Genomic DNA, 51,107 nt, shown 5'->3' with positions numbered 1-51,107 from the left:
TGACGACCCAGGCGGGGCGGGGTTCCGGCCCCCGCTCGGTGGGGGTGGACGAGGGCCAGGTCGTCCAGCGCTGGTTCGGGCCGGGCTCGACCTCGGCGAAGGAGAGGGCGGTCTCGAGGGCGTCGAAGGAGGTGGCGTCGAAGGACGCGGCTTCCGAGGAAGCGGGGGATTCGGTCACGGTGTGGCTCCGGGAAGGGAGGCCACGCGGCGATCAGGAGCGGGTGGCCTCGAAGGGAAGGTGGTCGGCGATAGGCGCGACGACGACAGCGTTCATCTCATCGCCTCCTTCGCTCGGGCTTCCCGGGCGGATCCCGGTGCGTCGTCGAGCCTAGGGTGTCCCTCGGGGGTTGTCCAGGGTCGGACGATCGGTCGGATGCGGCGGACGACCGGTCGGGCGCAGGCCGGTCCCCGTTGCGAGTCTGGAAGCATGACCACGACCGCCCCCGTCCCGACCCTGCCGACCAGCCGCGGCGACCGCATCCGCTACGGCGGACTCATCGCCCTCATGGTGATGGGCTTCCTGCTGGTGACCGCCGAGTTCCTCCCCAACGGAGTGCTCACCGAGATGGCGGACGGCCTCGGAGTGACCCCCGGCCAGGCCGGGCAGACCGTCACCGTCACCGCGCTCGTCGGGCTCTTCGTGGCCCCGACCGTGGGGCTCGTGTTCCCCCGTCTGGACCGCCGGTCGCTGCTGGTGTGGATGGCGCTCGCCGCCGCCGTGTCGAACCTCGTGGTCGCCATCGCGCCGAACCTCGTCGTCGTGCTGCTGGCGCGGTTCCTGCTGGGAGCGGCGATCAGCGCCTACTGGACGATGTCGATCACGGTCGCCGCGCGGCTCGCGGGGCCGGAGCACCTCGGTCGCGGGGTGATGTTCACCTCCGCGGGCGTCTCGCTCGCCACGGTCGCCGGCGTCCCGCTCGGGGTCATGCTGAGCGAGGTCGTCGACTGGCGCGCCGTGTTCGCGATCGCGGGAGTGCTCATGGTGGTGCTGGCCGTGGCCCTGCGGTGGGCGTTGCCGACCGTCCCGGCAGAGCGCGCGTCGAGCCTGCGTCTGCTCGTCGACACGGTGCGGCGTCCGGGCATCGGCCTCGGGATGGTCGGACATGTGCTGGTCGTGCTCGGCCACTTCCTCGCCTACACCTACGTCCGCCTCGCGCTGGAGCGCATCCCGGACGTAGACGCCTCGACGATCGTCGTGCTGCTGGCGCTGTTCGGTGTCGGGGGCCTCCTGGGCAACCTCTCCATCGGCCTCGTGATCGACCGCTCCTTCGCCTTCTTCGCGGTATTCGCGCCGCTCGTCATCTCCGCCGCGGTGCTCTCGATGGTGCTCTTCTCCGGATCCATCATCGGCATCGGTGCGGTCGTGCTCCTCTGGGGCTTCTTCTTCTCGTCGTGGCTGATCGTCGTGAACACCTGGGTGGGCCACCGCATGCCGGACCGCCTGGAGGCCGGGGGGAGCCTCGTGGTCGTCGGGTTCCAGGGGGCGATCACGCTCGCGGCGGGCGTGGGCGGACTCCTCGTCGACACCCTGAGCATCGAACTCGTCTACACGATCGGTGCGGTCTCGCTCCTCGCCGGTGCCGTCCTCTTCGGACTCTCGAACCGCCGCAGCGCCCGCTCCTGACCTCCGGGCACAACTTCGGAGCTGGCCGACGACACGCCGTCCCCTCGGGCCCGGGGTCGGCATGTCGTCGCCGGTCTCCGAAGCCGTGCCCGCCCCGGGAGGGGGGAGATCGCGGGGTCAGGCCGGAACGAGGGAGTGCGAGGCGCGCCAGGAGGACGGGGTCATGCCCGTCCGGCGGCGGAAGGCGCGGCTGAAGCCCTCGTCCGAGGCGTAGCCGAGCTCGCGCGAGACGCTCGACACCGACTGCCCGGCCTGGAGCATCCGCTTCGCGGCATCGATCCGCACCTCCGTGACGTAGTCGGCGGGGGAGCGGCCCACGGTGAGACGGAACCGCTCCGCGAAGGCCGAGCGCGACATGGCCCCGACGGCGGCCAGGCGCTCGACCGTCCAGTCCCGTCCCGGCTGCTCGTGGATGGCGTCCACCACCCGGTCGAGGAAGGGATCCTTCGACAACGAGGGCCACCCCGCGGGCGCACATCCGTTGGCCGCCCAGGCCCGGATGACCGAGAGCAGCACGGTGGTCGCCATCATCCGGCAGATCAGCGGGTCTCCCTGGCGCACCGGGCACGCGGGCGCATCGACCACGCCCATGTTCTCGGCGAGGGCGGCGGCAGCCGGCTCCAGCGCGTCGAATCCGGTCACCGCGAGGAAGGGCGGCAGGAGCGCGGGCAGGGGAGAGGCGGTGTCCGCGAGCTCGATGTCGACGAGGAGGAGCGCGGTTTCGGCGTCGGCCTCCAGCGCGAAGGCGTCGCCGCGGAGCAGCAGGAAGGCGTCGCCGGACACGAGTCGGTCGCGGTGTCCTGGCTCCTCGACCGTGAGCTGCTGCGAGGAACGGTCCACGTCGAGGCGGCAGCCCGTGCCCAGAGGCGGATGCCCGTGCACGGCGCCGTCGGCGACGTAGACGAGGGTGATCCGGCCGGACGGCAGCGGGAGGAGTCCTCCGGGGGTCAGCCGCACGCGGCGGGCGATCCCCACGCGCAGGTCCACCGTGCCGAGCACCGAGGACAGCGCGTCCGCATCCACCGTCACCATGCCTTCGGCAACGTCGGCCGCCGTCCCCCTATTCCCCTTCGAATCGCTCACCTTGCTCCATTTCGGCGGCGGATGGGGCCAAGTGGGCGATTCGAAGCGGGATACGCTGGAGGGGTACCCCACCCGAGGAGTCCCGTGTTCCGCACCCCTGGCCGCCTGTACCGAGTCCTCGCGATCGCGGAGGCGATCACCTGGACCATCCTCATCGCCGCGATCATCGCACGCGCCGTCGGAGCCCCCGGCGTCGTGGTGACGGTCGGCGGCGGAATCCACGGGTTCGTGTTCCTCGCCTATGCCGCGACCGCCGTCCTCGTCGCGCTCAACCAGCGGTGGCACCCGGGCGTCGGCGTGCTCGCCGTCCTCAGCGCCGTCGTGCCGTACGCGACCATCCCGATGGAGATCTGGCTGCACCGCACCGGTCGGCTCCGGGGCGACTGGCGGCTCGACGCCACCGACGACCCGCGCGACGGTCGCTGGTACGACCGCCTGATGCGCTGGTTCCTCCGTCGCCCCTGGGTGCTCGCGGTGCTGCTTGTCGTGGGCATCGTCGCGCTGTATGTGATCCTGCTGCTGGTCGGCCCGCCCGGGGGCAAGTGACCCGACCCCGAAGGGCGTGATGCCCTAAGGGATCGGCGTCGGTGCCGTCGCGCCGGGAACGCCGGCGACGTGGAGGGCCGTCCGCAGCGCGGCGACTCCCGTGAAGTGGTGCGTGGTCATGCCCAGCGCTCGTGCGCCGCTGAGCTTCCCCGGCGAATCGTCGAGGAAAAAGACCTCCTCCGGAGGGAGGTCGAGGGCTGCGACCACGTGGCGGAAAGCCCGGACGTCCGGCTTGGCGTGTCCGATGTCGGCGGAGTTGAACACGCGATCGAAGTGCGCGTCGATGCCGCTGTCGCGAAGCTCCTCGTCGATGGTGTCGGTGCCGTTCGTGAGGATGGCGCAGGTGGTCCCGTGAGACCGCACCGCGTCGACGAGCGCCAGCACGTCCCGGTCGGCGGCGAACGGCGTGCGTCCCCATTCCTGCGCCGCGGCGGCCGACCCTGCGGCCTCTCCGACGCGGATGATCCATTCCTCGCGGGTGAGGAGTCCCGTGGTCACCTCGTCGATCAGCGGGGAGGAGAAGGCGGTACGGGCGATCGCGCCGTCCGCGAGCCCGTGCCGTGCCTCCAGGGTGGTGTCGTGGTCGAAATGACGGATGACCCCGTCGAGGTCGAAGAGCACGGCGCGGATCATCCCCCCATCCTGCCTCCCGGCCACCACCTCCGTGTGGATGGCGTGCCAGCTCTCCGCGATCCGCTCCATCGAGCCCAGGTGCACCCCGCAGACGGCGTCCTCCTCGGCAGCGAGCTCGATGATCTCGATGCCGTCGGCGGCGGGGCCGGAGTAGGAGTATCCGGCGACGACCTCCATCCCGTCCGGCAGCGTCCGGTACTGGGCGATCGGGGTGGTGAGGGCGCGGGGAGGGGCTTCTGGACGATCTCGATCTGCGACGTGTGCTTCTCCTTCTCGATGAGGTGGAGGCGCCGCTCCACATCGACGAGTCGCGCGGCGGCGAGCCGGTGCTCCCGCTCCACCTCGGCGCGCCGGATGCGCAGCAGTGCGGCGATCCGGTCGGCGCAGACGCCCTCCGCGAGGATCGACGAGATAGCGCCGAGGCCGAAGCCGAGCGATATCGCCGTGGCGCACAGTGCATCCCAGTATATCGTTTACCGCGTCTGAACTGGGCTTTCAATGTCGGTGGCCCCTGCTTCACTCGGGGTATGACAGGACTGGCGGACGCGACGATCGAGCAGGTGGAGGCGCTCCGAGCGCTCACGGAGATGCTCGTCGGTGTCGAGCGGACGATCAGTGGTCTGCAGGCTGCGCGGGATGGGATCCTGGCTCTGGGATCGCGCCTCGCCGTGGAGGTCGCGGCACAGGCCGACCATCCGGACGGCGCGGATCTGAGCGTGCGCACGGTCGCGGCGGAGTTCGGTGCCGCGCTGAGGGCGAGCGACAGGACGATGCAGCGGCGGATGGCGGATGCGGTCTGGATCGTCGAACGCTTTCCCCGGCTGTGGGGTGCATGGGGCGCGGGGCAGGTCACCGCCCGGCATGCCCGCGTCATCGCGGAGGCGGGGGAGCACCTCGAGGACGGGGCGGACCGCGACGCGTTCTCCGCGCGAATGATCGCCTTCGCCGAGGACGAGGCGCCGAATCGTGTTGCGCGAATGGCGCGCCGGGTCGCGGAGGAGTTTCAGCCACGTCCCCTCGCGGACCGTCACGAGGTCGCCCGTGAGCGGCGGCGCGTGTGGGTGCGGGACGCCCCTGACGGGATGGCTGAGCTCGGACTCCTGGGGCCGGCGGAACTGGTGCACGGCGTGTTCGATCGGCTGACCAGCATGGCCAAGACTGCACAGGCCGGCGATGACCCGACGGACCTCCGAACTGTCGCGCAGTCCAGGGCTGACCTCGCGCTCGACCTCCTCCTGACCGGCGCTCCGGCAGGCCATGACGACCGCGGCGGTGCCCTGGCCGCCATCGTGCCCACAGTCGCGGTCACGGTGCCCGTCATGACCCTCCTCGGTCGGGGAACGGCGCAGGCGGAGCTCGACGGCCGCACCCCTGTCGACCCCGCCACGGCGCGGAAGTTGGCGGGAGCTGCTTCCGGATGGGATCGCATCCTCACCCACCCCGTGTCGGGCGCGGTCCTCGCGGTCGACCGGTATCGCCCGAACGCCGAACTACGACGACATCTGCGGGCCAGAGATCAGCGATGCCGCTTCCCCGGATGCGGGTACCCGCCCGCCAAATGCGACATCGACCACCACCGGGACGCCGCGCTCGGCGGGGAGACAACTGCCTCGAATCTCGGTCACCTGTGCCGTCGCCATCACGTCTTGAAACATCAGTCCGCCTGGCATGTCGAGGCGCGTGGCGACGGCCTCTATGCCTGGACGAGTCCGACGGGGAGGGTCTACATCGACCGCCCGCCACCGTCGAACACCGTCACCTTCACCGAAGAATCGACGGACGCGCCGTTCTGACCGCCGGGCGGGAAAACTTGAGCCTGTTCATATCAAGTTCATTTGACAGCCTTCGGGCCTCGGCGTACACTTGAGCCATCGCGACTCAGGTTTCCCTGATCGCCGCAGGTTTCCAGACCACTACAGACTTCCCAACAAAGGAGAGAACACATGGCACGTGCTGTCGGTATCGACCTCGGAACCACCAACTCCGTCGTCAGCGTCCTCGAGGGTGGCGAGCCCAAGGTCATCGCCAACGCCGAGGGCTTCCGCACGACCCCTTCGGTCGTCGCCTTCACCAAGGACGGGGAGGTGCTCGTCGGCGAGACCGCGAAGCGCCAGGCCGTCACCAACGTCGACCGGACGATCGCTTCCGTCAAGCGCCACATGGGCACCGACTGGACCTTCGACGTCGACGGCAAGAAGTGGACGCCGCAGGAGATCTCCGCGCGCATCCTCCAGAAGCTCAAGCGCGACGCCGAGTCCTACCTCGGAGACACCGTGACCGACGCCGTCATCACGGTTCCGGCGTACTTCAACGACGCCGAGCGTCAGGCCACCAAGGAGGCCGGTGAGATCGCGGGCCTCAACGTGCTCCGCATCATCAACGAGCCGACCGCCGCTGCCCTGGCCTACGGCCTCGACAAGGGCAAGGAGGACGAGCTCATCCTCGTCTTCGACCTCGGTGGCGGAACGTTCGACGTCTCCCTCCTCGAGGTGGGCAAGGACGACGACTTCTCCACGATCCAGGTGCGCGCTACCGCCGGTGACAACCGTCTCGGTGGAGACGACTGGGACCAGCGTCTCGTCGACTACCTGATCAAGCAGTTCAAGGAGACCACGGGCGTCGACGTCTCGGGTGACAAGATCGCCCTGCAGCGCCTCAAGGAGGCCGCGGAGCAGGCGAAGAAGGAGCTCTCCAGCTCCACGTCCACGAGCATCAACCTCCCGTACCTGTCGCTGACCGACTCGGGCCCCGTCTCGCTCTCCGAGACCGTGACCCGCGCCAAGTTCGAGGACCTCACGAAGGACCTGCTCGACCGCACCAAGAAGCCCTTCGAGGACGTCATCCGCGAGGCCGGCATCAAGGTGTCCGACATCGACCACATCGTCCTCGTGGGTGGTTCGACCCGTATGCCCGCCGTCGCCGAGCTCGTCAAGCGCGAGACCGGCAAGGAGGCCAACAAGGGTGTGAACCCGGATGAGGTCGTCGCCGTCGGCGCCGCGCTGCAGGCCGGTGTCCTCAAGGGCGAGCGCAAGGACGTCCTGCTCATCGACGTCACCCCGCTCTCCCTCGGCATCGAGACCAAGGGCGGCATGATGACCAAGCTCATCGAGCGCAACACGGCCATCCCGACCAAGCGGAGCGAGACCTTCACCACGGCCGACGACAACCAGCCGTCCGTCGCGATCCAGGTCTTCCAGGGCGAGCGTGACTTCACGCGCGACAACAAGCCGCTCGGCACCTTCGAGCTGACCGGCATCGCGCCGGCTCCCCGTGGCATCCCGCAGATCGAGGTCACCTTCGACATCGACGCCAACGGCATCGTCCACGTGTCCGCGAAGGACAAGGGCACCGGCACCGAGAAGTCGATCGTCATCTCCGGCGGCTCGTCGCTGTCGAAGGAGGACATCGAGCGCATGGTGCGCGAGGCTGAGGAGCACGCCGCCGAGGACAAGGCGCGTCGCGAGGCTGCGGAGACCCGCAACCAGGCCGAGACCCTCGCCTACTCCATCGAGAAGCTCATCTCGGAGAACGAGGACAAGCTCCCCGAGGACGTGAAGACCGAGGTCAAGGCCGACGTCGATGCGCTCAAGACGGCACTGGCCGGCGACGACGACGAGGCCGTGAAGACCGCGTTCGAGAAGCTCAACCAGTCCCAGTCGAAGCTCGGCGAGGCGATCTACGCCTCCTCGCAGGCGGACGCCGGCGCTTCGGCCGAGGGCGAGGCCCCGACCGGTGACGCCCCCTCCTCCGAGGAGGACGTCATCGACGCCGAGGTCGTCGACGACGAGGACGAGAAGAAGTAATCATGACGGACAAGAACTTCGACGAGAACGAGGTTCCGGAGGGGTCGGATGCTCAGGCATCCGGCCCCGTGCCGCAGAACCAGGACTCCCGCGAGGCGAAGGCCGCCGAGGGCTCGGATGAGACCCCGGTCGACGCCGCTGCCGAGACGGAGGAAGGGCTGACGGTCGAGGACATCCTCGGCGCCGCGCAGACGGCGGACGCCGCCGCCGGCGACGCCGCGATCGCCGACGCCGAGAACGCCCTGCTGACCGACCTCAAGCGCCTGCAGGCCGAGTACGCGAACTACCGACGCCGCACCGAAGAGCAGCGCCAGATCGAGATCGAGCGCGCGAAGGGCGAGGCCGCCAAGGGCCTCATCCCTGTGCTCGACGACCTGGCCCGCGCCGAGCAGCACGGCGATCTGGTCGAGGGCAGCCCCTTCGCCGTGATCGCCGAGAAGGTGCGCGCGGTCGTGGAGCGGCTCGGCGTCGTCGCCTACGGCGAGAAGGGGGAGGAGTTCGACCCCCAGCGTCACGAGGCGATCTTCCAGCAGCCGACCCCCGGCACCTCGAAGACCACGGTGCTCGAGGTCGTCGAGGTGGGCTACCGCCTCGGCGAGGTCGAGCTGCGTCCTGCGAAGGTCGTCGTCGCCGTCCCTGCGGAGTAGGTGATCGATGGCCAGCCAGGATTGGTTCGACAAGGACTTCTACAAGACCCTCGGGGTCTCGAAGGACGTCAGCGACGCTGACCTGAAGAAGACGTACCGCAAGCTCGCGCGCAAGTATCACCCCGACTCCAATCAGGGCGATGCGAAGGCCGAGGCCAAGTTCAAGGAGATCAGCGAGGCCTACTCGGTGCTCTCCGACGCCGAGCAGCGCAAGGAGTACGACGAGATCCGCGCCATGGGCTCGGGCGCTCGCTTCACGGCGAGCGGCTCGGGCGCCGGCGGGTTCGAAGACGTCTTCAGCCGGTTCGGACAGCAGGGGCGCGGCCAGACCGCCGACTTCGAGGACATCTTCGCGATGTTCAACCAGGGCCAGGGCAGCTCGTTCGGCGGTGGCCGGTTCGGGCAGCCGAGCGGCGGCTTCCGAGGCTTCGGCGGCCCGCAGCGCGGCGCCGACGTCACGGCCCGCACCACGCTGGACTTCAGCACCGCCGTGCAGGGCGAGACCATCACCCTGCAGGGCGAGGACGGCAAGCCGTTCAAGGTGAAGATCCCCGCGGGTGTCGCCGATGGGCAGAAGATCCGGTTGCGTGGCCGTGGTCGTCCCTCGCCCGACGGTGGGGAGAACGGAGACATCGTGGTGCAGATCACGGTGCGTCCGCACCCGGTCTTCACACGGGACGGTCTCAACCTCCGCCTCGTGGTCCCGGTGACCTTCACCGAGGCGACGCTGGGCGCGACCATCGAGGTCCCGACCCTCGGTGGCGACGTGGTGAAGCTCCGCGTGGCCCCCGGGACCCCGTCCGGTCGCGTGCTCCGCGTCAAGGGTCGCGGTGTCGCGACCGCCAAGGGGACCGGCGACCTGCTCGCCGAGCTCCAGGTCGCGGTGCCGACGCACCTCGATGACGCCGCGCGCGAGGCGCTCGAGAGGTTCCAGGAGCTGGAGCCCCAGGAGAACCCGCGGGCCGAGCTCATGGCGAAGGCCCGCCGTTGACGAGCACAGGCTTTCGCGTCGGGTCAGGCGCTTCCGGAGGGGAGTTGCCTGACCCGGCGCGGCGGCCTGACGTGAAATCAGGAAGGAAGGCGTGATGGACGCGGACACTCCGGTCTTCGCGATCGCCGCAGCCGCCAAGCTCTCCGGCCTGCACCCCCAGACCCTCCGTCAGTACGACCGGATCGGCCTCGTGGTGCCGGGACGGACGCCCGGCGGCTCCCGTCGTTATTCGCACCGCAACATCGAGCAGCTGCGCGAGGTGGCCCAGCTCTCCTCTGAAGGGGTCAGTCTCCCCGCGATCGCCCGGCTCCTCGACCTGGAGGACGAGAACCGGATGCTGCGCGACCGTGTCGTCGCGCTGGAGAGCGCCCTCCGCGCCGAGCGGGAGAACCGCCCCGGCGTGCGGGTCTTCGCCGCCGGATCCGCGGGCGTCGTACCTATGCCGACCGGCCGCCGCATCCGCCGCTCGACGGAGCTCGTGCTCTGGAGTCCGCGCTCCGGAGCCTGACCGCGCACCCCGGTGTGTATCCTGTCAACTGTTAACAGGAGGTCACCATGACGCAGACCGTCACGCGCGGGGAGTCGCTCGGGGCGCAGGTCGCGCGCGTGCTGCGCCAGCGCATCGTCCGAGGGGAGCTCGCGCCGGGGGCCCGGCTCACCGAAGAGGCCCTCGCCGAGGAGTTCGCCGTCAGCCGCGGTCCCGTGCGCGACGCCCTCACCCAGCTCAGCTTCGAGAAGCTCGTCGAGGTGCAGCGCCCGCGCGGCGTCTACATCGTGGGCCTCACGAGCGACGACGTCGACCAGCTCTACAGCCTCCGAGGCGCATTGGAGCAACTCGCCCTCTCGCGGGCGATGCGGGTCGACGACGACGACCGGTGGCAGCCGATGGCCGACGCCGTCCAGCGCATGGCCGAAGCCGCGGACGCAGGTGACCATGCGGCCTTCGTCACGGCCGACCTCGACTTCCACTCGCAGATCTACGCCCTCGCCGACCACCCCCGGCTGGAGGGCGCCTGGAACCAGTACCTCCCCACGTTCACGGCCCTGCTCGAGGTCACGATCAACCACGACGAAGACCTCCACGAGTCCGCGGACGACCATGTGAAGCTGCTGGATGTCATGCGCACGGGGTCTCCCGACGCGGCCGCCGCCGTCCTCTCGGCGCACCTCGACGGTGCCCGCGAGCGGATGCTCCACGAAGTCGGCTCTCGCTGAGTCGCGGGACGCGAAGACGCGGGCACATGTTCCGTGCGCATGCGGACATGGGCCGCGCTCCCTGGCGGGGCGAGCATGGAGCACATGACGGGACAGGACAGGAAAGAGAATCCGATCGTCGTCCTCGGTGCCACCGGTACGACCGGTTCGCGCGTGGCGGCACTTCTCGAGGATGCCGGGCGAGCGGTGCGCCGGGCATCGCGCCGCTCGGAATGGCGCTTCGACTGGGGTGACCCCGCAAGCTGGGGGCCGGTCGTCTCCGGAGCGGCGGGCGTGTATGTCGTCCTGCCCGAGGAGCCGATGGACCTTCATCCGTTCATCGAGACTCTCGACCGTGCGGGTGTCCCGCAGGTCGTGGTCCTGACGGCGCGGAACCCCGAGGTGAGCGGTGACGGGATTGCCGTAGGCGCCGAACGGGTCTTCGCCGCGGCGGATGCCGCCTCCACGTTCCTCCGCCCCTCCTGGTTCTCGCAGGGGTTCATCGACGGTCTGTTCGCCGCCCAGCTCGACGCCACCGGAGAGCTGCGGCTTCCCACAGGCGACGGGGGCGAGCCGTTCATCGACGCGGCCGACATCGCCCGCGTGGCGGCGCGCCTGTTCCTCGACCGCACGGGTCCGACGCACGTCGAGCTCTCCGGCCCCGAGGTGCTCACGTTCGCGGACGCGGTCGAGATCGTCGCGCGGCGTACCAGCCGGACGCTGCGATATGTCCACGTGGAGCCGGCGGAGTGGGCGGCCTCCGTGGCGGACTACCTGCCGCCGCGAATGGTCGGGGCGCTCCGAAACCTGTTCGCGGCGATCCGCGATGGCCGCGACGCCTATCTGTCTCCCGGGGTAACGGAGGTGCTGGGGGTGCCGCCTCAGTCGCTCGGGGCGGTCGTCGACCGGTCTGCGGAGTCCCGGCGATGACTGTCGCTGAGGTCGGGGGTCCCGTGCCCCGCGGGGTCAGCCGACGGACGGTGCTCGGCGCCGCGCTCGGTGTCTCCGCTGCCGTCGCCGCTGCGAGCGTCGGACAGGTGTCCACCGCTTCGGCGGCTCGAGCCCGCACCGATCTGGTGTTCATCCACGGTGGCTCCCACGGCGGCTGGGCGTGGCGGCGTGTGGTGGAGCGTCTCGATGTCCGGCGTGGTCGCATCCTCACACCCACCCTTCCCGGGGTCGGTGATCGCGCGCATCGCCTCGCACGTGGGATCACCTTCCAGGACGGAGTCGACGACATCGTGGCGAGCATCGAGGCGGAGGAGCTCGAGAACGTCGTCCTCGTCGGCCACAGCATCGGCGGAGCGTATGCCTCGGCGGTCGCAGAGCGGATCGCCGGCGGCCTGCGCGGGGCCGTGTATCTGGATGCCGTCGTCGTCGACCCCGGGGAGCGGGTCCTCGACGTCCTCACGCCGTCGAGTCGCGCTGCGCTGCCGACCGTGGTCGCTCAGGCCGGAGAGGGCTTCTTCGTCCCCAAGCCGCGGGATCCCGAGATGTTCGGCGTCTTCCGTGAACCCGACGTCGCGTGGCTGCGGCGTCGCCTCACCGCGCACCCGTGGAGCAGTTGGGCGGACGTGGTGCCGCTTGAGGGCGCGGGGCCTTCGATCCCGCGGCTCTACGTCGATTGCACGGAGCCGTCGTTCGCCGATGTCGCGCCATCGAAGGAGCGCGTGCGCGCGCGGCCGGGAGAGTGGCAGGTGCAGCGGCTGACCGCGGGACATGACGCGCTCGTCACCGAACCGGCGGCCGTGGCCCGCCTCATCAGCGGTTTCTGCCGTGCGCTGTGATCACCCCGCCTGCGATGCGATCGACGCCGTGTCGTAGTGGCGCGGACTCACACCGAACCGCCGCTTGAACGCGGTGCTGAGGGCGAACTCGTCCGAGTAGCCGAGGCGCTCGGCGATCTCCTTGAGCGGAGTGTCGGGCGCTTCGTCGAGGATCTCCATCGCGTGCGCCATGCGCCAGCGTGCGAGGTGGGCGGAGGGAGTCGTGCCGACCACATCCCGGAAGGTCCTTGCGAAGGCGGATCGCGAGAGGTGAGCCAGGGCCGCCATCTCCGCGACGGTCCAGGACCGCGCGGGATCTCGGTGCAGGGCGGTGAGGACCGCTCCGATGCGTGGATGTGTGATCCCGCCGATCCACCCCGGCGGTGCAGGGGAGGCGGCTATCCACGCGAGGACGGCAGCGGTCGCCGCGACCTCCGTGAGTTTGGGGAAGAGCCCCGCACGGGACCCTTCACTGCCGATCTGATCCTTCAGGAGCCCGGCGACCGTGGACAACACCGGCGTCTCGTCCACGATGATCAGACGCGGCAGCTCGCGTTCGAGCAGTGCATAGACGTGGCCGCGACTTTCGAAGGAGATGATCCCCGCGGCCTCCGCGTCGAGAAACCCGATGCTCTCCTCGGCGGAGAGACAGACGACAGCGACCTGATGGGGCCTCACCGCGATCGTGCGACCGTCCCGGAGCAGGTGCAGTCCGTCGGCCCCAGCCAGGACGAGCAGCTGCCGTCCAGCGGGGCCGTGGCCGCCGTCGCCCGTCAGAGTGGCTCCGATGCCGGGGAGCGTAAGGGGCTCTGCCGACACCACCCTCATGCTGGTGAGTGCCCGGTTCACCGAATCCAGCCCCATTCCTCCATTGTTCCGCCTCGCGCGGGACGGGGATCCGCATCGCCGAGGCGTTCAGCGGACGGAAAAGAACGGTTCCTACCGTGGGGGCCAGGGCAAGAGCCCTGTTCCGCGCCCGCGCGGGTGTCCTGCCACGAAGGAAGACCCTCCTCATGACGAACACCACAGCCTCCGCCTCCTCCGCCTCGTCGCTCGGACTCCTCGTCCTGCGCATCGTCGTCGGCGCGATCTTCGCCGCCCACGGCGCTCAGAAGATCTTCGAGATCACGATCCCCGACACCATCGGCAGCTTCGCCGATGTCGGGGTTCCGCTCGCCGAGATCGCCGCGCCCGTCGTGGCCTTCCTGGAGCTCATCGGCGGGATCCTGCTGATCCTCGGACTGCTGACGCGTCCGGTCAGCGTCCTCCTCGCCGTCGACATGCTGGTCGCGCTCGTGCTCGTGCACCTGCCCGCGGGCCTGTGGGTGACGGCCGGCGGCTACGAGTTCGTCGCCGTGCTCGGTGCGGCGGCTCTTGCGCTCGCACTCACGGGGGCGGGGCGCTACTCCATCGACGCCGCCGCCCTGCGCGGGCGCGCGCCGGCCTGGCTCGTCTGATCGCCTAGTCGCCCGCCGCGCGCGCGGGGTCCACGCGCCGCACGAGGATCCAGGTGTTGCCGAGATCGGTGACCGTGTGGGTGAACTCGTCGAGCGCCGCCTGCGACAGCGCGAGTCCGCGTCCGCTCTCCGCCTCCTCGCCCGGCATCGTCACCGCGTCCCAGTCGATCGGTGCCGGCGGGGCGCTGTCGCGGACGTAGGCGCGCGCCTCCTCGGCCGTCACGCGGACGTCGATGCTCAGCACGACGTCCGCGTGCTCGTTGTGCTGCGCGACGTTGGTCGTGACCTCGCTGAGCGCGAGGGCGAACAGCACCTGGTCCTGAGCCGGAACCTCCGGAGCCTCAGACCAGAGCCGGTCGAGCTCATCGAGGGCGCGGTCGACGAGGGCGAGCCCGGCGGGCCCGTCGATGTGGAAGGACCGGGTCTCAGCGTCCATCGAACGCCGATTCCGGCGTCGGGTAGTCGCGGAGCACGCGGTCCAGGTTGGTGAGGTGGAGGACGGTGCGCACGGCCTCGGGGACGGCGGCGATGCGCAGATCGCCGCCCGCCACGCGGGCGCTCTTGAGGCCGCCGACGAGGGCCCCGAGGCCGGAGGAGTCGACGAACTCGGTGCCGCTCAGATCGATCGCGATGCGCGGCTGCCCGGCGGTGACCAGATCGCTCACCGCGTTGCGCAGCAACGGCGCCCCCGAGGCGGTCAGGCGCCCCGTGATCGTGACGACGGCGTAGCCGTCCCTGGTGTCAGTGCTGACGTTCATTCGACTCCTTCTCGAGGACCTGCGCGGCGGGACCGCGATAGCGCGCCGCCTGGATGATGACACTGAGGACGACCAGGTCGTACAGGACCCAGGCCGTGTTGACGAGGGTTCCGGTGCCGTCGCCGGTGCCGACGATGACCCGGGCGACCCCGATGACGAGGGCGATCACGAGCACGACCATGGCGGTCAGCTGCGGCCAGATCTCCCGCCACGGGACGCCGCGCGGATCCCGGCCGTCCTTCCGCGTCACGGCGAAGGACAGCGGCCGACCGAGCACGACGTTGGCGAAGGCCGTCCAGCATGCGCGGATCCACACGGGGAACAGCGCGAGCGAGTACTGCTGACCGCGCCAGGTCTTCACCCCCTTGGCGACCACGAGGAACAGCGCCTGGTTGACGAGGAAGTACGGCAGGAACCGCACGAAGAAGTCGACCGACCAGGCGGTGACGGGGAGCACCCCGAACACGAGGTAGATCACCGGGGCGGCGAGGTAGACGATCGCCGCGAAGCCGGAGAGGTAGCTCCACATCGTCGCGAAGTACATGAGGCGCTGCCCCACCGAGAGCCCGCGCTTGGCCAGGGGGTTGTCGCGCAGCATCACCTGCAGCGTCCCCTGCGCCCACCGCAGGCGCTGCGTGAGCATCGTCCGGAGGTCTTCCGGGGCGAGGCCGTGCGCCAGGATCTCGTGGTGGTAGACGCTCTTCCAGCCGAGGGCGTGCAGCTGCATCGCGGTCGCCATGTCCTCCGTCACCGAGATCGTGGCGAGGGGGAGGATCGGCTGCGCCTCATCGGCCCGGTCGAGGCGGAGCGCGTCGAGCAGTCCGCGGACGGCCTCCACGGCGGTGAGGGGGGAAAGGTCGGAGGCGGCGAGGGCTTCGAGCCCCGCTTCGTCCACGATCACCTGTCCGAGATCGGCGTCATGCTGCACCGGCAGGGATTCGATCACGGCGAGGTCGGCGCGGATGCCGTCGAGGTCGTGGGCCACGAGAATGCGGGAGGCATCGTCGACCGCGTCGCCCACCCGGGCGGCGACCTCGGCGACCGACGTCCCCGCGGCGAGCTCCTTGCGGCCGCGCGCGATCGCGATACGGAGCGCTCCGAGCTCCGTGGCGAGGGCCGGGTCCGTCGCGGTCTCGGCCTCGCGGGCGATCAGCGCCTCGGAGGTCTTCAGCGCCCGCGCGGCGGAGTCGGTCACGTTCCGCACGTAGCCGACGATGCCGAGCTGCATGAGGGCTTCGCGGCGGAGCACGGCGTTCGACCCGCAGAAGAAGGCCGCGTTCCAGCCGTCCTTCCCCTGCTGGATCGGCCCGTAGAACAGCGGCGCCTGGCTGCCGAGCGGATCGGCTTCGTCGACGTTAACGAACCACTGCGGCGTCTGCACGAGGGCGACTTCCGGGTCATCGGCGAAGTACCCGAGCGTGCGGTGCAGGGTCAGCGGATCCGGCACCTGGTCGGCGTCGAGGATGAGGAGGAACTCGCCATCGGTCTGGAAGAGCGCGCTGTTGAGATTGCCGGCCTTGGCGTGCCGGGGTTTGCCGGTCCAGTCCTCGGAACGCGTGAGGTAGCCCACGCCGGCCGCTCGGGCCTCCGCCTCGAGTTCGGGGCGGGAGCCGTCGTCGAGGATCCAGGTGGAGTGCGGATAGGCGATCCGCTTCGCCGCCTTCGCCGTCGTCATGACGAGCCCGATCGGCTCATCGTAGGTCGTGATGAACACGTCGACCGTGCCCTGCGGCGGCGACACCGGCGCGGGACGCTCCTTCGCGCGCCACATCGTCAGACAGAAGAGGAACGTGTCGATGAGGCTGTAGGTCTCGGCGATCACGAGCGGCACCGCGATCCACCAGGCAGACCAGTTCACCGACTCCAGCCACCGCCAGGCGACGTAGTTGACGCCGAGCAGGACCGACAGCAGGGCCAGGACGCGGATGGTCGCGAACCGCGCGGTCATGCGTCCCTCCGCACCACCACGACGGTGATGTCGTCGGTGGCGCGGTCGTCGTTCGCGAGTCGCAGGGCCTCGCGCACGGCACCGTCGGGTCCCATCGCGGTGAGCACGCGCTCGACGTGACCGAACGGATCGTCGGCGTCGAGCACGTCGAGGAGTCCGTCGCTGCAGCAGAGGAAGGCGTCGCCGACCTCGAGTCGCGCGGTCATCGGCACCCGGGGGTCGGCGATGCCCATCCCCATTCCCAGCGGCAGGTTCGTGGAACGCAGAGGCGTCCACGATCCGTCCGAACGGACGATGAACGCCAGGCTGTGTCCGGCGTCGATGACCTCGAGCTCTCCCGTCTCGGGTCGCAGCTCCGCGACGACCGCGGTCACGAACATCGACGTGTCGGCGAGGTCGTCCTCGAGCAGGCGGTCCACCTCGATCACGGCGTCGGCCAGCGAGCGCTCCGGTGCCGTGCGCAGCGACGCCCGCACGGTGGCCGCGACCAGGGCCGGCCCGGTGCCCTTGCCCATCGCGTCCGCGAGGGTGACGCGGATCGCGTCGCCGTGACGGGAGAAGTCGTAGTAGTCCCCCGCGAGCATCCCTCGGGGGGCGGCCCCGGCGGCGATCGTGTAGCCCTCGACCTCCGGGTGCACCCGCGGGCGCAGCGCCCGCTGCACCACGGCGGCATGGTCGATGTCCGCATCCTGGGCAAGCTCCGTCTGCACCCAGAACGCGAGGTCACGCAGGAGGTCCTGCTGGGCGTCGGTGAAGGTGTGCGGCTCCGTGTCGAGCACGCACAGCGTCCCGACCGGCTCGCCGCCCGGCGCGTGCAGCGGATGGGCCGCATAGAAGCGGAGGTGCGGATCGCCGGTCACGAACGGGTTCTCGGCGAAGAGGTCGGTCGTGCTCGCGTCCTCCACCACCACCGTCCGGTCCTGCGACACGGTGTAGTCGCAGAACGAGTCCTGTCGCGGTGCCTCGTTCCCCCCGAGGCCGATCTGCGATTTGCGCCACTGCCGGTCGCGGTCGATCAGCGAGACGCTGACCATCGGCACGCCGAACATCTCCTTCGCCAGTCGTGCCACCCGATCCACCCGCTCATCGGGTGGTGTGTCAAGGATCCCCAGTTCCTCGAGCGCTGCCTGTCGCCGTCGCTCGTCGAACATTCCCCCGGCCCTCCTCCGTGTTTATTCCCCACATCCTATTGAGGAACGTCATCCAGGGAATCAGCGCGCCGAGTGGGCATTCAGGTGAACCACAGGAAACGGTTCTGCGCAAGCCCCGAGGGGAACCGCTTCTGCGGACCTAGCATCGCGCCAGGACGGGACCGCCGTGTCTGCGCGTCCTCGGACAGGAGGCAGGTGGATGCCGATCAAGACCCGCCAGCGGGACCGGTACAACCGCCGAGAGGCCCTCGCCGGCTATCTGTTCATCTCTCCCTGGCTCCTCGGATTCCTCATCTTCACGGCCGGCGCGATGGTCTACAGCCTGTACATCTCGTTCAGCAGCTACAACCTCGCCACGAACAGCGCCCGCCCGGTCGGGATCGACAACTACGCCAACCTGTTCGAGGACCCCCGGGTGGGCGTCTCGCTCGCGAACACGCTGTTCTACGTGGTGATGGCGGTGCCGCTGGAGATCGTGTTCGCGCTCATCCTCGCTCTGCTGCTCAACCGCGTCGGGCGCGGTGCCGGAGCCTTCCGCGTGCTCTACTACCTGCCGAAGATGACGCCGGCCGTCGCGACCGCCGCCGTGTTCTTCCTGCTCCTGAACGGCAACTCCGGCGCGATCAACCAGTTCCTCCGGGTGTTCGGCATCCAGGGACCGCAGTGGCTCGTCGACCCCGCGTGGGTCAAGCCGAGCATCGTGATCATGACGCTGTGGACGGTCGCGGGAACCATGGTGATCTTCCTCGCGGCGCTGAAGAACGTGCCCGTCGAGCTGTACGAGGTGGCCTCGCTCGACGGAGCGGGGGACCGATCAGGAAGTTCTTCTCGATCACCCTCCCGATGATCTCGGGGGCGATGTTCTTCAACGTCATCGTGCTGTCGATCGCCGCGTTCCAGATCTTCGACCAGGCGTACCTGCTGTTCTGGCGGGATCAGAGCAACTCGTCGCCGGAGGCCTCCCTCTTCTACGCGATCTACCTGTTCCAGCAGGCGTTCCGGCAGTTCAACTTCGGCTTCGCGGCGGCGATGGCATGGCTGCTGTTCGTCCTCATCATGATCATCACGCTCATCCAGGTGAAGGTCGGCAACCGCTTCGTCTACTACGAGGGAGACCGCTGATGTCCCAGACCCTGCGTCAGGTCCCCGTCGAGGCGGAGTCCGAGAAGGCCCCGGGCACGTTCACGACCACCGTCGCCGCCCGTTCGCGCTGGCGACGGCGGCTGCGGCAGCCGAAGAGCCTCGTCGCCCGGATCGTCCTGAACGTCATCCTCGTGCTGTTCGCGCTGCTGTTCCTGTATCCGTTCGCATGGCTCATCGCGGCGAGCTTCAAGCCGCGGGGAGAGGTGTTCGACAACGCCCTCATCCCGAAGACCTTCGTGCCGGAGAACTACGTCGAGGTGTGGAATCAGCTCCCGTTGCTGAACTGGATGGGCAACAGCATCGCCATCGCGCTGCTCGCCGCCGGTGCCGTCGCGATCTCCAGCTCGATCGTCGCGTTCGGGTTCGCCTACTTCCGCTTCCCGGGGCGTGGGCTGCTGTTCGGCCTCGTGCTCGCGACGATGATGCTCCCCGGCGCGGTGACGATGATCCCGATCTACCTCATCTGGAAGGAGACCGGACTCCTCGGCACCTGGGTGCCGCTGTGGGGCATGAACCTCTTCGGCTCGGCCTTCTACATCTTCCTGCAGCGCCAGTTCTTCCTCGGCCTGCCGCGGGAGCTGTTCGAGGCGGCGCGGCTCGACGGGGCCAGCGCCTGGGGACTGTTCTGGCGGATCGCGATGCCGCTGTCGATCCCGTCGTTCGTCATCGTGTTCCTGTTCGAATTCCAGGCCAGCTGGAACAACCTCCAGGCCGCCCTCATCTACCTCAACGCCGGATCGGTGGACGAGTTCACCGCGCCGCTCGGCATCGCCTACGCCATGACCAAGTACAGCCCCACCGCGGGCGGTCACGGCGACTACCAGTACGTCATGGTCGCCTCCCTCCTGGTGACCCTCCCGATGCTCATCCTCTTCGCCTTCGGGCAGCGCGCCTTCATCGAGGGCGTCGCGACCCAGGGGCGCAAGGGATGACGAACCACAGATCGAAAGGAGCAGTCATGCGCACACGCATGCTGGGAATCACCGCGGTCGCCGCGGCATCCGTCCTCGTCCTCGCCGGGTGCGGCGGGGGAGGGGGAGACGACCAGGCAGCCGACGCCGACTTCGGTGCGGAGCCGAGCGGCACGCTGAAGGCGTGGGGCTTCGAGAACGCCGACAACGTCGGGACCTCGCGCATGGACTACGCCGCCGAGCAGCTGAAGGACGTCGAGGTCGATCTCGACGCGACGGCCTTCGACGCGCAGAAGTTCACCACCCGCATCGCGAGCGGTGACGTGCCCGACGTCGTGCAGATGGACCGCCGGTACGTGACCACCTATGCCGCGCAGGACCTCATCATGCCGCTCGACGAGTGCTTCGCCGCCCAGGACGTCTCGCCGCGGGACCACTGGTACCCCTTCGTCGTCGACGACGTCACCTACGACGATGCGGTGTGGGCGGTGCCGCAGTTCTACCAGCCGCCGGCGATCCTGCTGAACAAGGCCGTGCTCGACGAGGCGGGGGTGACGGCGGACGAGATCGACACCTCCAAGCCCGACGTGCTGCTCGGCGCGATCGAGAAGATGTACCAGGAGTCAGGCGGCGTGCCCACGCGGCTCGGGTTCGACCCGGTCGCGACCGGCCAGGCCGGGCTGTGGATCCTCGGCATGGGTGGCCAGCTCAACGATGAGAAGGGGGCGCCCACCCTGGACGACCCCAGCAACGTGGCCGGCATCGAGATGCTCAAGCAGATCACCGACGCGCAGGGCGGCTTCGCGGCCGAAAAAGCTTCACCGATTCGTTCGACGCCTTCGGCGACCAGAACCAGTTCGTCGCCCAGCAGGTCGGGGCGCAGGTGAATGCCCAGTGGTACCCGAACGTGCTGAGCCCCTACGCCGACCAGATCGACCTCGAGGCGGTGCCGTTCCGGAATGCCGACGGGGAGCCGTTCTCGGTCGCCTCGGGCACCGCGTTCGTGATCCCGGCCGGCGCGGAGAACCCCGCGGCGGCGTGCGCGTGGATGGTCAACCTCACCTCCGACGACGCGTGGAATGCGGCGGGCGAGGCGCGTGCCGAGACCCTGAAGACCGACGGCGGGATCAACACCGGGCTGTTCACCGGGTCGCCGTCCGCTGACCAGTCGATCCGAGAGACCTTCGTCAACGACAGCGGCAACGCCGGCTTCGACCAGGTCATCTCCACCTACTACGACGTGGTGGACTACGGGCAGTCGTTCGGCTCCTCCCTGGCGGGCCAGGAGATCCAGAACGAGCTCAACAACGCCATCACGGCGGCGCTGCTCGGGGACAAGTCGCCGGAGGACGCGTTGAAGGAAGCGCAGGAGGCCGCGATGCGTGCGTACGAGAACGCCACGGCCGGCTAGCCCGGCCAGACGCGGAGGGACGGCGCCAGGCGGGCATCCCCGCCTGGCGCCGTCCTTCGCGCAGGCGGGCGTGGATGATGGAGGCCTACCGATCGGAGGCCGACCATGGACCAGCGCGAGCTCGATGAGCGGATCCGCGACTACTACGAGGAGCAGTTCGACGAATCGGCGCGGTTGACGACCCGGTCGGCGCAGGGGCCGCTGGAGCACCAGCGCATCCAGGAGCTGATCGCGGAGCACCTCGCCGAGGGTCGCGTGATCGATGTCGGAGGCGGGGCGGGCGTCCATGCGCGCTCGCTCCTCGACCGCGGACATCGGGTCACCCTCGTCGACCCGGTGCGGGGTCATGTCCGGAGTGCGGCGGAGCGAGGTGTGGACGCCCGCGTGGGCGACGCGCGCTCGCTGCCGTTCGCCGCGGATAGCTTCGATGCCGCCCTTCTCCTCGGCCCGCTGTACCACCTGGCCGACCGTGCGGACCGTCTCCAGGCGCTCGGCGAGGCCGCACGGGTGGTGAGATCCGGCGGATGGGTGTTCGCGGCCGGCCTCTCGCGGTTCATCGGATTCGGTCAGCTCGCGCTGGGCGTCACCGACCTCCACCTCGACGACGAACACGGCGCACTGCTGGAACACGGGGCGCCCTCCTCGCGGGGTCGCTTCCCGGCGGGGCACTTCCATACGGCGGAGTCGCTCGCCGAGGAGGCTGTCGCCGCCGGACTCGACGTCCTGGAGGTGCATGGCGTCGAAGGGCCCGGCGGGCTGTTGCTGGAAGGGATGCCCGCCGAGGAGACGGCGCTCACGCAGGCGGCTCTCCTGCTGGCGCGAGCCGGGAGCACCGTCCCCGGAATCCGGGAGCTCAGCCCGCACCTCCTGGCCGTGTGTCGGGTGCGGTGACCCCGTCAGTGTTGACTGTTAACAGTCAACACTGATAACCTCGCGGTGTCGACAACACGGTCGACCCACGTAGAGGAGCAAAGATGCCCCGCATGCGCATCACTCGGGCGGCCGCTGCCTTCGCCGCCCTCGCCGCCACCGCTCTGGTGCTCTCGGCCTGCACGAAGGTCGACGAGAGCGAGGGGGCCGCCTCGACCTATCCCGAGGACGACATCCGGCTGATCATCCAGGCCAACCCCGGCGGCGGCTCCGACCTGTCGTCCCGCGCGCTCGCGACCGAGCTGGAGAAGATCCTCGGCGTCAGCGTGATCCCGGAGAACATGCCCGGCGCCGCGGGAGCCCTCGCAATGGAGTACGTCGGCTCGCAGGATCCGGACGGCTACGTCATCGGCTTCGCGCCCGTCGAGATCGCGATGCTCAACACGACCCAGAGCGCCGACGTGCTGCCCGACGACTTCGACCTGCTCGGACAGATCATGCTCGCCCCCGGCGTCATCACGGTAGGTGCCAACAGCGGCATCGAGACCCTCGACGACCTCGTGACCCAGGCGAAGTCCGGCGCGGTCACGGTCGCGAACTCCGGCGCCGGCTCGATCTGGGAGGCCGCCACCCTCGGCCTCGGCAAGGCCACGGACGCCGACTTCACCCCGGTCCCCTACGACGGTGGCGCCACGGCGGTCGCGGCGGCCGCGTCCGGCGAGACCGTCGCCGCCGTCTCCGGACTCGGCGAGGCCCTCGCGCAGGGCGAGGCCGTCCGCATCCTCGCGGTCATGAACGACGAGCGTCACCCGGACGCGGAGGACGTCGAGACGGTCGAGGAGGCCATCGGCGAAGACGTCGTCTTCGGCGGCTGGGGCGGCATATACGCCCCGGCCGGCCTGCCCGACGACGTGCACGACGCCCTCGAGGCCGCCGTCAAGGAGGCCGTGGAGTCCGAGAGCTACCAGAAGTTCCAGGCGGACGCCGGCAACCTCGTGGTCTACCGCGACTCCGCGGAGTGGACCGGGTTCGTCGACGACCAGTTCGCCCTGTTCCAGGACCTCCTGGGCTGAACACCCCCGGTGGGGTCGGCACGCGCCGACCCCACCGGACCCTCCGACGAAGGAGCACCATGACCAGCCCCGACACCGCGCCCGAGTCGGCCGCGCCGGGCGGCTACGAGGGGGCGACCGCCTCGCGACCCCTCGAGATCGCGTTCGCCGCCGTCGCCCTCGCGATCACCGCCGGCTATCTCTTCCTCGCCACGCAGATCCCGCTGCGCCGCGAGGCCGCCCCCGGACAGATCGATGCGCGCTTCTGGCCGCTCGTCATCGGCGTGACCGGCGTCGTGATCGCGATCGCCCTGCTCGCCGTGGCGATCACGCGACCGGCACCCACGCGGGAGGACCTCGAGCGCATCCAGCCGGGCGGCGTCCTCCGGGTGGTCGCGACGATCGCGATCGCCGGTGCCTTCATCGCACTCTGGTCCCTCGGCTCGGTCATCCTCTTCGGCTACCGGATCGAGGTCTTCCCGATCGCCTGCGCCCTGCTCATGGCCGCACTGATGCTCCTCTACGGCCACCGCCGCTGGCTGAGCCTCGTCATCTACTCCGCCGCCGTCACGGCGTTCGTCTACGTCGTCTTCGGCATGCTCCTGAGGATCCCCCTGTGAACGCGCTCCTGGAGGGGCTGAACTCGCTCCTCGATATCTCGATCCTGCTGTACATGGCGGTCGGCCTCGTCCTCGGCTTCATGGTCGGCGCCTTCCCGGGCATCACCGCGACCATGGCCGTCGCGCTCGCGGCCGGCTTCACCATGACCCTCGAACCCGTGCAGGGCCTCGCGGTGCTGCTGACGATCTACGTCGCGGCGAACTTCGGCGACCGGGTGCCGTCCATCCTCATCAACACCCCGGGGACTCCCGCCTCCATCGCCACCACCCTCGACGGCTATCCGATGGCGAAACAGGGCAGGGCCGGTCTCGCGCTGACGATCTCCGCGATCGTGTCGGCCGTCGGCATCCTCGCCTCGCTCGTGCTCTTCTCGGTCGCCGCCGTGCCGATCGCCAGCTTCGCCCGGGACTACTTCAAGTCGCCCGAGCTGTTCGCGCTCGTCGTCTTCGGCATCGCGATCATGATCGGCATCTCGTCGAAGTCGATGCTCAAGGGCATCCTGGCCGGTCTCTTCGGACTCATGCTCGGCAGCGTCGGCACCTATGCGGCCACCGCCGACCAGCGCTTCACGTTCGGTGTGCTGGAACTGGTCGAGGGCGTGAACTTCATCGCCGTCATCATCGGGCTCTTCGGCATCGCCGAGCTGTTCGATCAGCTCCTCACGCACCGGAAGTCGCATATCCGACCGATCTCGAGCCTCGGCCGGTGGTGGCCGAACCGCGCCGAGCTGAAGCAGAGCGGACGGGCCACCGCGGTCGGCGGGGCGGTGGGCCTCGGGGTCGGCCTCATCCCGGCGGCCGGCGGCGACATCGCCGGACTCATCGGCTGGGAGCGGGCGCGCAAGGCGTCGAAGCACCCGGAGATGTTCGGCAAGGGGTCGATCGAGGGCGTCGCCGCGTCCGATACCGCCTCCAGTGCCACGCTCGGCGGCTCGCTCACCACGACGATGGCGCTCGGCATCCCCGGGGACTCCGTGATGGCGGTCATGATCGGCTCGATGATCATCTGGGGGATCACCCCCGGGCCCACGCTGTTCACCAACCGTCCCGACCTCGTCGTCTCGATCGTCGGGATCATGCTCGTCGCGACCCTCCTGTCGCTCGCGCTGAGCCTCGTACGGATGAAGGGCATGGTCAAGCTGCTCGACGTGCCGCAGCCGTACCTGTGGAGCGGCATCCTCATCTTCTGCATCATCGGCACGTACGCCACCTCGAACAGCCTGTCGACGGTCGTCACGATGCTCGTCTTCGGTGTGATCGGCGTTCTGCTCAAGCGCATGCAGGTTCCGGCCGGACCCGTGGTGCTCGGCCTCCTGCTCGGTCCGCTCGCCGAGGAGAACCTCGCCCGCACGCTGGCGATCCTGCCGACGCGGCCGTTCTTCGAGGTCGTCAGTCCCATCGCCCTCGTGCTGCTCGCGCTGGCCGTGCTGTCGATCGTGATGCCGGCGATCCGTGCCGCCCGCACGCCCCGGGCAGAGCGGGCCTCGGTGGAGGACTCGATCCTCCACGCCGACAGCATCGTGCAGATCGAGAAGGCGCACGACGAACTCGCGGCGCAGCCCGACCTGCTCACCTCCACGGTCCGCAACGTCGACGCCGGTGCGCGCCGGGGACGCGCCGACCGCAAGAACCGCCAGAGCACGACCCCCGAGGAGACCGAGAAGTGACCCGCTACGACATCCTGACCGCCGTCCCGACCGCGTTCCACCGCGATGGTGCCCTCGACCTCGAGGGGTCGCGCGCGATCTTCCGGTTCGTGGCCGACTCGGGCAACGAGGGCGCGTTCGTCCTCGGCACCACGGGCGAGTTCCCCGCCGTGGACGCGGATGAGTTCCGGGGACTCGTGGGAGCGGCGCTGGAGGAGCTGGCCGACCGGATGCGCGTCATCGTGCACGTCGGGCAGCCGAGCACGTTCGAGGCCGTGCGCCTGGTGGGCATCGCGAAGGAGCTGGGGGCCACGGAGTTCGCTGCCCTCACCCCCTACTACCTGCGTGCCACGGACGACGCGATCCTCGACTACTATCGCGCCGTCTCGGCGGCCGTGGGGGAGGGGCGCCTCTACGTCTACATCTACCCCGCGCGCAGCGGGAACCCGGTCTCGCCGGAACTGCTCGTGCGCATCGCCGCCCTGCCGAACGTGGTCGGGGCCAAGGTGAGCGAGCTCCCCCTCGACGACATCGCGGCGTACCGCGCGGTGGTGCCGGCCGACTTCGAGCTCTACACCGGCGCCGACCGTGACCTCATCGCGGCCGTCGAAGCGGGCGCGCAGGGCGTCGTCTCGGGCGTCTCCTCCGTGACGCCAAAGCCCTTCCGTGCCCTCGCCGACGCCGGACGTTCGGGCGATGCGGACGCCATCGCCGCGGCACAGACCGCCGTGGACGATGTCGTCGCGCTCATCGGCGGCGACATGGCGCGCATGAAGGAGGCGTACCGCGTGCTCGACGTCGTGGACACGCACTGTCGTATGGCGATCGCCGAACCCTCCGCCGACGAGCGGGCGGCCGTCGCACAGGTGGTTGCCGCGCACCGCTGACGGTTCGTTGCGGAGGTCTGAGAGGGCTGAAACCGGTTACAGTGGGTGCCCATGGCCACGATCTACGACGTCGCGCGGCGGGCCGGCGTCTCCCCGGCCACCGTCTCGCGCGTCTTCAACGGCACGAGCGTGTCGGAGGAGAAGGCGGCGGCCGTGCGAGCGGCGGCCGAGGAACTGCGCTTCACCCCGAACCGGACCGCGCGCACCCTGCGGACGCAGAGCTCCGAGGTCATCGCCCTGGTCATCCCGGACATCGAGAACCCGTACTTCACCGAGATGGCGCGCGGCGTGGAGGATGCGGCGTCCGAAGCGGGGTATTCCGTCGTGCTGTGCAACTCCGACGCCCAGGTCGAGAAGGAGGCGACGTACCTCCGGATCGCGATCGCCGAGAACATGTCGGGGGTGATCATCGCGACGGCGGATGAGCACTCGGATCTCGCCCCGGTGCGGGCGACGGGGCGGCCGGTGGTCGCCGTGGACCGTCGCACGGCCACCGACATCGACGGCGTGGTGATGGCCAACCGGGAGGCGGGAGCCGCAGCGACGCAGAGCCTGATCGACGCCGGGTATCGCCGCATCGCGTACATCGGCGGCCCCGCGCACATCGACACCGCGGCCGAGCGGGCGGAAGGCTGGCGGGAGGCGCTCTCGGCGATGGATTCCGATAATGACCTCTCCTCGCTCCAGCGCTTCGCCACGTTCCGTGTCGACGGCGGGCGCGCGGCCATGGAGGAGCTCCTCGCGCTGCTGGAGCCGCCGGACGCGGTGGTCGCCGGAAACAACCTCATCGGCGTCGGGGCGATCCAGGTGCTCACGGAGCGCGGCCTCACCCCGCCGGAGCTCGGCGTCGCGGTCATCGGATCGTTGCCCTTCACGACGCTGTCCCCGTCCGCCGTCACCGTCGTGCGGCTCCCCGCGCGGCTCATGGGTGTGACGGCGGCCCGGATGCTGCTGGATCGGATCAAGGGCGACGAGCAACCGGCCCGGACGATCGTGCTCTCCGGCGAGGTGCAGCGCGCGGCCGCGCGCGCCTGAACCGGACGCTTCTACTGCGAGCGCCAGAATCGTGCCGCGAGGTTCGTCATCTCCTTGTCGAGATCGTCGACCTTCACCTCCAATCGATCGAGGCGGTGATCGAGGCCGTCGAGCCGTGCGGTCATCTCGCCACGGAGGCCGATCATCTCGCCACGGAGCCCGATCATCGCTCCGTGCAGCGCTCCGATCGCCGCGCGCAGCCCTCCGACCTCGCGCATCATCGCTGCGTGCAGCGCCGCCAATGCCCCGTGGAGTCCGCTGACCTCGTTCGTCACATCGGTGCGGAGGCCCGCGGCCTCGGTGGTCGTATCGGTGCGGAGCCCGGAGATCTCGGTGGTCATGTCGATGCGGAGCGCACCCATCTCACTGCGTAGTCGTGTGGTCTCGGTGGTCATGTCGATGCGGAGCGCACCCATCTCACTGCGTAGGCGTGTGGTCTCGGTGGTCATGTCGGTGCGGAGGGTGCCGATCTCCGTGGTCATATCGGTGCGGAGCCTGCCGATCTCGCCGGTCATCTCTCCCCGCAGTCCGCCTATCTCCGCACGGAGCACGCGACCGAACTGCGTCGTCATGAGGCTCATGCCGCCGAGCATCGTCGTGACGAAGATGCCGATCGGCGTCCATACCTGCGGGTCGTTCAAGGGCATGCCTCCAGTCTCGATCGGAGGGGTCAGGATGTCACGGTATTCCGTTGCTGAGCAGCCCTTCTTTCGCGGTGACGACGCAGATCGTGGAGTCTCACGGAGCCACGATCACTTGTGGAGGAACAGTCCGCGCCTTGCGTCTTGAAATCGATTTCGCGTAGCCTGGATCCGGGCCCGCACGGCCCGTCGGGATCGAAGGAGAGACCATGCGCTGCACCCTCGGGGTCGACATCGGCACGTCCAGCAGCAAGGGCGTCCTCGTGGACCCCGCCGGCACGATCCTCGCGACGGCGACCCGCGCGCACGACGTCTCCCGTCCGCAGTCCGGATGGGTCGAGATGGACGGCCGGATCTGGTGGGACGAGTTCGTCGAGCTGGCCACCGACCTTCTCGCCGCGGTCCCCGACGCGAAAGTCATGGGCGTCGGCGTGAGCGGCATGGGCCCGTGCGTCCTGCTCGCCGACGAGGACGACGAGCCCGTGCGCCCCGCGATCCTCTACGGTGTCGACACCCGTTCCACCGCGCAGATCGAGCGCATGACGGCGGAGCTCGGCGCCGAGGAGATCACCCGCGTGGGCGGCTCGACGCTCACCTCGCAGGCCGGTGGGCCGAAGATCGCCTGGGTCGCCGAGGAGGAGCCGGAGTGCTGGCAGCGCGCGCGGCGGCTCTACATGCCCGCCACCTGGCTGGCCCGCAAGCTCACCGGTGCCTACGTCCTCGACCACCAGTCGGCCAGCCAGGTCTCGCCGCTGTACGACATCGAGGGCGAGCGCTGGCACGACCCCTGGTGGCAGCGGTTCGCCGGGACGATCGAGCAGCCGCCGCTGCGCTGGGCGGGGGAGATCGCGGGCACCGTGACCACCGCCGCGGCCGCCTTGACCGGCCTGCCCGAGGGGACCCCGGTCATCACCGGCACGATCGACGCCTGGACCGAGGCGGTGAGCGTCGGCGCCCACGAGGTCGGCGACCTCATGCTGATGTACGGCACGACGATGTTCCTCGTCGCGACCGGGGAGCAGACCCTCCGCACGCCCTCGATGTGGACGACGGCCGGCGCCTTCGCGGGCACGCGCAACCTCGCCGGCGGGCTGTCCACATCCGGAGCGCTCACCGCGTGGCTGAAGGACCTCTCCGGTGCCGACTACCCGGCGCTGCTCGCCGAGGCGGAGGAGTCGGGGCCCGGCGCGAACGGCCTGCTGATGCTGCCGTACTTCGCCGGTGAGCGCACCCCGATCCAGGATCCCGACGCCCGCGGGGTCATCGCCGGGCTCACCCTCCGGCACACCCGAGGAGACCTCTACCGCGCTGCCCTCGAGGCCACCGCGCTGGGCGTGCGCCACAACGTCGAGACCATGCGAGCCGCCGGCGCCGACATCCGCCGCATCGTGGCGGTCGGCGGCGGCACGCAGGGACGGCTGTGGCTGCAGATCGTCTCGGACATCACCGGGCTCGTGCAGGAGGTGCCGCAGACCACGATCGGCGCGAGCTACGGCGCCGCCTTCCTCGCGGCGACGGCCACGGCCGCCGACGGTGCCGCGCCCGCGATCACCGACTGGAACCCCATCGCCGACACCGTCCGCCCGGACGAGGCTCTGCGCCCCTTCGCCGACGCCCTCTTCGACCGCTACGTGCGCCTTTACGACGGCTCGAAGAACGTCGTCCATGAACTCGCCGCCGCCCAGCGCGACGGATCCCCCACCCCCTCGACCCCGGAGAACTCATGACCGCCTACACCCTGCCCGCCCCGGCCTCCCGTCCCGCCGCTGCGCCGAAGACCGCCTACCTGATCGCCTCCGGCGACCTCCGAGAGTCGGCCAACACAGCCGGCTGGCCCACCCAGGTGGAGCTCGAGGCCGGAGTCACCGGCGTGCTGAACGACCTCGGGTGGACGGTCGTGCGCGCCAATGAGGTCGACCCGGAGACCGGTCACGGCTTCATCTCCAGCCAGCGCATGGGGCTCGAGGTCTTCAAGAACATCCCCGTCGACGCGCCGCTCATCGTCGCCGAGGCCGTGTGGCAGTACTCGCACCACGTGCTCGCGGGCCTCCGCACGCACGAGGGCCCGATCCTCACGGTGGCGAACTTCGCGGGCGACTGGCCCGGCCTCGTCGGCCTCCTCGGCCTCAACGCGGGCCTGACGAAGATGGACAAGCCGTACGCGACGATCTGGTCGGTCGACTTCACCGACGACTGGTTCCGCGACGGCATCCGAGAGTGGACGGAGACCGGCACCATCACCCACGATGCCTCCCACGTGCGTCCGCTCCCCGCACTGCCGGACAGCCCGGAGAAGCAGCTCGGCGAGGCGCTCGCCGCGGAGCTGCGCGCCGAGAAGGCCATCATCGGCGTCTTCGACGAGGGCTGCATGGGCATGTACAACGCCATCTTCGACGACGAGCTCCTCAACCAGACCGGCATCTACAAGGAGCGCCTGTCGCAGTCGGCTCTCTACGCGGAGATGCTGAACGTCACCGAGGAGGAGGCCGACGCCGCCTACGACTGGCTGATCGAGCGCGGCATGACCTTCCGCTACGGCGAGGACGCCGCGACCGAGCTCACCCGCGAGCAGGTGCAGTGGCAGCTCAAGATGTACATCGCCGCCCTCCGCATCGCCGACGACTTCGGCCTCGACGCGGTCGGCATCCAGTACCAGCAGGGCTTGAAGGATCTCGTCCCGGCGTCGGACCTGGCGGAGGGGATCCTGAACTCCACCGAGCGCCCGCCGGTGACCTCGCGCGACGGCTCCCGCGTGCTGCACGAAGGGCGCGCATTCCCGCACTTCAACGAGGCTGACGAGGGCGTCGCCGTCGATGCGCTCGTGACCGACCGTGTCTGGCGCGCGATGGGGCTCGTGCCCGACAACACCCTCCACGACGTGCGCTGGGGGGAGGACCACGACGGGCAGTTCGTCTGGGTGTACGAGATCTCCGGCTCGGTGCCGGCCTCCCACCTCGGCGGCTGGCAGAACGCGGAGGGCTGGCGCCAGGGGCACGTGTTCTTCCCTGCGGGCGGCGCCACGATCAACGGTGTCTCGAAGCCCGGCGAGGTCGTGCTCTCCCGGGTGTTCATCGCCGAGGGCGTCCTGCAGGCGGACATCTTCCGGGCGTCGGTCGTCGAGCTTCCCGCGGAGGAGACGCAGCGCCGGAAGGACGCCACGAACCCGGAGTGGCCGATCGCCCACGTGGTGCTGCACGGCATCTCGCGCGACCAGTTCATGGCGCGGCACAAGGCGAACCACGCGCAGCTCGTCTACGCCCCCGATGCCGAGACCGCGGACAAGGCGCTGATCGCCAAGGCCGCGATGTTCGACGGCATGGGCATCAAGGTCAACCTCGTCGGCGACGTGGCGATCTGAGGCTGCGTGCCGGTCACTGCGAGCGCCAGAACCGCGTCGCGAGGTTCGTGAGCTCCCTGTCGAGATCGTCGACCTTCGTCTCGATGCGTCCGAGCCGGGCGTCGAGGCCGTCGATCCGTGCGGAGAGCGTGCCGTCGATGCGGTCGATCCGTGCGGAGAGCGTGCCGTCGATGCGGTCCACCTCCGCACGGATCACGCGGCTGAGCTGCGATGTCATGAGCGTCATGCCGCCGAGCATCACGGCGGCGAAGACGCCGATCAGTGTCCATACCTGCGGGTCGTCCACGGTCATGCCTCCAGTCTGAGTCCGGGGTCTCAGGCTGTCACGGTATTCCGCAGCGACAGAGCCACGAACACGGAAACTGTGGACGGGAGCGGCGCACCGCGCGCGGTGCACGAACAGCGCTCAGGCGGAGGGGCGGAGGTCGCTCGGCGGACCGCTCAGCGCGCGCAGGGCGTAGAGGATCGTCGCGAGGTCGACGAGCTCCTGCACCAGTGCGCCGACGACCGCGGGGATGACACCGGTCATCGCCACGACCATCAGCCCCACGCTCAGACCGATGCCGATCCAGATGGCGGTGAGGGCGACACGGAGGGTGTGCCGTCCGATCGCGACGGCGTCGACGACCTTGGCGAGCGAATCCACGAGGATGACGACGTCGGCGGCGTCCCCGGCGGCCGTCGCTCCCTTCGCGCCCATCGCGATGCCGATGTCGGCCGCTGCCAGCACCGGGGCGTCGTTCACACCGTCGCCGACCATCAGCACGGGCCGTGGTTGCATCTCGGCGGCCAGACGCACCTTCTCGGGCGGCAGGAGCTCGGCGTGGATCTCGTCGATCCCGACCTGCCGTCCGATCGACGCCGCGGTGGTCTCCACATCCCCGGTCAGCATCGCGAGTCGATCGACCTCGTGCGTCCGCAGCCACGAGATCACGGCCGACGCCTCCGGGCGGGCGGCATCGGCGAGGACCAGGACCCCCGCGAACCGTCCGTCCACGGCGACATAGGCGGCGGCCTGTCCCGGCGCCAGCTCCGCCCGCACGGTGTCGGGGGCGAGAGAGGCGACGTACGCGGGCTTGCCCACCACGACCGCGCGGCCGCCGATCGTCGCGGACACCCCGTTCGTCGCGGTCTCGCTCGCCTCGGTCGCACCGTGCAGGGACAGGCCTCGGGCGGAGGCGGCGCGACGGATGCCGTCGGCGAGCACGTGCGAGGAATACTGCTCGGCCGAGGCGGCGAGTCGCAGGATCTCATCCGCATCGAAGCCTGGCGCCGGTCGCACGTCGACGAGCTCCGGCCTCCCCTGGGTGAGCGTCCCGGTCTTGTCGAACGCGGCCGAGTGCACCCGCGCGATCTGCTCGATCACCGCACCGCTCTTCATGATGACGCCCGACTTCGCGGCCCGCGAGAGCCCGCCGAGGAAGGCGACGGGTGCGGCGATCAGCAGCGGACAGGGCGTCGCCAGCACGAGCACTTCGGCGAACCGCGTGGCGTCGCCGGAGATCGCCCACGCCGTCCCCGCGAGCACGAGCGCGACGGCGGTGAACGGGATAGCGAACCGGTCGGCGAGACGCACGATGGGAGCGTGGGAGGACTCGGCCCGGGCGACCAGCGCCACGATCTGCTGGTACTGGCTGTCGGCACCCGTGCGCAGGGCGCGGAGACGGATGGCTCGGCTGCCGTTGATCGCGCCCGACAGCACCTCGTCGCCCGCGCCACGCGTCACGGGCAGGCTCTCGCCCGTGAGCGAGGATTCGTCGAACGACGCGCTGTCGGTGAGCAGTTCGCCGTCCACGGGGATGATCTCCGCCGGGCGCACGAGGAGCACGTCGCCCACGGCCACATCGTCGACGGGGACCTCCCTCGCCTCGTCCGAGTCCGCATCCTCGGGGTGGATGAGGACATGAGCGCTGCGCGGTGAGCGGTCCAGCAGTGCCGAGAGGTCGCGCTTGGCCCGGCGGCCCGCGAAGTCCTCCAGTGCCTCGCCGCCGGAGAGCATCAGGACGATGATGAGCGCCGCGATGTACTCGCCGACGGCGAGGGTCGCCACCATGGCGACGACGGCGAGGATGTCGAGCCCGACATGACCGCGGAGCACGTCGCGCACCATGCCGACGAGGGTCCACACGACCACCGCAGCCACGAAGACCGTGGCGATCCACCGGCCGATGGTCGCTTCGCCTGTGGCGTGCAGCACCCCGACCACGACGAAGACGATGACCGTGAGCGTGATGACCGGGTATCGCCAGAGGAGTCGGAGGGCGCGCATGCGTCCAGCATCGTCGGAATCCGCGTGCGCCGCCAGCATCCGCCGCCGGTCGGGGGCATTGGTACCGGTCAGTCCAGATCGAAGAGCTCGATCTGACGGAGCGTGACCTCGGCCTCCGCGCGGATGCGGACGGCCGAGGTCACGACCCGCGTCTCCAGAGCGAACGGTGTCGTGCGATCGGGCGCCAGGTCTTCGAGGTGCGTCGTGGTGAGCGGGTGCCAGCATCCATCGGCCCCCTCCACCTCCCCGCGCAGCACACCGGCCGCGACGGGCTCGCGGCTCGTGACGGTGATGTCGGTGAGGCCGCGGGGCGAGGGGAATCGCCAGCCCACCCACGAGCCCTCCGGCAGCCGGACGCCCTCGTCACCCTGCGGGTCGCCGTCGTCGAACAGGCGCCGCGCCTCGCCGACATCCGCGGAGGCGACGGCCTCTCCCTCTCCGCCCGTGAGGTCGCGGCGCCATGGCGCAGCGTCGAGCGTGTCCTCTCCGCTCTCCAGCGCGCGCGCCGGGTCCGTGCCGAACACGAGCTCGAGCACCGCATCTCCCTGGAGTGCGTCGATCGGGAAGTCGGCGGTGGACAGTCGGCGTCCGTCCAGTCGTGCGTCCTCCAGCACGTGCGCGCCGGGGGAGCTCCGTCGCGAGCGGATGCGCAGCGACGAGCCGTCTCCGCGTGCGACCCGGATGTCGTCCGAGAGCGGCGACCCGATGCGCAGAGACCCCGCCGCGAGTTCCAGGGGATACAGGCCGAGCGCGGCCCAGAGCCACCAGCCGCTCATCTCCCCGTTGTCCTCGTCGCCCGGGAAGCCCTGGCCGATGTGGGCACCGGCGAAGAGACGGCGTGCGAGGCCGTGCACGAGGCCCGCGCTGTGCCACGGCCGGTCGCTGAAGGCGTACATGAAGGGGATGTGATGGGCCGGCTGATTCGACAGGGCGCACATGCCCGACCGCTGGGCGCGGGCTTCGCGCTGCTCGTGGATGACCGTGCCGTACGCGCCGCCGAAGCGCTCGTCGGCGGTCTCCGGCTCCGCGAAGAGGGCGTCGAGGTGCCGGCCGAGTCCGGTCCGCCCGCCGTGCAGCGCCGTGAGTCCCGGCCCGTCGTGCACCGTGCCGACCGACATGCCCCAGGCGTTCGTCTCGACGTTGTCCCCGCCCCAGACCCGAGGATCGAAAATCGGAGCGAACAAGCCGTCCGCCGCGCGACCGCGGAAGAATCTACACGCCGGGTCGAAGAGCACGCGCGCCGCGCGGGAGCGATTCGCGAAGTACCGCGCGAAGGCCCGATAGCGCGCGGCCTGGTCCGCCGCCGTCGCCGATGCCGCGAGTCGGGCGGCGAACCAGCCGAGGGCGGCGTCGCTCACGGCGTTCTCGATGCTCCAACTCATCCCCTCCGGGACGTCGGACGGGATGAAGCCGAGGAAGCGCCCGCGGCCGATGCCCTTGCGACCCCGTCGCGGATCGGGTCCCGGTTCGCACGCGTGACGCCACCCGCTCTCGAACGCCGTCTCCCGGTCGAAGGGCACGTCCCACCGTGCGGCGTCGGCGAAGATCTGGTCGCTCGAGGTGCCGACCATGCTGTCGACGTACCCGGGGGCGCTCCAGCGGGCCATCCAGCCGCCGCGGCGATACTGGGTGAGCTGCCCGTCCAGCAGGCGTCCGGCCAGCGCGGGGTCGAGGAGCGCGAGCGCGGGCCACTCCGTGCGGTACGTGTCCCAGTAGCCGTTGTTGACGACGAGCTCGCCCTCCGCGACCGGCGCCCCGGTGGTGGTCTCTCCGAAGGTGGTCCGGGGCGCGAACACGTCGGCGAACCGCCATTCCGGCGCGTCCGCGGTGCCCGCATTCTCCGCCGCCGTGTTCGGATACAGGTGCATCCGGTGGAGTGCGGCGGCGATCCGGGCGCGCTGCTCCTCGTCGGCCAGGCCGCGGAACGGACGCTCGGCCTCGGGGAGCGCGGGGATCGTCACGCGCCCGAGCAGGCGGTTCCACGCGGTGGCCGCGCGGGCGCGGAGCTCGTCGAAGGGGACGGCGGGAGGTGCCTCGAGGGCGAGGCTGTGCCGAGCCTGCGCGATGGAGAGGAACGAGACACCGACCCGCACCTCGACGGCGCCCACGGCGCGGACGAAGCCCGCGACCCTGGCACGCCCGTCGTCGTCGAGGGCGCCGTGCGCGGCGTCCGAGGCGCTCTGCACCGTGCCGGCGAAGTAGCAGCGCGGCGCGTTCCCCCAGTCCTCGGGCCCCTCGGGAATCCAGCCCTCGAAGCCGGCGTCGGTGAAGGTGAGTCGGCCATCGTCCGTGAGCTGGTCGATCACGAACCCCACGGCGGCGCGCGGGTCCTCGCACCGCACGCGGAACGCGGCGGCATGCGAGGTCGCGGTCATCTCGACCTGCAGCCCGTCGCCGAGGTCCGCGGTGTACTCGTGCGGGCGGGCGCGCTCGCTCTCGGGGACGATCCAGCGGCGCCGGGCTTCCCTGTCCGACCTCGGCGTCCCCCGGAACGGCATGAGCTGGAGCACCGAGCGATCACCGATCCACGGGCTGGGCTGGTGCGAGAACTGCAGGGCTTCGAGACGCCGCCCCGGCGGATCGTCGTGCAGGAACGGGCGATAGGGCCAGCGCGGGTCCGCCGCGTCGGTCGCGGGCGTGACGAAGGTGAAGCCGTGCGGCACGGCGACCGCGGGGATCGTGTTCCCGCGGGAGAAGCGGGGGCCGGAGTGGGAGCCGCGCCGCGTGTCGACCCGCTCGACGGGCGGGAGATCGCCGGGGGCAGGGCGCTCCTCGACGCGGACCTGGACGAAGCCGCTGACCTCGGCGGGCGCCTCCGGCGTGGTCGCCAGCTCGGCCGTGCCGAAGACGAGCTCGACCGTGCCCGTGCCGGTGCCCCTCCCGACGGCGAGGGGTGCGAGGGCGACGCTGTCGGCGTTCCACTGCTCGGGCATGCTCCACCGGGCGGCGAACTGCCCCTCGGCCGTGGGCGGGAAGTCGTAGCGGTCACGGACGGCGGCGATGTCGCTCAGCCGGCTGCCGTCGGGGGTCCGCACGTCGACGGCGACGGCGAGCGCGGCCCACGGGGCGAGGGTCGCGGCGGGGCCGTCGGCGTAGAACGCCCAGTGCAGCACGGTGTCCGGGGTGAAGGCGATGCCGTCGAGGCCGGGGACATCGATCCGCTGCGCGCCGTGGGAGGGATCGAACGAGTACGCGAACACGACTCCGGGGAGCACCCCGGCGTGCGGGCGCGACGACGGAGGATCCGCGGGCCCCGAGGCCGGGCGGAGCAGCGGCGCGTTCACCCCTTCAGTGCACCCTCCTGCACGCCCTTGAAGAAGAAGCGCTGCGTGAACGAGAACATGATGACGATGGGCACGAGCGCGATCATGGTGCCGGCGGCGATGAGTCGCGGATCGACCGAGAAGCTGCTGTTGAGGTACGCCATGCCGACGGTCAGGGTGTACTTGGCCGGGTCGGAGAGCACGATGAGCGGCCAGAGGTAGTCGTCCCACGCGCCGATGAAGGCGAAGATCGCCACGACCGACACCATGCCGCGGATGTTCGGCCACACGATGTGCCGGATGCGCTGCCACGTGGTCGCGCCGTCGACGGTGGCCGCGTCGAGCACGTCCTTCGGGATCATCCGGCACGCGGTGGCGACGAGCAGCACATTCATGGCGCTGATCGCTCCGGGCAGGAAAACGCCCCACAGGGTGTCGGCGAGCCCGAGGGCGCGGATGGTGAGGAAGTTGCTCGTCACGGTGACCTCGCCGGGGAACAGCAGGGTGGACAGCAGGATGCCCATGACGATCCACTTCCCGCGGAAGCGCATGCAGCCCAGGGCGTAGCCGGCGAACGTGGCCAGGATCACGTTGCTGAGCACGGTGCCGAGCGAGACGAGCAGCGAGTGCCAGGCGTAGAGGTAGACGGGGACGATGTCGGCGACCCTCGTGTAGTTCTGCAGCGTCGGATCGCGGGGGATGAGCTCGGGCGGGAAGGAGTAGATGTTCTCCTGCGGGCCCTTGAACGAGGTGGAGAGCTGCCAGACGAAGGGGCCGATCACCAGGAAGAGGACGAACAGCAGCAGCGCGTACCGGCCGATGAGTCCGCCGAGTGTGGGCTTGCTGAAGTCGCCGGAGCCGCGGCGCCGGAAGATGCGTTCGCGGGACGGGCGCGCGGAGTCCCGGGCCGGCGGAGTGCTCTCCACCGGGGGCGTCGTCAGAGTCGTCATGCAGAGACCTTCGCCTTCTTCTCGCGGTTCATGAACGCGATCGCCGCGAGCGGCACGAGCGTGAGGAGGAACAGCGCCACGCTGATCGCGGATGCGTAGCCGATGTTGCCGTTCAGGCCCGACCCCACCTGGCGGATGAGCATCACGAGGGACATGTCGTAGCCGCCGGGGCCGCCCGTGCTCTTGGAGAGCACGTCGAGCTCGGCGAACACCCGCATGGCGGACACCGCGATGAGGACGGCGATGAGGAGCATCGCCCCGCGCACCGACGGGATTGTGACGGAGAGGAAGCGGCGGAACGAGCTCGCCCCGTCGAGCATCGCGGCCTCGTGCAGCTCCTTGCCCACGTTCCCCAGAGCGGCGAGGTACACCACCATGTAGTACCCGAGTCCCTTCCACACCGTGAGCAGGATCGCGCAGCCGAGCAGCAGCCAGCGGTCGACGAGGAAGGCCATGGGCTGATCGATGAGGCCGAGGAACTCCAGGGTCTGGTTGATGATGCCCCGGCTGTCGAACAGCCACGTCCAGATGAGGGCGACCACGACGACCGAGGCGATGACAGGGAAGTAGAACGTGGTGCGGAAGAACGAGATGCCGGGGAGCTTCTTCTGCACGAGGAGGGCGAGGAGCAGCGGGAGGATCGTGAGCAGCGGCACGCACACGACCACGTAGATGAGGCAGGTGGTCAGCGCGTTCCAGAACATCTCGTCGCCGAACATGCGCTCGTAGTTCGCGCTGCCGACGAACTCCGGGGTCCGTAGGGGGCGGGCGTCCGTGAAGCTGAGGACGACGGTGTTCAGGAACGGCCAGAGCGCGAACACCAGCACCCAGATCACGGCGGGGGCGAGGAGCAGCCACGGGGTGAACCACTTGTGGGATCTCATCGTCGACCTCCGCTGCCGGGTGCCGGTGTCCGCGCGCATGCTCACTGGTCCACGCGGTTCGCGTTGGCGTACTCGACGATCTTGTCGAGCTGCGTCTTGGCGTCGGCCTCGCCGTTCACGGCCAGGGCGATCTGCTGGGTCATGTAGGTGGCCATGTCCGAGGTCCACTGGAACGGCAGCGCCTTGGCGTCCTTCATCGCGCCGAACACGGTGTCGATCGCGGCGAGCTGCTTCTCGTCCGTGACCGAGGAGGCGATGTTCTCGACGACCTGGTCGCCGCCGTCGGCCGTACCGGGGGCGGTGCCGACCGCGAGCGAGGAGAACGCGATCTGGTTCTCCTCGTTCGTCGCGAACTCGGCGAACGCGAGGGCCGCTTCCTTGTTGTCGGAGTCGGCGGAGACGTTGAGGCCCTGGACATAGAGCGGGGCGACACCCAGGCGCGGGGTGGCGACGGTGTTCTCCAGCAGTGCCGGGGCGTCCTTCTGCAGATCGGTCGTGAAGCCGGTGCCGCCGGTCGTGAAGGCGACCTTCTCCTGGATGTACGCCTCCGCGTTCCCGCCGTAGTCGCCGGTCAGTGCCTCGGCGGGCATCGCGCCCGCCGCGAAGGCGTCGGCGTACTGCTCGATGATCGCGGCGGCCTCATCGGTGTTGAAGTCGAACTCGCCCTCGTCGTTGATGACCTCCATGCCGGCGGCGGTGAAGGTGTCCAGCGCCGGGATCGAGGAGAGGAGCTGGACCTTGCCGCCGGACTCCGTGGCGACGTCCTTCGCGAGGGTGAGCAGCTCGTCGACCGTGGTCGGGAGGTTCTCCTCGGTGACGCCGTACGGGGCGAGCTGGGCGAGGTTCCACCAGGACGCGTCGCTGGAGAGATACCAGGGCAGGCCATAGGTGCCCTCGACGCCGGGGTACTGGCTGTAGGCGTCCCAGGCGCCCGCGTTGTAGGCCGTCTTCAGGTCGGGGTCGGCGGTGTCGAGGTCGACGAGCTTCCCGGCGGCGACCAGCGGATAGGCGATGTCGGGCGGCAGGTTGAGCACGTCCGGAAGGGTGTCGGCGTTCGCCTGGCTCAGGATCTTCTCCTGGTACCCGTCGCCGGGCTGGTCGAGCCACTCGACGGTGACATCCGGGTGCTCCTCCTCGAAGGCCGCGATGAGGTCTTCGAAGTAGGGGGTGAACTTCTCGTTCTTCAGCGACCAGGTCTGGAACTGGATGGTTCCGCTGAGCTCGCCGGAGGTGTCGATGGGGCCGGCGCCGTCGGACGCGGCACCGCCTCCGGTGCAGCTCACGAGCGCCAGGGCGCCGATCGTGAAGGTTGCCAGAGCGACAATGCGTGCGGGAACTTTCATCGTGCTTCTTCCTCGAGGCGGGCGATTCGGCGTGGTCCGACGAAGGGACTACAGCGCTTTAGCAGATGAAACCATCGGATTCCGTCGGTGTCAAGGTGTGCCCTGTCGACGGCGATGCTCAAGCGTTATAGTGGTGCGACATGTCCTCGCGGGAGGGCACGGTCCGAAAGGTGCACACATGACGCAGCGCGGCGCTCTCGACGCCCCTCTCCGCTTCGGGGCGAACTACACGCCGTCGAAGGACTGGATGCACTCCTGGCTCGACTTCACCCCGGACGACGTGCGTCGCGACTTCGCGGCCCTGGCCGCGCTCGGCCTCGACCACGTGCGCGTGTTCCCGCTCTGGACCGTCCTGCAGCCGAACCGCACCCTCATCCGCTCGAAGGCGATCGATGACGTGCGCACCATGGTCGATATCGCCGCCGAGTTCGGGATGGACGCGAGCGTCGATGTGATCCAGGGGCACCTGTCGAGCTTCGACTTCGTGCCCTCCTGGCTGTACACCTGGCACGACCGGAACATGTTCACCGATCCGACGGCGCTCGACGGTCAGGCGCAGCTCGTGGAGCGGCTCGCCGGCGCCCTGCGGGACGCGCCGAACTTCCTCGGGCTCACCCTCGGCAACGAGACGAACCAGTTCTCCGCGCACACCCACCCCTCGCCGTGGCCGGTCACGACCGACGAGGCGGGCGGCTGGATCGAGGCCCTGCTCGCGGCGGCGGAACGAGGCGCCCCAGGGCTGCCGCACGTGCACAGCGAGTACGACGCGGTCTGGTACATGGACGATCACGGATTCACGCCGGCGCACGCCTCACGGCTCGGCGCGATGACGACCATCCACTCCTGGATCTTCAACGGCACCGCCCAGCGCTACGGAGGTCGCTCGATTGCGGCCGACCGTCATGCGGAGTACCTCATCGAGCTCTCCCGCGCCTTCGCGACGGATCCCGCCCGGCCCATCTGGCTGCAGGAGGTGGGTGCCCCCTCGAACTGCCTCGACGAGGCCGAGATGCCCGGCTTCCTCGAGGCCACCGTGCGCTCCGCCCTCCGCACCGAGAATCTCTGGGGCGTGACCTGGTGGTGTTCGCACGACGTGAGCCGGGAGCTCGCCGACTTCCCGGAGCTGGAGTACTCCCTCGGGCTGATCGACCAGGAGGGGGCGGCGAAGCCCCTCGGCCGCCGGTTCGCGGAGCTCATCCCCGAGCTGCGCACCCGCACCGCGGCTCCGGCTCGTCCGACGGCGATCGTCGTGGACGTCGACGAGCAGGAGGTGCCGGTGAGTCGAGCCGCCCTGAGCCCTGGCGGCGCCGTCTTCCAGGCCTGGGTCGACGCGTGCACCGCGGGCGACGACCCCGCTCTGGTGACCTCCCGCACCGCACAGGACCCCGCGGCGCTGGAGGCACGCGGCATCCGCCGTCTCATCCAGCCCGTCCCGTCCGCGTCCGACGTGACGCGCTACGCCTCCGTCAACACCGTCGTCTGAGTCTCTCCCCGTCTGAGTCGCCGAGACCCCGGGTTGTCGTCGAAACCCCGGGTACGTGCGTCGAGAGCCCGGGGTGTGAACGGGGAGGCGGGGGCTCAGCGGGGCGGAGGTGCCGTGCTCTCGCGAGCGGTGAGCACCGGGGTCGGGCCCTGGACGCTCGGCAGCGTGGTGCCGGCCTCGATCTGCTGCAGCAGGAGCGTGGCCGCCTGCTCGCCGAGCTCGAACGTGTCGCGGGTCATCGCGGTGATGGACGGATTGATGAGTCCTGCGATGACGGAGTCGTCGAACGACGCGAGGGAGACGTCGCGGGGAACCGCCCGGCCCATCTCCTGCGCCACGCGGAGGCCGGCGACGGCCATCACGTCGTTGTCGTAGACGATCGCGGTCGGGCGCAGCCGGCCGGAGAGCAGCGCGCGCGTCACGGCGGAGGCGCGGGCGGGAGAGAAGTCGGTCGTGATGACCTCGCCGGCGACCCCGTCCGCAGCCATCCGCTCCAGCACCTCGGCGCGCAGGCGGGTGTGCTCCAGCTCCGCCGGACCGGCGACGTAGGCGATGCGCGTGTGACCGAGGGCGGCGAGGTAGGAGAACAGGGTCTCCGCGACGGTGTCGTCGCCGATCCACACGCTGGGCACCGCGCCGTCCGGGGAGGGCTTCGAGCCGATCATCACGGCGCGCGCATCCAGGGCGGTGATGCGCGCGCCGCGGGGGTCGTCGTCGCGCGGGTCGATGAGGATGATGCCGTCGACCTGGTTGGACGAGCGCCACTGCCGGTGCACCTCCATCTCCTCGTCGATGTCGGCGACGAGGCGGAGCTGCAGCCCGACCTTGCTCTCGGAGAGCCGGGACTCGATGCCGGCGATGAGGTCGGTGAAGAAGGCCTCGGAGCCGAGGGAGCGCGCCGGGCGGGCGAGGGCGAATCCGACCGCGTTGGCCCGGGCGCCGACGAGGGCGCGCGCGGCGGAACTCGGCTGCCAGTGGTGCTCCTCGATGATCGAGAGGATGCGCTGCCGCGTCTCCTCGCTCACGCCGGGGCGGCCGTTCAGGGCGAACGAGACGGCGCCGGGGGAGACGCCGGCCAGGCGCGCGATATCCGCGATCGTCACGCGTTTCCCCGGGGCCATAGGCATCACCCTACTTGATCGGTTTAGCCTCTCGAAAGCAGGGGAGAACGTGCCGTAGACTCCCGTGCTAGATCGTTTTAGTAACAACACGCATCGAAGCCCATTCCTCACCGTCGAGCCCGGAGAACCCCACCATGCATGACGACACCTCGCTCACCGTCGGCCGCGTCAAGCGGGTCCTCGAAGAGCGCATCCGCCCGGCGATCCACTCGGCCGCGGTCCCCCTTACGGTCGAGGCGCATCAGCTCCCGGGAGAGCCCATCGCCCCGGCGGAGGGGCTGGCGCTCTCGTTCGCCCCGGCCGCGGTCGGCGAGCTGTGGGGCCCGGCTTGGGGGACGACGTGGTTCAAGCTCACCGGTCGGGTGCCCGCGGAATGGGCCGGCCGCCGGGTGGAGGCGCTGATCGACCTGGGCTTCGACGTGAACATGACGGGCTTCCAGTGCGAGGCTCTCGCCTACCGCCCCGACGGCACGCCGATCAAGAGCATCAACCCGCGCAACCAGTGGGTGCCGATCGTGGAGACGGCGGAGGGCGATGAGCCCGTCGAGCTCTACCTGGAGGGCGCCTCCAACCCCGTCCTCCTCGATTACCACCCCTTCCTGCCGACGCAGGAGGGCGACATCCTCACCTCCTCGAAGGAGCCGCTGTACCGGCTGCGGCGCCTCGACCTCGCGGTGTTCGAGCCGGAGGTGTTCGACCTCTCCCTCGACCTCGAGGTGCTGTTCGAGCTGCAGGCGGAGCTCCCCGCGACGTCGCCGCGCCGCATGCGCATCCTGCAGGCGATGGACGACGCGCTCGACGTACTCGACCTGCAGCGCATCGTGGAGACCGCGGGTGACGCGCGGGCGCGGCTCGCCGACGTCCTCGCCGCACCGGCCGAGGCGAGTGCGCACCGCATCTCCGCGGTGGGGCACGCCCACATCGACTCCGCCTGGCTGTGGCCGGTGCGCGAGACGATCCGCAAGGTCGCCCGCACCACCTCGTCCATGACCACGCTCATCGACGAGCAGCCCGAGTTCCAGTACGGCATGTCCAGCGCGCAGCAGTATGCCTGGGTCAAGGAGCACCGCCCCGAAGTGTGGGAGCGGGTCAAGGCCGCCGTCGCTGCCGGACGCTTCCTGCCCCTGGGTGGCATGTGGGTGGAGTCCGACACCGTGATGCCGACGGGGGAGTCGCTCGTGCGGCAGTTCTCGCACGGGCAGCGGTTCTTCGAGCGGGAGTTCGGTATCCGGTCGAAGGGCGTGTGGCTGCCGGACAGCTTCGGCTACTCGCCGGCCCTGCCGCAGCTCATGCGCCGTGCCGGGTTCGAGTGGTTCTTCACGCAGAAGATCTCCTGGAACCAGCAGAACGTCTTTCCGCACCACTCCTTCCTCTGGGAGGGCATCGACGGCTCGCAGGTGTTCACGCACTTCCCGTCGATGGACACCTACAACTCGCAGCTGAGCGGCATGGAGGTCGCGAAGGCCTCTCGACAGTTCAAGGAGAACCGTCTCAGCTCGCGGTCGATCGCCCCGGTCGGCTGGGGTGACGGCGGCGGCGGCACGACGCGCGAGATGACGGGCAAGGCCGAGCGGCTGCGCGACCTCGAGGGCAGCGCGCAGGTGGTGTGGGAGCACCCGGACGTGTTCTTCGACGCCGCCAAGGCTGAGCTGCCGAACCCCGCCGTGTGGGTCGGCGAGCTCTACCTCGAACTGCACCGCGGCACGCTCACCAGCCAGCACGCCACCAAGGCGCTGCACCGCTGGGCGGAGCACGCGCTGGTGGAGGCCGAGCTGTGGGCCGCGACCGATGCCGTGCGCACCGGCGCCGCGTACCCGCAGGCGGAGCTCGACCGGCTCTGGCAGGCCGTGCTGCTGCACGAGTTCCATGACATCCTGCCCGGCACCTCGATCGCGTGGGTGCACCGCGAGGCCGTCGCCGTGCTGTCCGATGTGCTGTCGGATGCGCGCGACATCGCCGACGCGGCACGTCGCTCTCTGGCAGGCGAGGGGGACCGCGAGCTGCGGTTCGAGCCGACCTCGGTGGGTCGGGGGCGCGCACTCGGCGCCTCGTTCGTGGGGGAGTCGACGGTCGCACCCGTGACGCTCGTCGAGGAGGCCGATGGCTGGCGGATCGAGAACGAGCTCGTGTCGGTGCTCGTCTCGGGCGAGGGCCTGATCGTCTCCGCCGTCGACAAGCCCACGGGGCGGGAGACGGTCGCGCCCGGCAGGGCCGCGAACCTGTTCCAGCTGCACCAGGACTTCCCGAACATGTGGGACGCGTGGGACATCGACCGCTACTACCGCAACAGCGTCGACGACCTCACGGCGGTGTCGTCCATCGAGGCATCACTCGTGAACGGTGTCGCGCAGATCGTCGTCGTGCGTCCGTTCTCGGAGTCGACCATCACGCAGACGATCCTCCTCGCTCCCGACTCGCGCACGGTGCTGCTGCGCAACGAGGTCGACTGGCACGAGACCGAGAAGCTGCTCAAGCTCGCGTTCCCGCTCGACATCCAGGCGTCGCATACCGAAGCCGAGACGCAGTTCGGCTACCAGGCGCGCGTCACCCACACGAACACGAGCTGGGAGGCGGCGAAGTTCGAGACCTCGATGCACCGCTTCGTGCTGGTGCGCGAGCAGGACTTCGGTGCGGCCCTCGTGAACGACTCGATCTACGGGTACGACACGACGCGCGAGGTCGGCGAGGACGGGGTCACCACGACCGTGCGGCTCTCCCTTCTGCGGGCGCCGCGCTTCCCCGACCCGGACACGGACCACGGGCTCCATGAGATCGAGGTCGGCTTCGTGATCGGTGCCGACGCCGCGATCGCGACCGCCGAGGGCATCCGCCTCAACAGCACGCCCACGGTGATCCGTGGGGCGCGCGAGGTCGAGCCGCTGGTGGAGGTGTCGGGCGAGGGGATCGTCGTCTCCGCCGTGAAGCTCGCCGACGACGGCTCCAGTGATGTCATCGTTCGTGTGTATGAGGCGCTCGGGCGTCGGGCGGTCGGCGAGCTCTCCGTCGGCTTCGAGCACCGCGAGGTGCGCGAGGTGAGCCTGATCGAGGACGAGATCGAGGCGCCCCGCCTCGGCGGCGGGCTCCACCTCCGCCCCTTCGAGGTGCGCACCCTCCGCATCGCACGCTGAGCCCCCGGCCTCCCCGCGCCGGGCTCTCCGTGCCGGATCAGAAACGCGCTTCCCCGCCCTTCGGGAGGCGCGTTTCTCATCCCGCCGGGCGGGATCGCTCTCAGGCGGGCGGGAGGCGGAGGACGTCGGGCGACTCGCCGCTGGTCAGGTCGTCGGCGATGCGGAGGCTGCGGGCCAGTTCGTCGAGCGCGCCGATGAGCGTGCCGAAGCGTTCGCGGTCGCTGCAGACGGCCGTCAGGGTCACCAGGTGCGTACCGGTGTCCCACGTGTAGGTCGCGAAGGGCGGTGCCGAAGGCGAGGGCGGGGTCGGGACCACGAGCTTCTCGCCGACGCCGAGCCGGGTGGGGAAGGAGGTCGTGTCGTCGTACTCCATCGGCATCGACGCGCGGGCGATCCGGATGTCAGGAGTGAGCGCCTGCACGGTCGCCATCGCCACGACGAGGTCCGGCTCCGCCTTCCACGTCCACGCGAGGACCCGGCCGTCGGCCTTCTTCATGAGCATCGGCGCGGCCTGGCTCATCGCCCAGGCTCCGAACCGCGAACCGGGGCGCTCCGTCGCGCCGACCGCGGCGTTCACCTGGCCGAGCAGCATCCGGATCGCGGCCTTGCGATGCCGGCGTCCCCTCCACCCGAGCGAGTCCGTCACGGGGATCCACAGCTGGGGGTCGGCGTCGGCGTGCAGTCGCATGGCTTCACGGTATCGGCCGAGGCTGAAGGATGCCGGTATGGCTCGGCGTCGGGGACAGGGCCCTCGGGTAGAGTTGCCACCGCCCGACCAGGGCTTCTCCTTGGCCGCCACCCCGTTAGGCATCTCTGTGACCTCCTCCGACGATCCGATCGATGCGTCGCGCGACGCCACCGCCGTACAGCCCCGTCCGCTGAAGATCCTCCTTGGCTGCGACACGTTCGCCCCCGACATCAACGGCGCCGCCCGCTTCGCCGAGCGTCTCGCCGCCGGACTCGTGCAGCGCGGACACGAGGTGCACGTGGTCGCCCCCAACCAGGCCTACCGTCGCACCGCGCCCCGCACCGAGGTCATCGAGGGGGAGCCGATGACGCTCCACCGTCTGCCCTCCGTGCGGTGGGCCCCGCACGACTGGCTGCGCTTCGTGTGGCCGTGGCGCTCCAAGCACTACGCCCGGAAGGTGCTCGACGCCGTGCAGCCCGACGTCGTGCACATCCAGTCCCACATCGTCATCGGACGCGGACTCGCGCGCATCGCGAAGCAGCGCGGCATCCCGGTCATCGCGACGAACCACGTCATGGCCGAGAACATCCTCGATCACACGACCATGCCGAAGTTCGTCGACGACCTGGTGCTCAAGCTCGCCTGGGCCGACGCGAAGCGCACCTTCGACCTGACGCGGGCGATCACCACGCCCACGCGTCGGGCCGCCGACTTCCTGGAGAAGACGGTCGAGGTGCGCGGCGTCATCCCGGTGAGCTGCGGCATCGACCGCTCCCAGTACACCCCGGTCATCGCCCCGCGCGAGGAGAACCGGCTCGTGTTCGTGGGCCGGCTGACGGCGGAGAAGCAGGTCGAAGTCATCCTCAAGGCGATGACGAAGCTCGACCCGGCGCTGAACACGACGTTCGACATCGTCGGTGGCGGAGACCAGCGCAAGCAGCTCGAGCACCTGACGGCACAGCTCGGGCTGTCGGACCGGGTCACCTTCCACGGCCGGACCACCGACGAGGAGCTGCGGGCGCTCCTGTCGCGTGCGAGCCTCTTCGTCATCGCGTCGATCGCCGAGCTGCAGTCCATCGCGACGATGGAGGCCATGGCATCGGCGCTGCCGATCGTCGCCGCGGACGCCGTCGCCCTGCCGCACCTCGTGCACGACGGCGAGAACGGCCACCTGTTCACGCCGGGAGACGTCGACGACCTCGCCGCGAAGCTCACGGCCGTCCTGACCGCCTCCCCCGGCGAGTACGAGCGGATGCAGAAGGCGTCCCTCGACGGCGTGGCCATCCACGATATCAACCGCACGCTCGACACCTTCGAGGCGCTGTACCGCGACGAGCCGCTGCCCGAGTGACGCGGATGCACGTCGTCTTCTTCGCCGATCAGCACCTCGACTCCCTCGGCGGGGCGCAGGTGTCGATGCGGCTGCAGCGGACGTTCCTGGAGCGTGCAGGGCACACCGTGACGGTCGTCGCGCCCCGCATGCACGCGCGGCCGGATGCTGCTGCACCGTCGGAGGGGAACGTCGACCTCCCGTCGCTGCCGATCACCCTCGACCGGGAGTACGCGATGACCTGGCCGGGGCGGGCGACCGATCGGACTCTCGACCGCGCCATGGCGCATCGCCCGCCCGTCGACCTCGTGCACGTGCAGGCCGACTTCTGGGGCGCCTTCATCGGGCACCGTTTCGCCACCCGCCACGGGATCCCGGTCGTGCACACGATGCACAACCGCGTCGATGTCGGGCTCGCCGCGGTGACCCCGCTGCACCGCCCCGTGCTCGCCGTGCTCAACCTGTGGCGCCGCGCCGCCCTCCGCGGCATCGGTGTGCCGGTCGGTGGCAGCGACGGGTGGTCGTACCTCCGCGGACTCGCGGCGGGCGCCGCCGCCGTCACGGCCCCGTCCGGGCACTTCGCGCGACGCCTGGAGCAGAACGGCGTTGCCCGCGTCGTCGACGTCGTGTGGAACGGCATCGACGATGACGTCCGTGCGCAGACCCTCGCGGCGGCCCCCATCGAACGGGCACCGGGGCGCCCGCGCTTCGTCTGGCTCGGGCGGATGAGTCCGGAGAAGCGCCTGCTCCCGTTCCTCCAGGCCTGGGTGGACGCGGGCATCGATGCAGAGCTCGAGGTGATCGGCGGCGGTGGGCAGCGCGCCGCGGCCGAACGCATCGTCGCGGGGCGTGCGGACGTGCGGTTCGCCGGTCGGCTCTCCTATGCGCAGACGCTGGAGCGGATCGCCGCCGCCGATGCGCTCGTGCAGACGTCCATCGGGTTCGAGACCCAGGGCATGACGCCGTTCGAGGCGGCCACCCTCGGCACGCCCTCCGTCGTGTGCGACCCCGACATCGCCGCGGAACTCCAGGGCGGGCTCTGGGCGGTGCCGACGACGGACCCGGCCGCCCGCGGGCGAACCGTCGAGGCGCAACGGATCGACGCCCTCGCCGCGACGCTGCGGCAGGCGGCCGCGGACATCGCGGGCGGGACCGCGCCCCAGCCGGTGCCCGCCGTGGCGGACGCCTTCCGGCAGTCGTCGCGGACGGCCGCCATGATCGAGGTCTACGAGCGGGTGCTCCCGCGATCCTGAGCGGTCAGAGGAACCCGTAGAAGGTCGACGAGAGCCAGCTCAGCACGATCGTCAGCAGGCCGGCGCCGGAGATGCCGACGGCGATCCCGGCGAGCAGCCGCGGCCCCGGTCGGCGTGCCGCGATGAGGCCGAGCACGAGCGCCGCCCCGTAGCCGAGGAACGTGAGGATGCCCGATGCCCCTTCGATCAGGCCGATGATGCTGTAGGTCCGGTCCGACATGTAGACGAACGGCCGCGCGAGGATCAGGAACACGTCGATCGCGAGGGTCACCAGTGCGACGATGAGCGCGGCGCGCCCGAGGCCGGTGGCGGACGCGCGTGGGGCCGGGGTGCCGTAGGGCGGGATGCCGGCGGATCCGGGCACGAATCCGGGTGCGGTCGGTGACGGCTGCGGGGCCGCCGTGGGGAAGGTCTGCGGGGGCGCGGTCGGGAACATGTGGCCGCCGCCGGGAGCGGGGGCGTACGGTGCCCCCGGGGCGGGGGCCTGGGCGCCGGGGTACTGCGGCTCCGCCGGGAGCGACGGAAGGGTCGGGGCGGCCGGGTCGCCGGCGCCGTCGCGCGAGGGGTGTCCGGGCTGCTGCGGGTCGCTCATGACCCGAGCGTAGCCCTCCTCCCGGACAGTCGGGAGGTCAGCGGTAGAGGTGGCCGGGGTCGGCCTGCGACAGGGCGTCCTGTCCGGCGACGCGGCTCCAGTCGGTGGGGGCGCGACGATAGCCGTCCCGCCGCAGTTCGACGAACGTGGCGACGAGCGCCCAGATGGCGAGGGCGAGGAGGAGGATGAGGAGTAGCATGGCAGAAAAGCTACGCTCGATGCGATGCTGCCACGAGTGGCGGTTCGGGCACCGTGCGTAGGAAAACTGCCATCCCGGGAGCTGTGATGAAGACCGTCGCGTGCGTGGTGCAGGACGGCTTCGCGCCGTTCGAGTTCGGGGTCGCCTGCGAGGCGTTCGGCCTCGACCGGTCGGCCGACGGCGTGCCGAACTTCGACTTCCGCATCGTCGCGCCGCGGCCCGGGGTCGTGCGCTCCAAGATCGGCTTCTCCATCAACGTGGAGCATGATCTGTCGTTCGCCGCGGACGCCGATCTCGTCGTGTTCTGCCCGGTGCCGCGCGAGGTCTGGGGCGACATCGATCCGCTCCTCGTCGAGGTCGCGCGTGCGGCCGTCGAGCGCGGCGCCTGGGTCATGAGCGTGTGCAGCGGGTCGTTCATCCTCGCCGCGGCCGGAGTGCTGGACGGGCGGCGGGCGACGACGCACTGGATGTACGCGCACACGATGGCCGACATGTACCCCGCCGTCGACATCGATCCGGACGTGCTCTTCGTCCAGGACGGCCGCATCATCACGAGTGCGGGCACCGCCGCCGGCATCGACGCCTGCCTGCACCTGCTGCGACAGGAGCTCGGGGCGGAGATCACCAACCGGATCGCGCGTCGGATGGTCGTGCCGCCGCAGCGGGACGGGGGTCAGGCGCAGTTCATCGATCGCCCCATCCCGGTCGCGCCCACGGATTCGCTCGCCGTGGTGGCCGACTGGGCGGTGGAGAACCTCCGCGAAGACCTGACGGTCGACCAGCTCGCGGCGCGGGCGCTCATGTCGCCGCGGACCTTCGCGCGCCGCTTCAAGGCCGAGTACGGGGCGACCCCCGCCGCGTGGCTCGGTCGGCAGCGGATCATCAGGGCCCAGCGTCTCCTCGAGCGCACCGATCTTCCGCTCGAACACATCGCGACGGACTGCGGCTTCGGTTCCGCGGCCGTCCTCCGGCAGAACTTCGCCCGCGTGCTGGGTGTGACCCCCACCGCCTACCGCGCCCGCTTCTCCTGCGCCGACGCCCTCCCCGCCGCCTGACCCCCTCCCTCCTTCAGCCGTGCGGGATCATTTTCGTGCCCCGTTCCCACGCATCCGGGCCCCTTTCCGTCCCGCCACGATTCCGCCACCGTCCCCCGCTGTCATGCGGGATCGAAAACGCGCGCGAGCGCGCCGCGTCCGGAGCGTTTACCGTCCCACATCGGCCCGAACGGTCCCGCCGCAGGCCGCGGCATTCTGGTCCCAGCCGCGCCGCGCGGGGATCGCACCGCACGTCCGCAGGGTGCTCGTCGAACCGAGGGCGTGGGCGCCCGCATCGGTGCGGGATCAGAAAGGCCCCGCGGGATGGGCGGCCGGGTGCGTTTTCGATCCTGCGCGGGATGCGGCGGGGCGGGCGGGATCAGAAAGGGACCGCA

45 protein-coding genes and 1 pseudogene are annotated in these 51,107 nt (G+C 70.2%); 28 read left to right on the top strand and 18 right to left on the bottom strand.

The window, feature by feature from the left end; translation table 11 throughout:
• The first annotated feature begins 427 nt into the window (after nt 1–427).
• Nucleotides 428–1,624, top strand: coding sequence for an MFS transporter (locus B2W79_RS02095; RefSeq protein ID WP_292786496.1), 1,197 nt, complete (start codon nt 428–430; stop codon nt 1,622–1,624).
• A 117-nt stretch (nt 1,625–1,741) separates the two neighbouring features.
• Here B2W79_RS02095 and B2W79_RS02090 read toward each other — a convergent pair whose 3' ends face one another.
• Nucleotides 1,742–2,707: a helix-turn-helix domain-containing protein gene (locus tag B2W79_RS02090; RefSeq protein WP_292786493.1), complete on the bottom strand. Its 966-nt coding sequence runs from the start codon at nt 2,705–2,707 to the stop codon at nt 1,742–1,744.
• Between the two features lie 84 nt (nt 2,708–2,791).
• On the opposite strand from B2W79_RS02090, the gene B2W79_RS02085 reads away from it, so the two are divergent.
• Nucleotides 2,792–3,253, top strand: coding sequence for a DUF3817 domain-containing protein (locus B2W79_RS02085; RefSeq protein ID WP_292786491.1), 462 nt, complete (start codon nt 2,792–2,794; stop codon nt 3,251–3,253).
• A 24-nt stretch (nt 3,254–3,277) separates the two neighbouring features.
• Here the strand turns inward: B2W79_RS02085 and B2W79_RS02080 are convergent, their stop codons facing one another.
• Entirely contained in the window at nt 3,278–4,063 is a 786-nt protein-coding gene (locus tag B2W79_RS02080; protein WP_256209457.1) for an HAD family hydrolase, read from the bottom strand.
• Nucleotides 4,064–4,413: 350 nt separating this feature from the next.
• On the opposite strand from B2W79_RS02080, the gene B2W79_RS02075 reads away from it, so the two are divergent.
• The 8 genes from B2W79_RS02075 (at nt 4,414) to B2W79_RS02040 (ending at nt 12,308) form a co-directional block, all read left to right on the top strand.
• Entirely contained in the window at nt 4,414–5,679 is a 1,266-nt protein-coding gene (locus B2W79_RS02075; RefSeq protein WP_292786486.1) for an HNH endonuclease signature motif containing protein, read from the top strand.
• A 150-nt stretch (nt 5,680–5,829) separates the two neighbouring features.
• Nucleotides 5,830–7,689: a molecular chaperone DnaK gene (gene dnaK, locus B2W79_RS02070; RefSeq protein WP_071329296.1), complete on the top strand. Its 1,860-nt coding sequence runs from the start codon at nt 5,830–5,832 to the stop codon at nt 7,687–7,689.
• Between the two features lie 2 nt (nt 7,690–7,691).
• On the top strand, nt 7,692–8,336 hold the full coding sequence (locus B2W79_RS02065) for a nucleotide exchange factor GrpE (RefSeq protein WP_071329295.1): 645 nt from the start codon (nt 7,692–7,694) through the stop codon (nt 8,334–8,336).
• Between the two features lie 7 nt (nt 8,337–8,343).
• The gene (locus B2W79_RS02060; RefSeq protein WP_071329294.1) at nt 8,344–9,327 is read left to right on the top strand and encodes a DnaJ C-terminal domain-containing protein; all 984 of its coding nucleotides are present in this window, start codon (nt 8,344–8,346) and stop codon (nt 9,325–9,327) included.
• A gap of 94 nt (nt 9,328–9,421) precedes the next feature.
• Nucleotides 9,422–9,835 (top strand): heat shock protein transcriptional repressor HspR, encoded by a 414-nt coding sequence (locus B2W79_RS02055; protein ID WP_062637270.1) that lies wholly within the window; start codon nt 9,422–9,424, stop codon nt 9,833–9,835.
• A gap of 47 nt (nt 9,836–9,882) precedes the next feature.
• A complete protein-coding gene (locus tag B2W79_RS02050) occupies nt 9,883–10,542 on the top strand; it encodes a GntR family transcriptional regulator (protein ID WP_292786475.1) in 660 nt (219 codons plus the stop codon).
• A gap of 84 nt (nt 10,543–10,626) precedes the next feature.
• Nucleotides 10,627–11,451, top strand: coding sequence for a hypothetical protein (locus B2W79_RS02045; protein WP_292786472.1), 825 nt, complete (start codon nt 10,627–10,629; stop codon nt 11,449–11,451).
• A complete protein-coding gene (locus B2W79_RS02040) occupies nt 11,448–12,308 on the top strand; it encodes an alpha/beta fold hydrolase (protein WP_083391761.1) in 861 nt (286 codons plus the stop codon). The genes B2W79_RS02045 and B2W79_RS02040 overlap by 4 nt, the downstream gene beginning before the upstream one ends.
• On the opposite strand, the gene B2W79_RS02035 is transcribed toward B2W79_RS02040, so the two are convergent.
• Nucleotides 12,309–13,151 (bottom strand): helix-turn-helix transcriptional regulator, encoded by an 843-nt coding sequence (locus B2W79_RS02035; RefSeq protein ID WP_292786466.1) that lies wholly within the window; start codon nt 13,149–13,151, stop codon nt 12,309–12,311.
• 149 nt (nt 13,152–13,300) lie between these two features.
• Here B2W79_RS02035 and B2W79_RS02030 point away from each other — a divergent pair, with 149 nt between their 5' ends.
• Entirely contained in the window at nt 13,301–13,744 is a 444-nt protein-coding gene (locus B2W79_RS02030) for a DoxX family protein (RefSeq protein ID WP_071329290.1), read from the top strand.
• A 4-nt stretch (nt 13,745–13,748) separates the two neighbouring features.
• On the opposite strand, the gene B2W79_RS02025 is transcribed toward B2W79_RS02030, so the two are convergent.
• The 4 genes from B2W79_RS02025 to B2W79_RS02010 are packed head-to-tail and all read right to left on the bottom strand — an operon-like array spanning nt 13,749 to nt 17,601.
• Entirely contained in the window at nt 13,749–14,180 is a 432-nt protein-coding gene (locus B2W79_RS02025) for an ATP-binding protein (RefSeq protein WP_071329289.1), read from the bottom strand.
• On the bottom strand, nt 14,170–14,502 hold the full coding sequence (locus B2W79_RS02020) for an STAS domain-containing protein (RefSeq protein WP_071329288.1): 333 nt from the start codon (nt 14,500–14,502) through the stop codon (nt 14,170–14,172). The genes B2W79_RS02025 and B2W79_RS02020 overlap by 11 nt, the downstream gene beginning before the upstream one ends.
• On the bottom strand, nt 14,486–16,450 hold the full coding sequence (locus B2W79_RS02015) for a glycosyltransferase family 2 protein (protein WP_292786462.1): 1,965 nt from the start codon (nt 16,448–16,450) through the stop codon (nt 14,486–14,488). The genes B2W79_RS02020 and B2W79_RS02015 overlap by 17 nt, the downstream gene beginning before the upstream one ends.
• The gene (locus tag B2W79_RS02010; protein ID WP_071329286.1) at nt 16,447–17,601 is read right to left on the bottom strand and encodes a PP2C family protein-serine/threonine phosphatase; all 1,155 of its coding nucleotides are present in this window, start codon (nt 17,599–17,601) and stop codon (nt 16,447–16,449) included. Before B2W79_RS02010 ends, B2W79_RS02015 begins: the two co-directional genes overlap by 4 nt.
• A gap of 199 nt (nt 17,602–17,800) precedes the next feature.
• Between B2W79_RS02010 and B2W79_RS02005 the strand changes: the two are divergent.
• The 10 genes and pseudogenes from B2W79_RS02005 (at nt 17,801) to B2W79_RS01955 (ending at nt 27,176) form a co-directional block, all read left to right on the top strand.
• A pseudogene (locus B2W79_RS02005) lies at nt 17,801–18,723 on the top strand (carbohydrate ABC transporter permease).
• The gene (locus tag B2W79_RS01995) at nt 18,723–19,676 is read left to right on the top strand and encodes a carbohydrate ABC transporter permease (protein ID WP_143049285.1); all 954 of its coding nucleotides are present in this window, start codon (nt 18,723–18,725) and stop codon (nt 19,674–19,676) included. Before B2W79_RS02005 ends, B2W79_RS01995 begins: the two are co-directional and overlap by 1 nt.
• A gap of 26 nt (nt 19,677–19,702) precedes the next feature.
• Complete coding sequence (locus B2W79_RS01990) at nt 19,703–20,542, top strand: ABC transporter substrate-binding protein (RefSeq protein ID WP_292786450.1); 840 nt, start codon at nt 19,703–19,705, stop codon at nt 20,540–20,542.
• Nucleotides 20,539–21,066, top strand: a complete 528-nt coding sequence (locus tag B2W79_RS01985) for a hypothetical protein (protein WP_292786447.1) — start codon at nt 20,539–20,541, stop codon at nt 21,064–21,066. Before B2W79_RS01990 ends, B2W79_RS01985 begins: the two co-directional genes overlap by 4 nt.
• Before the next feature lie 105 nt (nt 21,067–21,171).
• A complete protein-coding gene (locus tag B2W79_RS01980) occupies nt 21,172–21,957 on the top strand; it encodes a class I SAM-dependent methyltransferase (RefSeq protein WP_292786444.1) in 786 nt (261 codons plus the stop codon).
• A 92-nt stretch (nt 21,958–22,049) separates the two neighbouring features.
• On the top strand, nt 22,050–23,009 hold the full coding sequence (locus tag B2W79_RS01975) for a tripartite tricarboxylate transporter substrate binding protein (RefSeq protein ID WP_292786441.1): 960 nt from the start codon (nt 22,050–22,052) through the stop codon (nt 23,007–23,009).
• Between the two features lie 59 nt (nt 23,010–23,068).
• The gene (locus B2W79_RS01970; RefSeq protein ID WP_292786439.1) at nt 23,069–23,608 is read left to right on the top strand and encodes a tripartite tricarboxylate transporter TctB family protein; all 540 of its coding nucleotides are present in this window, start codon (nt 23,069–23,071) and stop codon (nt 23,606–23,608) included.
• Entirely contained in the window at nt 23,605–25,275 is a 1,671-nt protein-coding gene (locus B2W79_RS01965; protein WP_071329281.1) for a tripartite tricarboxylate transporter permease, read from the top strand. Before B2W79_RS01970 ends, B2W79_RS01965 begins: the two co-directional genes overlap by 4 nt.
• A complete protein-coding gene (locus tag B2W79_RS01960; RefSeq protein ID WP_292786436.1) occupies nt 25,272–26,141 on the top strand; it encodes a dihydrodipicolinate synthase family protein in 870 nt (289 codons plus the stop codon). The genes B2W79_RS01965 and B2W79_RS01960 overlap by 4 nt, the downstream gene beginning before the upstream one ends.
• Before the next feature lie 51 nt (nt 26,142–26,192).
• Nucleotides 26,193–27,176, top strand: coding sequence for a LacI family DNA-binding transcriptional regulator (locus tag B2W79_RS01955; protein WP_292786433.1), 984 nt, complete (start codon nt 26,193–26,195; stop codon nt 27,174–27,176).
• 11 nt (nt 27,177–27,187) lie between these two features.
• On the opposite strand, the gene B2W79_RS01950 is transcribed toward B2W79_RS01955, so the two are convergent.
• The gene (locus tag B2W79_RS01950) at nt 27,188–27,823 is read right to left on the bottom strand and encodes a hypothetical protein (protein ID WP_292786430.1); all 636 of its coding nucleotides are present in this window, start codon (nt 27,821–27,823) and stop codon (nt 27,188–27,190) included.
• 203 nt (nt 27,824–28,026) lie between these two features.
• Here B2W79_RS01950 and B2W79_RS01945 point away from each other — a divergent pair, with 203 nt between their 5' ends.
• Nucleotides 28,027–29,544, top strand: coding sequence for an FGGY-family carbohydrate kinase (locus B2W79_RS01945; protein ID WP_292786427.1), 1,518 nt, complete (start codon nt 28,027–28,029; stop codon nt 29,542–29,544).
• On the top strand, nt 29,541–31,175 hold the full coding sequence (locus tag B2W79_RS01940) for a fucose isomerase (RefSeq protein WP_292786424.1): 1,635 nt from the start codon (nt 29,541–29,543) through the stop codon (nt 31,173–31,175). The genes B2W79_RS01945 and B2W79_RS01940 overlap by 4 nt, the downstream gene beginning before the upstream one ends.
• Before the next feature lie 13 nt (nt 31,176–31,188).
• On the opposite strand, the gene B2W79_RS01935 is transcribed toward B2W79_RS01940, so the two are convergent.
• From B2W79_RS01935 to B2W79_RS01910, 6 genes are all read right to left on the bottom strand, one after another.
• Nucleotides 31,189–31,467 carry a hypothetical protein gene (locus B2W79_RS01935; RefSeq protein ID WP_060922290.1) on the bottom strand — a complete coding sequence of 93 codons (279 nt, stop codon included), beginning with the start codon at nt 31,465–31,467 and terminating at the stop codon, nt 31,189–31,191.
• 114 nt (nt 31,468–31,581) lie between these two features.
• On the bottom strand, nt 31,582–33,444 hold the full coding sequence (locus tag B2W79_RS01930; RefSeq protein WP_292786418.1) for a heavy metal translocating P-type ATPase: 1,863 nt from the start codon (nt 33,442–33,444) through the stop codon (nt 31,582–31,584).
• A gap of 68 nt (nt 33,445–33,512) precedes the next feature.
• Entirely contained in the window at nt 33,513–36,728 is a 3,216-nt protein-coding gene (locus B2W79_RS01925) for a GH92 family glycosyl hydrolase (RefSeq protein WP_292786416.1), read from the bottom strand.
• Entirely contained in the window at nt 36,725–37,657 is a 933-nt protein-coding gene (locus B2W79_RS01920; protein ID WP_292786413.1) for a carbohydrate ABC transporter permease, read from the bottom strand. Before B2W79_RS01920 ends, B2W79_RS01925 begins: the two co-directional genes overlap by 4 nt.
• Complete coding sequence (locus B2W79_RS01915) at nt 37,654–38,541, bottom strand: carbohydrate ABC transporter permease (protein WP_292786411.1); 888 nt, start codon at nt 38,539–38,541, stop codon at nt 37,654–37,656. Before B2W79_RS01915 ends, B2W79_RS01920 begins: the two co-directional genes overlap by 4 nt.
• A gap of 41 nt (nt 38,542–38,582) precedes the next feature.
• Nucleotides 38,583–39,884: an ABC transporter substrate-binding protein gene (locus B2W79_RS01910; RefSeq protein ID WP_071329271.1), complete on the bottom strand. Its 1,302-nt coding sequence runs from the start codon at nt 39,882–39,884 to the stop codon at nt 38,583–38,585.
• 178 nt (nt 39,885–40,062) lie between these two features.
• On the opposite strand from B2W79_RS01910, the gene B2W79_RS01905 reads away from it, so the two are divergent.
• Nucleotides 40,063–41,367 (top strand): glycoside hydrolase 5 family protein, encoded by a 1,305-nt coding sequence (locus B2W79_RS01905; protein ID WP_292786405.1) that lies wholly within the window; start codon nt 40,063–40,065, stop codon nt 41,365–41,367.
• Between the two features lie 95 nt (nt 41,368–41,462).
• On the opposite strand, the gene B2W79_RS01900 is transcribed toward B2W79_RS01905, so the two are convergent.
• Nucleotides 41,463–42,488, bottom strand: coding sequence for a LacI family DNA-binding transcriptional regulator (locus B2W79_RS01900; protein ID WP_292786402.1), 1,026 nt, complete (start codon nt 42,486–42,488; stop codon nt 41,463–41,465).
• Nucleotides 42,489–42,622: 134 nt separating this feature from the next.
• Between B2W79_RS01900 and B2W79_RS01895 the strand changes: the two genes are divergently transcribed.
• A complete protein-coding gene (locus B2W79_RS01895) occupies nt 42,623–45,616 on the top strand; it encodes an alpha-mannosidase (RefSeq protein WP_292786399.1) in 2,994 nt (997 codons plus the stop codon).
• 100 nt (nt 45,617–45,716) lie between these two features.
• On the opposite strand, the gene B2W79_RS01890 is transcribed toward B2W79_RS01895, so the two are convergent.
• Complete coding sequence (locus B2W79_RS01890; protein WP_071329267.1) at nt 45,717–46,304, bottom strand: hypothetical protein; 588 nt, start codon at nt 46,302–46,304, stop codon at nt 45,717–45,719.
• Nucleotides 46,305–46,425: 121 nt separating this feature from the next.
• On the opposite strand from B2W79_RS01890, the gene B2W79_RS01885 reads away from it, so the two are divergent.
• Nucleotides 46,426–47,655: a glycosyltransferase gene (locus B2W79_RS01885; RefSeq protein WP_071329422.1), complete on the top strand. Its 1,230-nt coding sequence runs from the start codon at nt 46,426–46,428 to the stop codon at nt 47,653–47,655.
• 5 nt (nt 47,656–47,660) lie between these two features.
• Complete coding sequence (locus B2W79_RS01880) at nt 47,661–48,887, top strand: glycosyltransferase family 4 protein (RefSeq protein ID WP_292786395.1); 1,227 nt, start codon at nt 47,661–47,663, stop codon at nt 48,885–48,887.
• Nucleotides 48,888–48,891: 4 nt separating this feature from the next.
• Here B2W79_RS01880 and B2W79_RS01875 read toward each other — a convergent pair whose 3' ends face one another.
• Together B2W79_RS01875 and B2W79_RS01870 are read right to left on the bottom strand one after the other, a co-directional pair.
• The gene (locus B2W79_RS01875) at nt 48,892–49,479 is read right to left on the bottom strand and encodes a hypothetical protein (RefSeq protein ID WP_292786393.1); all 588 of its coding nucleotides are present in this window, start codon (nt 49,477–49,479) and stop codon (nt 48,892–48,894) included.
• A gap of 37 nt (nt 49,480–49,516) precedes the next feature.
• Nucleotides 49,517–49,678 (bottom strand): hypothetical protein, encoded by a 162-nt coding sequence (locus B2W79_RS01870; RefSeq protein ID WP_177173831.1) that lies wholly within the window; start codon nt 49,676–49,678, stop codon nt 49,517–49,519.
• Between the two features lie 86 nt (nt 49,679–49,764).
• Between B2W79_RS01870 and B2W79_RS01865 the strand changes: the two genes are divergently transcribed.
• Complete coding sequence (locus B2W79_RS01865) at nt 49,765–50,733, top strand: GlxA family transcriptional regulator (protein ID WP_071329264.1); 969 nt, start codon at nt 49,765–49,767, stop codon at nt 50,731–50,733.
• Nucleotides 50,734–51,107 lie beyond the last annotated feature (374 nt).

This window comes from Microbacterium sp. UBA7513, assembly GCF_002478345.1.
Lineage (GTDB): Bacteria > Actinomycetota > Actinomycetes > Actinomycetales > Microbacteriaceae > Microbacterium.
Note: the sequence above shows the minus strand (reverse complement) of the source record. Positions and strands in the feature narration are given on the sequence as shown.

Bases quoted from the DNA above. Each gene is read 5' to 3' on its own strand.
- B2W79_RS02040 (WP_083391761.1), top strand. From the start codon at position 11,448: ATGACTGTCGCTGAGGTCGGGGGTCCCGTGCCCCGCGGGGTCAGCCGA.
- B2W79_RS02055 (WP_062637270.1), top strand. From the start codon at position 9,422: ATGGACGCGGACACTCCGGTCTTCGCGATCGCCGCAGCCGCCAAGCTC.
- B2W79_RS02025 (WP_071329289.1), bottom strand. From the start codon at position 14,180: ATGGACGCTGAGACCCGGTCCTTCCACATCGACGGGCCCGCCGGGCTC.
- B2W79_RS01915 (WP_292786411.1), bottom strand. From the start codon at position 38,541: ATGAGATCCCACAAGTGGTTCACCCCGTGGCTGCTCCTCGCCCCCGCC.
- B2W79_RS01880 (WP_292786395.1), top strand. From the start codon at position 47,661: ATGCACGTCGTCTTCTTCGCCGATCAGCACCTCGACTCCCTCGGCGGG.
- B2W79_RS02065 (WP_071329295.1), top strand. From the start codon at position 7,692: ATGACGGACAAGAACTTCGACGAGAACGAGGTTCCGGAGGGGTCGGAT.
- B2W79_RS01920 (WP_292786413.1), bottom strand. From the start codon at position 37,657: ATGACGACTCTGACGACGCCCCCGGTGGAGAGCACTCCGCCGGCCCGG.
- B2W79_RS02045 (WP_292786472.1), top strand. From the start codon at position 10,627: ATGACGGGACAGGACAGGAAAGAGAATCCGATCGTCGTCCTCGGTGCC.
- B2W79_RS02060 (WP_071329294.1), top strand. From the start codon at position 8,344: ATGGCCAGCCAGGATTGGTTCGACAAGGACTTCTACAAGACCCTCGGG.
- B2W79_RS01930 (WP_292786418.1), bottom strand. From the start codon at position 33,444: ATGCGCGCCCTCCGACTCCTCTGGCGATACCCGGTCATCACGCTCACG.
- B2W79_RS01870 (WP_177173831.1), bottom strand. From the start codon at position 49,678: ATGCTACTCCTCATCCTCCTCCTCGCCCTCGCCATCTGGGCGCTCGTC.
- B2W79_RS01990 (WP_292786450.1), top strand. From the start codon at position 19,703: ATGCGCACACGCATGCTGGGAATCACCGCGGTCGCCGCGGCATCCGTC.
- B2W79_RS01910 (WP_071329271.1), bottom strand. From the start codon at position 39,884: ATGAAAGTTCCCGCACGCATTGTCGCTCTGGCAACCTTCACGATCGGC.
- B2W79_RS01955 (WP_292786433.1), top strand. From the start codon at position 26,193: ATGGCCACGATCTACGACGTCGCGCGGCGGGCCGGCGTCTCCCCGGCC.
- B2W79_RS01875 (WP_292786393.1), bottom strand. From the start codon at position 49,479: ATGAGCGACCCGCAGCAGCCCGGACACCCCTCGCGCGACGGCGCCGGC.
- B2W79_RS01980 (WP_292786444.1), top strand. From the start codon at position 21,172: ATGGACCAGCGCGAGCTCGATGAGCGGATCCGCGACTACTACGAGGAG.
- B2W79_RS01895 (WP_292786399.1), top strand. From the start codon at position 42,623: ATGCATGACGACACCTCGCTCACCGTCGGCCGCGTCAAGCGGGTCCTC.
- B2W79_RS02010 (WP_071329286.1), bottom strand. From the start codon at position 17,601: ATGTTCGACGAGCGACGGCGACAGGCAGCGCTCGAGGAACTGGGGATC.
- dnaK (WP_071329296.1), top strand. From the start codon at position 5,830: ATGGCACGTGCTGTCGGTATCGACCTCGGAACCACCAACTCCGTCGTC.
- B2W79_RS02050 (WP_292786475.1), top strand. From the start codon at position 9,883: ATGACGCAGACCGTCACGCGCGGGGAGTCGCTCGGGGCGCAGGTCGCG.
- B2W79_RS01970 (WP_292786439.1), top strand. From the start codon at position 23,069: ATGACCAGCCCCGACACCGCGCCCGAGTCGGCCGCGCCGGGCGGCTAC.
- B2W79_RS01900 (WP_292786402.1), bottom strand. From the start codon at position 42,488: ATGGCCCCGGGGAAACGCGTGACGATCGCGGATATCGCGCGCCTGGCC.
- B2W79_RS01890 (WP_071329267.1), bottom strand. From the start codon at position 46,304: ATGCGACTGCACGCCGACGCCGACCCCCAGCTGTGGATCCCCGTGACG.
- B2W79_RS01950 (WP_292786430.1), bottom strand. From the start codon at position 27,823: ATGCCCTTGAACGACCCGCAGGTATGGACGCCGATCGGCATCTTCGTC.
- B2W79_RS01935 (WP_060922290.1), bottom strand. From the start codon at position 31,467: ATGACCGTGGACGACCCGCAGGTATGGACACTGATCGGCGTCTTCGCC.
- B2W79_RS02035 (WP_292786466.1), bottom strand. From the start codon at position 13,151: ATGGGGCTGGATTCGGTGAACCGGGCACTCACCAGCATGAGGGTGGTG.
- B2W79_RS01975 (WP_292786441.1), top strand. From the start codon at position 22,050: ATGCGCATCACTCGGGCGGCCGCTGCCTTCGCCGCCCTCGCCGCCACC.
- B2W79_RS02020 (WP_071329288.1), bottom strand. From the start codon at position 14,502: ATGAACGTCAGCACTGACACCAGGGACGGCTACGCCGTCGTCACGATC.
- B2W79_RS02095 (WP_292786496.1), top strand. From the start codon at position 428: ATGACCACGACCGCCCCCGTCCCGACCCTGCCGACCAGCCGCGGCGAC.
- B2W79_RS02015 (WP_292786462.1), bottom strand. From the start codon at position 16,450: ATGACCGCGCGGTTCGCGACCATCCGCGTCCTGGCCCTGCTGTCGGTC.
- B2W79_RS01945 (WP_292786427.1), top strand. From the start codon at position 28,027: ATGCGCTGCACCCTCGGGGTCGACATCGGCACGTCCAGCAGCAAGGGC.
- B2W79_RS02080 (WP_256209457.1), bottom strand. From the start codon at position 4,063: ATGGAGGTCGTCGCCGGATACTCCTACTCCGGCCCCGCCGCCGACGGC.
- B2W79_RS02075 (WP_292786486.1), top strand. From the start codon at position 4,414: ATGACAGGACTGGCGGACGCGACGATCGAGCAGGTGGAGGCGCTCCGA.
- B2W79_RS01905 (WP_292786405.1), top strand. From the start codon at position 40,063: ATGACGCAGCGCGGCGCTCTCGACGCCCCTCTCCGCTTCGGGGCGAAC.
- B2W79_RS01940 (WP_292786424.1), top strand. From the start codon at position 29,541: ATGACCGCCTACACCCTGCCCGCCCCGGCCTCCCGTCCCGCCGCTGCG.
- B2W79_RS01995 (WP_143049285.1), top strand. From the start codon at position 18,723: ATGTCCCAGACCCTGCGTCAGGTCCCCGTCGAGGCGGAGTCCGAGAAG.
- B2W79_RS02030 (WP_071329290.1), top strand. From the start codon at position 13,301: ATGACGAACACCACAGCCTCCGCCTCCTCCGCCTCGTCGCTCGGACTC.
- B2W79_RS01865 (WP_071329264.1), top strand. From the start codon at position 49,765: ATGAAGACCGTCGCGTGCGTGGTGCAGGACGGCTTCGCGCCGTTCGAG.